Below are 56,497 nucleotides of genomic sequence, written 5' to 3'. Positions count from 1 at the left end.
AGGAAGTCGAAATCCACGCCCTTGTCGGCCTGCATCACGGTCTGCAGGAAAAGGATGCGGTTTGCCAGGTCTTCCATGTTCTCGAACACCTCCGCGCGGCCCTCGTGCTCCATCCGTTTGGCGTCGGCCGCCGACTGCTTGATGATCGCGCCGCCCGGCGCCAGATTGCCGTTCAGCGCCAGACGTTCAGGCCGCGACGCGCGCCACCTTGCGCGCCGGCGATTCGGCGATCGCGCTGCGCTCGCGCAGGTAGGCCAGGATCGGCGCGCTGGTGCGGGCGATCTCTTCCTCCACGCCACGGCGCGCGACTTCACCGTCGCGCTTGCGCAGGCCGCGCAGCATCAGGTGGTGGGGATGCTGCTTTCTCGGCTGGGCCAACGCGTGCGTCTGCAACGCCTTCATGAGCGGGCCGCATTGCAGCCAGAGGCCTTCGACCATGCGCTGCAACACCGGCATGCCGGCCAGCGCATAGACGGCCATGTGGAAACGCTCGGCTTCGAGCAGTTCGCCGGCCGTGTCGCTGGCCTCGTGGCAGGCCGCCATGCGTTCATGGATGGCTTCGAGGCGCTTCACATCGGCGGCGTCGGCATGTCCGGCGGCATGGGCGGCGGCCCGGCCTTCGAGCAGCAGGCGCAGTTCACGCACCTCTGCGAAGCGTTCTTCACTCATGACCGGCACGCGCACCGAATGGTGCCCGATCTGTTCGAGTGCCTGCTCCGAGATCAGCCGGGCCAGTGCCTCACGCACCGGCGTGGGGCTGATGCCCATCTCGGCGGCGAGATCGCGCAGCTTGAGTTTTTCACCGGGCGCGAAACGCCCCGCCTTGAGGTCGCGGCAAAGGCGTGCGTAGGCCTGCGCGTTGAGGCTGTCGCGGGTGATCGGGGTGTCGTCCATGGTGCGTGCGGGCGATGCCCGGATTTGAAATAGGTTATATCGTATTCAAAACACAAGCAATTTCAGCGCCCGGTGAAGGCCGGCGTGCGCTTTTCGAGGAAATGCGCCACACCTTCACGGAAATCTTCGCTCGTGAAGGAGGCTTGCATGTCGGCGTCGGCCCGCGCCCACGCCTGGTCGAGGTCCTGGAACAAGCTGTCGTACACCTGCCGCTTGATGACACCAATGGAGCGCGGCGAGGCGTGGAAAGTCAGGTCGCGCGCCGTCTTCTGCACGGCGGCCAGGAATCCCTCCACCGGCAGCGCCTTGACCAGCCCCAGCGTGGCCGCCTCGGCCGTCACCAGCGTGCGTGCCGACATCAACAGGTCGAGCGCATTGGTCAATCCGACCAGGCGCGGCAGCATCCACGATGCGCCGTGTTCGGCGATGAGCCCGCGCTTGGCGAAGGCCGTGGTCAGCTTCTGGCCCTCGGCCATGTAGCGGAAGTCGCAGAACAGCACCATGCACAGGCCGATGCCGGCGATGGGGCCGTTGATGGCCGCGAACACGGGTTTGCGCACGCGCAAGAGGTAGCTGAAGCGCCACGCATAGTTGCGCTCGATGCCCTCGGCTTTCGGCGTCAGTTCGCTCGTGCTCGCCGTGCCCTCGCCGCCCGACGCCGCACCGGCCTCCAGAATGTCCATGTCGGCGCCGGCGCAGAAGCCCCGACCGGCACCCGTCACCACGATGGCGCGCACTGCGTCATCGGCTTCGGCGGCTTCGACGGCCTGGCGGAATTCCTTCTCCATGCGCTCGGTCCACGCATTGAGGCGCTCCGGCCGGTTCAGCGTGATGGTGCAGACGCGCTCGTCGGTGGCAACGGTGATGTCCTGGTAGTTCATCACTCGCCTCCGATGGTGGCGCCGCCGTCGATCACGATCGTCGTGCCCGTGATGAAGCGACCCGCGTCAGAGCCCAGCAGCAGCGCCGCACCGGCGATGTCTTCCGGCTCGCCGATCATGTTGAGTGGGCTCGACTTGAGCGCGCCGGCCAGCGTCTCGGGGTTGTCCCAGAGCGCCTTGGCGAAATCGGTCTTGATGAGGCCCGGCGCGATGCAGTTGGTGCGGATGCCCTGCTTGCCCCATTCGAGCGCGAGGCTGCGCGCCAGCGAGATGTCGGCCGCCTTGGAAATGCCATAGGCGCCCAGCACGCGCGAGCCGGTCAGCCCGGCGATCGAGCTGATGATGACGACCGAGCCCTTGCCCTTTTCGGCCATGCCCGGCGCCACGCGGTTGATGAGCCAGAGATTCGACTTGATGTTCACGTCGAGCACCTTGGTGAACGCTTCATCGGAGATGCCCGACATCGGCCCGTAGTACGGATTGACAGCCGCGTTGCACACCAGCACATCGACCGGACCCCATGCCTTCTCGGTCTGGTCGACCAGCGCGGTGATCTCGTCCTTGCGCGAGATGTTGCAGGCGATGGCCATCGCTTCGAGGCCTTCGCCGCGCAGTTGCTCGACCACGGCGGCGCAGGCGTCCACCTTGCGGCTGGTGACGACGACGCGTGCGCCGGCGCGTGCATAGGCCACGGCGATCGCGCGGCCGATGCCGCGCGAAGAGCCGGTGACGATGGCGGTTTTACCCTTGAGAGAGAAGCTGTCCATGGTGGTTCCTTCAGCGATTGACAAACTTGGGCGCGCGCTTCTCGACGAAGGCGTGCGCCGCTTCCAGGTGGTCTTCGGTCATGCCGCACCGGATGTGGCGGATGGCCTCGTGGTCGAGCGCCTGGGCGAGCGTAGCGCCCTGCTCGGCTGCGTTCAGATTGGCCTTGATGTGGCCCAGCGTGATCGTCGGGCCCGAAGCGAGCTGCAGCGCCAGGGCACGGCCTTCGGCATCGAGTTCGGCATCAGGCACCACGCGCGTCACCAATCCCATGGCCAGCGCTTCGGGCGCCTTGACGATGGGCGACAGCAGCGCGAAGGCGCGCGCACGCGGCCCGAGCAGCTGGGTCAGGAACCAGGTGCTGCCGAAGTCGCCCGAGAGGCCGACCTTGACGAAGGCCGAAACGAGCTTGACCGTGTCGCTCGCGATCAGCAGGTCGCACGCCAGCGCGAGCGACAGGCCGGCGCCCGCGACCGCGCCGCGCGCGACGGCGATCGTCGGCTTGGGCATTTCGCGCAGCAGACGCGAACATTCCATGTGCTCGCGCAGTTGCAGCGTGCGCGATTCCAACGTGCGGTTCGCGTCGTCGTCGTCGGCCATCGACTTGACGTCGCCACCCGCGCAGAAGCCGCGGCCGGCACCAGTCAGCACCACCGCGCGCACTTTCGTGTCGACCGCCGCGCGACGCAGGGCATCGAGCAGTGCATCCGTCATCGGCACCGTCAGTGCATTGAGGCGCTCGGGTCGGTTCAGCGTGAGCGTGAGCACGCCGTCTTCGAGTTGTTCGATGAGTTCAGTCGTCAAGTCTTGTCTCCTTGTTGTTGTGATGGCTCAGATCGCGCCGCTCGTTTTGAGCGTCTCGACCTGCGCGGCGCCATAGCCGAGCCAGCCGGCCAGCACGTCGGCGTTGTGCTCGCCGACCTGCGGCAGCGGCTTGCGGATGGTGAGCGGCGTGTCCGACAAGTGGATGGTCACGCCCTGCATCGGCACCGAGGTGCCGGCGAACGGGATGTCGACGATGCCGTTGCGGTGGTGCAGCTGCTCGTTCTTGACCACCTCGTCGATGCGCGCGATCTTGGCGCAGGGCACGCCCTCGGCTTCGAGCTTCGCCACCAGATCGTCGGCGTCGTTCGCCGCCATCCAGTCGGCCACGATGCCCTCGATCGCATCGCGGTGTTCGACCCGGCTGGCCATCGTGGCGAAGCGCGGGTCGTCGATCAAGGTCGGGCGCGCCATGGCGCGCAGCACGCGCGGGAACATGTTGTCGTCGCCACCGACGATCAGCACATGGCGGCCGTCGCCGGTGGCGAAGGTGTTGGACGGCGCCACGAAACGATCGCGGCTGCCGACGCGCGTCATGGTCGTGCCGAACATCAATTGCTGCGGAATCGCGGTCATGAGCATGGAGGCTGCGCTTTCGAGCAGCGACACGTCGACCATCTGCCCCTTGCCGCTCGAATGGCGCGCATTCAGCGCGGCCAGGATGCCGAGCGCCGCATACATGCCGGTCGTGTAGTCGCACATGAAGGCGCCGATCATGGTGGGCGGGCCGTCGATCTGGCCGGTGAGGTCCATCAACCCGCTCATGGCCTGCGCCACGCCGTCGAAACACTGCTTCTCAGCGAGCGGGCCGTCCTGCCCGAACCCGGAAATGCGCGCCATGACGAGCCGGGGATTGAGCGCATGGATCGCCTCCCAGCCGAGGCCCATCTTCTCCATGGTGCCGGGCCGGAAGTTCTCGACCAGCACGTCGGCCTTGACGATCAGTTCCTTCAGCACCGCCAGGCCGTCCGCGTTGCGCAAGTCGATCGCGAGGCTTTTTTTGTTGCGGTTGACGATGAAGGTGTAAAGGCTCTGGCCGTCGACCGCCGGCATTGCGCGGCGGGCATATTCGCCTTCGCCCGGCGGCTCGATCTTGACCACCTCGGCGCCCATGTCGCCGAGCATCATGGCGCAGTACGGGCCGGCGATGAAGCGCGAAAGATCAAGGACGCGCAGTCCCTCGAGCGATGTCATTGTTCCGGCCTTTGTCTCTTTGTTGTCGTCATTTGTTATATCATATTTCCTGATTTAGAAAAACCGGCAACGAAGGAGACAAGGTGACCGAAAGCTATCTGCGACTGCGACAAATCTGCCTGGTGGCGCGCGAACTGGAGCCCGTGGTCGACGATCTGTGCGCCGTGTTCGGCGTCCAGGTGTGCCATCGCGATCCCGAGGTGGGCCAGTTCGGCCTGCACAACGCGCTGATGCCTTTCGGCACCAGCTTCATCGAAGTGGTGGCGCCCACGCGCGACGGCACGACGGCCGGCCGCTACCTGGAACGGCGCCAGGGCGACGGCGGCTACATGGTCATCCTCGACAGCGAGGCGCTGCCGCGCTGGCGCACGCACGTGGCGGAAATCGGCGTGCGCATCGCCGCGCCGCTCACGCTCGGTGACTACGAAGGGATGCAGCTGCACCCGCGCGACACCGGCGGCGCGCTGCTGGAGATCAACAGCACGCTCGGCGGTGCCGACCTGCAGCATGGCGCGTACTGGCCGGCCGGACCACACTGGCGCGACCACGTGTCGACGGAACGCGTCGAAGGCATCGCGGGCGCGGTGCTGCAGGGCGCCGACCCGGCGGCCCTCGCCAGGCAATGGGGCCGCATCCTGCAGCGCCCCGTGACGCAGGCGACCGATTGGCAGCTCGACGTCGACAACGCGACGCTGCGCTTCACCGACGCCACAGACGGTCGTGGCGAAGGCCTCGCCGCCGTGACCGTGCAGGTGCGCGACGCCGAGGCGATCCGCCGCGCCGCACAGGCGCGCGCCCTGCCCTCCGACATCGACAGCGTGACCGTCTGCGGCGTGCGCTTCGAACTGGCTTCCCACCCCCAACGGAACTGAGACACACCATGGAACTGGCTTTTTCCCCCGAAGAGCGCGCCTTCGCCGACGAGGTTCGCACCTTCATCCAGAACAACCTGCCGCGCGATATTTCCGAGCGCGTGGAGCACGACCTCCACATGCAGCGCGACGACTCGATGCGCTGGCAGCAGATCCTCGCGAAGAAAGGCTGGCACGCCTACACCTGGCCCGTCTCGCAAGGCGGCCCGGGCTGGAACGCGACCCAGCGCTTCATCTTCGAAGTGGTGAGCGGCGAGCTCAACTGCCCGACCATCCAGCCCTTCGGCCCGCGCATGGTCGGCCCGGTGATCTACAACTTCGGCACCGAGGCGCAAAAGGAACAGCACCTGCCCGGCATCCGCGATTCGACCGTGTGGTGGTGCCAGGGTTATTCGGAGCCGCAATCGGGTTCCGACCTCGCCTCGCTCGCGACGCGCGCCGAAGACCACGGCGACCACTACGTGGTGAACGGCCAGAAGATCTGGACTTCCTACGCGCACTTCGCCGACTGGATGTTCTGCCTCGTGCGCACCGGCCGCGAAGCGCGCCCGCAAAGCGGTATCTCCTTCCTGCTCATCGACATGAAGTCGCCCGGCGTCGTGGTGCAGCCGATCCCCATGCTCGAAGGCACGCACTCGTTCAACGCCGTGTTCCTGACCGATGTCAAGGTGCCAAAAGCGAACCTCGTCGGCGAGGAAGGCAAAGGCTGGAGCTACGCCAAGTTCCTGCTCGAGCACGAGCGGGTCGAGAACTCCAACATCGGCTTCTCGACCTTCGCCCTGCGCCGGCTGCACCGCGTCGCGTCCGAAGTGAAGAGCCAGGGCAAGCCGCTCATCGACGACCCGCTGTTTCGCGGCAAGGTGTCGACCGTGGAGGCGCAGCTGAAGGCGCTGGAGATGAACACGCTGCGCGCGCTCTCCAGCATGGGCAGCGGCAGCTCGCCGGGCGCGGGCATTGCCTCGTCGCTCAAGATCCGCGGGACCGAGATCGGCCAGCGCATCACCGAACTGCTGTTCGAGGCGGCCGGTGCCGAAGGCCAGCACCTGGACCCGGCGCTGATGCACGGCGAGGGCGACCTCTCGGGCATCGAGGCCAGCGTGCGCGGTGCGCCGGCCAACTATTTCTGGCGTCGCGCCATGTCGATCTACGGCGGCAGCAACGAGATCCAGCGCAACATCATCGCCAAGCACGTGCTGGGCTTGTAAGCTCGCTCCCCTTGCAAGGAGCATCCATGTCGCGTCCCCTCTTCAGTGCCACCATCGCGGGCAGCCTGCCCAAGCCCGCGTGGCTGTCCGAAACCCAGAAACTCTGGCCCCAGTGGAAGGCCGAGGGCGCCGACCTCGCGCAGGCCAAGGCCGACGCCACGATTCTGTGGATCAAGGCGCAAGAAGACGCGGGCCTCGACGTGATCGGCGACGGCGAGCAGTCGCGCCAGCACTTCGTGCACGGCTTTCTCGAGCAGGTCGACGGCATCGACTTCGATCACAAGGTGAAGATGGGCATCCGCAACAACCGCTACGACGCCATGGTGCCGCAGGTGGTGTCGGCGCTCAGGCTCAAGGGGCGCGTGCACGCGACCGAAGCCCGCCTGCTGCGCAAGCACACCGACCGCAAGATCAAGTTCACCCTGCCCGGCCCGATGACCATCGTCGACACGGTGGCCGACAAGTTCTACGGCGACCGCGTGAAGATGGCCATGGCGTTCGCCGAGCTGCTGAACCAGGAAGCGCTGGCGTTGCAGGCGGACGGCGTCGACATCGTGCAGTTCGACGAACCCGCGTTCAACGTCTACATGCAGGACGCGGCCGATTGGGGCGTGCAGGCGCTGGAGCGCGCCGCCCGGGGCCTCACCTGCACGACCGCCGTGCACATCTGCTACGGCTACGGCATCAAGGCCAACACCGACTGGAAGGCCACGCTCGGCGAGGAATGGCGCCAGTACGAGACGGTGTTCCCGGCGCTGGCCAGGAGCAGCATCCAGCAGGTGAGCCTGGAGTGCTTCCACTCGCACGTGCCGCCGCACCTCATGGCGCTGCTCGAAGGCAAGGACGTGATGGTCGGCGTGATCGACGTGGCGAGCGACACCGTCGAAACGCCCGAGGAGATTGCCGACACCATCGGCCTCGCGCTGCAATACGTGCCGAAGGCGCGTCTCCTGCCTTGCACCAACTGTGGCCTCGCTCCAATGGACCGCGAGATCGCACTGCAGAAACTCGAAGCGCTCGCGAAAGGTGCGGCCTTGGCCCGCGCGCGCTACGCCTGAGCCGCATCCGGGCGTCAGTGCGGTTTTTGAAACAGCTTCAGCACGCTGGAGAAATCGAGACCGCCGTGGCCGGCCAGGCTGTGCGCCGCGTAGAGGTTGCGCGCCATGCCACCGAGCGGCGTGGCGGCGCGCACCGCGGCCGCGTTCTCCTGTGCAAGCCCAAGGTCCTTCAACATCAGGTCAGTGCCGAAGCCGCCGGCATAGCTTTTCGACGCGGGCGACGTTTCCATCACGCCCGGCATCGGGTTGTACTTCTCGAGCGCCCAGTTGCCGCCCGAACTGCGCCGCATGATCTCCGATAGCACCTTGGCATCCAGCCCGTTCGACACGCCGAGCGCGAGCGCTTCCGACGTGCCGATCATCAAAATGCCGAGCAGCATGTTGTTGCAGATCTTGGCGGTCTGGCCGGCGCCGGCAGCACCCGCGTGGAAGATGTTGGCGCCCATTTTTTCGAGCAGGGGGCGCGCGCGTTCGAGGTCGGCCTCCGCGCCGCCGACCATGAACGTCAGCGTGCCGGCGATCGCCCCGCCGGTGCCGCCGGACACCGGTGCATCGATGACGGTGATGCCGCGCTTCGCGGCCGCCTCGGCCACCTTGCGCGAACTCGCGGCGGCGATGGTGCTGCTGTCGATGACGAGCGTGCCGGGTGCGATCTTCTCGAGCAGACCGTCGGCGCCCAGATAGAGCCCTTCGACATGCGCGCTGGCGGGCAGCATGCTGACGACCACCTCGGCGCCGTCGAGCGTGGCCGCAGCCGACGCGGCGATCGGCAGCCCGTCGGCCGCGAACTTCGCGCAGGCGTCTTTCGACAGGTCGAACGCCGACAGCGTGTGGCCCGCCTTCAGCAGGTTCATGGCCATCGGGCCGCCCATGTTGCCGAGGCCGATGAATGCGATCTTCATGGTGTCTTTTCTCCGTGATGTTTTTGTTCGTCAGACCAGCGCTGCGAGCTCGGGCGCCATCGCGCCGCGCTCGCGCAAGTGGTCGGCAATGAACGCGGGCGTGATCTCCTCGATCGTCGCGGGGTTCCACTTCGGGTTGCGGTCCTTGTCGACCAGCACCGCGCGAATGCCTTCGGCGAAATCCTTGTGCGCGCAAAAGCCCAGCGAGGCCCAATACTCCAGGCGGAACACCTCGGCCAGCGACATGCGGTGCACGCGCTGCCACAGCTCGAAGCTCAACGCCGCCGAACTCGGCGCACCTTTGACGAAGGTCTTGGCCGCCGTCTGCAGCCACGCATCGTCGCTCTCCAGTGCGCGCAATCGCTTCGCGATGTCGAGCAGGTCATCGCCCGCCATGAGCGCGTTGATCGCGTCGAAGTGCTCGCGCACCTTGGAGGGCGGCGCTTCGGTGCCCTCGCCGGCTTTGGCCAGGATGCGCGAGAGCTGGGCGCGGTCCGACTTGGCGTCGCCGGTCCACTGGGTCGAAGCGATCGCGTCGAGCACCTGCGGCTTCTTTTCCTGCGGCACCAGCACGTCGGCGAGTCCGCAGAACATCGCATCGCTCGCGTTGAAGTTGGCCGCCGTCAGCGCCAGGAACAGCCCGACGCGGCCCGGCATGCGGCGCAGGAACCAGCTGCCGCCCACGTCGGGGTAAAGGCCGATGTTGATCTCGGGCATGGCCAGTCGGCTCTGCAACGTGACCACGCGGTGCGAGGCCCCTGCGATGAGACCGATGCCGCCGCCCATCACGATGCCGTGGCCCCAGCACAGAAAAGGCTTGGGAAAGTTGTGGATCAGGTCGTCGAGTTCGTACTCTTCGCCGAAGAAACGCTCGGCGTATTCGTTGCGCTCGGGGCCGCAGTCGAGCAGCGTCTGGTAGAGCTGGCGCAGGTCACCACCCGCGCAAAAAGCCTTCTCGCCGGCCGCCTGCATCACGACGCCGACGATGTCCGCATCGGCTGCCCACTCGCGCAGCTTCGGGGTGAGCAACCGCACCATGGCGACCGACAGCGAATTGAGGGAGGCCGGCGCATTGAGCGTCGCCACGCCGAAGCGCTGGCCACCTGCCGTCTTGATTTCATCGAACAGAACCACAGAGTCGGTCATCGGATATCGCTTTCGCCTTCGAGTAACTTGCGCGCGACGATCACGCGCATGATTTCATTGGTGCCTTCGAGGATCTGGTGCACGCGCGTGTCGCGCACCAGCCGCTCCAGCGGAAATTCGCTCAGGTAGCCGTAGCCGCCATGCAGCTGCAGCGCATCGTTGCAGACGTTGAAGCCCACGTCGGTCGCGAAGCGCTTGGCCATCGCGCAGTAGGTGCTGGCGTCGGCGTGGCCGGCATCGAGCTTGCTCGCCGCCAGGCGCACCATCTGGCGCGCGGCCACCAGTTCGGTTGCCATGTCGGCCAGCTTGAACTGCAGCGCCTGAAAGCTCGCAAGCGGCTTGCCGAACTGCTGGCGGTCGTGCAGGTAAAGCCGCGCCGCGTCGAGCGCGCCCTGCGCCGCACCGACCGAACAGGTCGCGATGTTGATGCGCCCGCCGTCGAGCCCCTTCATCGCGATGCGAAAGCCCTCGCCTTCGCTGCCGAGCAAGTGGTCGGACGGCACGCGCACGTTGTCGAAAGCGATGGTGCGCGTGGGCTGGCTGTTCCAGCCCATCTTGTGCTCCTTCTTGCCGTAGCTCACGCCCGGCGCATCGGCCGGCACGGCGAGCGCCGAGATGCCGCCGGCACCGCCGCCGCCGGTGCGCGCCATGAGCACCAGCACGTCGGTCGCGCCCGCACCGCTGATGAAGGCCTTTCCGCCGTTGATGACGTACTCGCCACCCTGCAACTCGGCACGCGTCTTGAGCGAGCCGGCGTCCGAACCCGCGCCGGGTTCGGTCAGGCAGTACGACGCCAACTTGCGCCCGCTCGTGAGCTCGGCGCCCCAGGTCTTGCGCACGGCCTCGGTGCCCCAGGTGCCAAGCATCCAGGTCGCCATGTTGTGGATCGTGATGAAGGCGGTGGTCGACGGGTCGACCGCGGCCATCTCCTCGAACACCAGCGTGGCGTCGAGCCGCGGCAACGCAAGGCCGTCGATACTTTCCGGCGCGTACAGGCCGCAGAAGCCGAGCTCGCCGGCCTTGCCGATCGCCTCGCGCGGGAAGACTGCCTCGGCGTCCCAGCGTGCAGCGTGCGGCGCGAATTCGCTGGCGGCGAATTCGCGCGCGGTGTCGGCGAAGGCGCGCTGCTCTTCAGTGAGTTCGAAGTCCATTCGAACGAGGTTACTTCAGGCTGATCGTGGTGTTGACGCCGTGGCTCACGGTGCTGTCGTCGAACCAGCGCGCCGTGACCGTCTTGGTCTGCGTGTAGAACATGATGACCTGCTTGCCGTAGGGCCCCAGGTCGCCGAGCTTGGAGGCGCGCGAACCGGTGAACGAGAACATCGGCACGGGCACCGGGATCGGCACGTTGATGCCGACCTGCCCGACATCGATGTCTTCCTGGAACTTGCGCGCGGCCGCACCCGACTGCGTGAAGATGGCCGTGCCGTTGCCGTTCGGGTTGGCGTTGATGAGCTCGATCGCTTCTTCCATCGTCGCGGCATTCATCGTGCAGAGCACCGGACCGAAGACTTCCTGCTCGTAGATCACCATGCCGGGTTTCACGTCGGCGAACACCGTCGGGCCGACGAAGTTGCCCTTTTCAAAGCCAGGCACTGTGGGCTTGCGCCCGTCGAGCGCCAGCGTGGCGCCGTCGGCGATGCCGCGTTCGATGAGGTGGTTGACGCGGTCGTAGGCGGCGCACGACACGAGTGGGCCGACGTCGACGGTCTTGTCGGTGCCGGCGCCGATCTTCAGCGTCTTCGCCTTGGCGACGAGGTCGGGCACCCACTTCTGCGCATCGCCCACCAGCACCGCGACCGACACCGCCATGCAACGCTGCCCGGCGGCGCCGAAGCCCGCGCCGGCCAGCGCATTGAGCGTCTGCTCCTTGTTGGCGTCGGGCATCACGATGGCGTGGTTCTTCGCGCCCATCATGCATTGCACGCGCTTGCCGGTCGGGATCGCGCGGTTGTAGACGTGGGTGCCGACCTTGGTCGAACCGACGAAGCTGATCGCCTTGATGTCCTTGTGATCGCAAATCGCGTTGACCACCGCTTCGCCACCGTGGATCACGTTAAGCACACCCGGCGGAATGCCAGCTTCGAGTGCGAGTTCGCACAGGCGCATCGTCACCATCGGGTCTTGCTCGGACGGCTTCAGCACGAAGGTGTTGCCGGTGACGATCGCCATCGGGAACATCCACAGCGGGATCATCGCGGGGAAATTGAACGGCGTGATGCCGGCGCACACGCCGAGCGGTTGCAGCAGCGTGTAAGTGTCGACGCCGTTGGCCACGTTGTTGGCCATCTCGCCGAGCTGCAGGTTGCCGATGGCCGATGCGTGCTCCACCACTTCGAGGCCGCGGAACACGTCGCCTTCGGCGTCGGGCAAGGTCTTGCCCTGCTCGGCGGTGAGGATCGCGGCCAGCTCGGCCATGTTCTCGCGAATGAGTTGCTGGTATTTCAGAAAGATGCGGGCGCGCGCGCCGATCGGTGTCTTCTTCCAGGTCTTGAAGGCTTCCTTGCCCGACGCCACGGCGGCATCGACTTCGGCAGCGGTCGCGAACGGCACGCGCGCCAGCACTTCCTGCGTGGCCGGGTTCACGACATCGCGCCACTCGGTCGTTTTGGATTCGATGAATTTGCCGCCGATGAGCAGCTTGACGGTGGCGACTTGCGTAGCGGGTTTGACTTTGGCGTCCATGGATTTGTCTCCTGTTTGATTCGATGCAGCCGCGCATGCTAGCTTTGCAAAATTGCCATGGCAATAGACAAATACGCACCCGCGATCTGCATAATTGCAGACCATGGACTGGGACAACCTGCGCTACTTTCTCGAGCTGTCACGCTCCGGCACGCTGCAGGGCGCGGCGCGCCGTCTGGCGGTGGACCACACCACCGTGGCGCGGCGCATCCAGGCGCTCGAAAAGCAGGTCGGCACGCCGCTCTTCTCGCGCGAGGCGGGCGGGCACCGGCTGACCGAGGCTGGCCGGCGCCTGCAGCCGCAGGTCGAGGCCATGGAGGGCGCGTTCCTCGCTGTCGAAAGCGCGACGCCCGCGTCGGCGCAAGGCCTGTCCGGCCTGGTGCGCATCGGCGCGACGGAGGGCTTCGGCACGGTGGTGCTCGCGCCGCAACTCGCGCTGTTCGCAGGCCAGCATCCGCACCTCGTGATCGACCTGCTCGCGCTGCCACGCCTGGTGCACCTCTCGCGCCGCGAGGCCGACATCGTGATCTCGCTGGAGCGACCGGCGCGCGGGCCGGTGGTCGTCACCAAGCTCACCGACTACAGCTTGCGGCTCTACGCATCGAAGCGCTACCTGGCACGGCACAAGCCGATCAGGGCGCGCGAAGATTTGCGCGGCCATACCTTCATCAGCTACGTGGACGACCTGCTCTTCAGCAAGGAGCTGCAGTACCTCGACGAGCTCTACAAGCCCGATGCCTTCGCGTTGCGCAGCACCAGCGTGCTCGCGCAGTACGAGGCGACGGCAGCCGGTGCCGGCATCGCGGTGCTGCCGGCCTTCGTCGCGGAGCGCGACAAGTCGTTGCGGCGCGTGCTGCCCGACCAGCCGCAAACGCAATTCACGCGCACCTTCTGGATGTCGATGCCGGTGGAAACCAAGCACCTCGGGCGCATGCAGGCCGTGTGGGCCTTCCTGCGCGCGACCGCCGAGCAGCAGCGCGCCGTGCTGCTGCCCGACGCCTGAGGCCGCGTTCTCAGGGAAGCAGTTCGAACGACGCTTCCTGCACGTCGCGCGAGTTCAAACCGATCTGCACATTGAAACCACCCGGCTCGCTGACGCGCTGGAGCTGCTGGTTGTAGAAGCTCAGCTGCTCGTTGCCGATGGCGAACTTGACGACCTGCGTCTCGCCCGGCTGCAGCATGAGTTTGCGGAAACCCTTGAGTTCTTTCACCGGCCGCACGACCGAGGCCGCGACGTCCTGGATGTAGAGCTGCACCACCGTTTCGCCCGCGCGATCGCCGGTGTTCTTCACGGTGACGCTGGCTTCCACGGTGCCGCCGGCCTTCACGGTCGACGCCGACAGCACGGGCTTCGAGACCTCGAATTCCGTGTAGCTCAGGCCGTAGCCGAAGGGATATAGCGCGCCTTGCGGCTCGTCGAAATACTGCGACGTGTAGTTGCCCGGCTTGCCCGGCGTGAACGGCCGGCCGAGGCGCGGATAGTTGTAATACGTGGGGATCTGCCCGACCGAGCGCGGCAGCGAGAGCGGCAGCTTGCCCGACGGATTGGCATCGCCGAACAGCACGTCGGCGATCGCGTGGCCGCCCTCGGTGCCGGCGAACCAGGTCTCGAGCATCGCGTCGGCGTTGGCCTGCTCCCAGCCCAGCGTCAGCGGCCGTCCGTTCATCAGCACGATCACCAGCGGCTTGCCCGTGGCCTTGAGCGCCTTCAACAGCGCCTGCTGGCTCTCGGGCAGGTCGAGCCGCGTGCGGCTCGACGACTCGTGCGACATGCCGCGCGATTCGCCGACCGCGGCGACCACGACGTCGGCCTGCCCTGCCGCCGCGACGGCCTCGTCGATCATTTCCTGCGGCGAGCGCTTGTCCTGCACGACCTCCGGCTCGTCCCAATTGAGGAAGTTGAGGTACTCGACGACGGCCTTGTCTTCGCTCACGTTGGCGCCGCGCGCGTAGAGCATCTTTCCCTTGCCGGCCAGCGCCTGCTCCATGCCGCTACGCAGCGTGACGGCCTGCTTCCAGACCGCCTGGGCGGACCACACGCCGATCATGTCGATCGGCGCATCGGCCAACGGGCCGACCAGCGCGACGCTCGCGCCCTTGGCGATGGGCAGCGTGCGGTTGCGGTTCTCCAGCAGCACCAGCGAGCGGCGCGCCACGTCGCGCGCCGGGGGCCGGTGCAGGCGGCTGTCCGCCTTGAGGTCGGCCGGGTCGTCTTCGGCCTTGCCGATGCGCAGGAACGGATCGTGGAACAGGCCCAGGTCGTACTTGGTGCCCAACACTTCGCGCACTGCGTTGTCGAGCGTCTTCATGGGCACCTGCCCCGACTTGACGAGGCCCGGCAGTTCCTTCAGATAGACCTGGTCGGCCATGCTCATGTCGACACCCGCGGTGATGGCCAGCTTCGCGGCTTCGCGCTCGTCGCGCGCGACGCCGTGGCGCATCAGCTCGGTGATGGCGCCGTGGTCGCTGAAGGTGACGCCCTTGAAGCCCCAGTCCTTGCGCAACAGGTCTTGCAGCAACCAGGTGTTGGAGGTGGCCGGCTGCCCGTTGACGGTGTTGAGGGCAATCATCACGCCGCCCGAGCCGGCATCGATCGCGGCCTTGTAAGGCGGCAGGTAGTCGTTGTACATGCGCATCGGGCTCATGTCGACGATGTTGTAGTCGCGTCCGCCCTCGACCGCGCCGTAGAGCGCGAAGTGCTTGACCGACGCCATGATGCTGTCGCGCTGGAGCACCTCGCCCCGCCGGGCGCCGTTCTGGAAGCCCTGCACCATCGCACGCGCGACCTGCGACACGAGGTGCGGGTCTTCACCGAAGCCTTCGGAGGTGCGGCCCCAGCGCGGGTCGCGCGAAATGTCGACGGTCGGCGCGAAGGTCACGTCCACGCCGTCGGCGGCTGCTTCGACCGCGGCGGTGCGCGCCGTGAGGCGCACCGCGTCCATGTCCCAGGTCGAGGCGAGCCCCAGCCCGATCGGGAACGAGGTGCGGTGGCCGTGCAGCACGTCGTAGGCGAAGAGCACCGGAATGCGCAGCCGGCTCTTGCCCACGGCGGCCTCCTGCAGCGGGCGCTGTTCCTTGTGATTGATCGAGTTGAAGGTGCCGCCCACGCGGCCCGCCGCGATCTCTTCTGCGAGTTGCGGCGCCGGCATTTCGGGCCCGATGCTGATGAGCCGCAACTGGCCGACCTTTTCTTCCAGCGTCATCTGGCGCATCAGATCGGCGACCAACGCGGATTTGTCGGCGAGCAGGGAGGGCTTGGGTTGGGCCCAGGCCAGCGGCGCGACCAGGGCAGCGGTCGCGATGACCGTGACGGCAAAACTTTTCATCGGCAGGCGATCCTCGGGGATGTGCAGAACGCAAAGCGGGCCATCTTAAGGTGCGCATCCAGAGGGCCTGCACAGGGGCTTTATTGACGGGTGCTAAGCTTTCGACGTCTCGCCCACGGCGCCGCTGCGTCGCGGCTTCTCGGGTGCCAGCGCATCGCCTGCCACCTCAACGATTCCGACTCCGTCCGTCCATGATCGCCAGACTCGCACGCCTTGCACGTTGTTCATTTTTTCTGGCCTGTGCCGGCCTCCTTGCCGCCTGTGCCTCACCCAGCAACGTCAGCACGCCGCGCGGGCCCGAAGGCAACGTGACCTTCTCGCTCGAAGACGTCACGGCACGGGCCCGCGAGCTCGCATCCAAGCCTTATGTCGCCCCGGCGAGCAACCTGCCGCCGGCCTTCGGCACGATGCAGTTTGCCGACTACATGAAGATCCAGCCGCGCTCGGACCGCTTCGAGTGGCGCGACCTTCAGACGCAGTTCCGGCTGAACTTCTATCACCAGGGCATGCAGTTCAACTTCCCGGTGAAGATCAACGAAATCGTCGGCGGGCAGGTGCGCGAGATCAAATACGAACCGGACCGCTTCGACTTCGGCAGCCTGAACTTCGACCGTGAAGCGACGCGGCAGCTCGGGTACGCGGGCTTTCGCGTGCTGTTCCCGGTCAACCAGGACGGCAAGTTCGACGAAGTCATGAGCCTCCTGGGCGCCAGCTACTTCCGCGTGATCGGCAAGGACCAGGTGTACGGCCTGTCGGGTCGCGGCCTGGCCATCGACACCACCTCGCCGGGCAAAGAGGAATTCCCGAACTTCCGCGAGTACTGGATCCAGCGCCCCGGCCCCGACGACAAGCAACTGGTGATCTATGCCCTGCTCGATTCGCCGCGCGCCACCGGTGCCTACCGCATGGTGCTGCAACCGGGCCGCGACTCGGTGCTGGACGTGGAGGCCAACGTGGTCCTGCGCGACGACGTCGCGACGCTCGGCGTGGCGCCGCTGACCAGCATGTTCCTCTACGGCCCCAACCAGCGCTGGCCCGAGCACCTGCGCAACTTCCGGCCGGCGATCCACGATTCCAACGGCCTGGCGATCCATGCGGGCAACGACGAGTGGATCTGGCGTCCACTCAACAACCCCAAGGGGGCCGTGTCGGTCAGCACCTTCCAGGTCGACAACCCGCGCGGCTTCGGCCTGCTGCAGCGCGGCCACGGCTTCCAGCGCTTCGAAGACCTGAAGGACCGCTACGACCTGCGCCCGAGCGCGTGGATCGAGCCGAAGGGCAACTGGGGCCGCGGCAAGGTCACCCTGATGGAAATTCCCACCGCCGACGAGACCAACGACAACGTGGTCGCGTTCTGGAATCCCGATGCCCGCGCCCGCAAGGGCGAATCGATGCCCTTCGCCTACCGCATGCACTGGACGCTGGACGAAGCCGCGCTTCATCCACAGAACAGCACCTGGGTGAAGCAGACCTTCCAGACCGAGGGCGAGCGCTATCAGCCCAACCTGGTCCGCCAGCTCGACGGCACGACGGCATTGATCGTCGATTTCGAGGGGCCGGCGGTGTCGAGGTTCGCGCCGGGGACCACCGTGCAGCCGCAGGTCAGCGGCAATGCGAACGTCGACATCCTGGAAAACAGCCTGCAGCGCAACGAGCCGATCAAGGGCTGGCGCCTGTCGCTGCGCGTCAAGGTGAAAGACCCGACCCAGGTGAGCGAGTTGCGCGCCGCCCTGGTCGAGGGCGGCAAGCCGATCAGCGAGACCTGGAGCTTCCAGATCCCGCCCGTACCGGCACCACCGGCGCAGACCGTGCTGCCCGCGACGCGCTGACGCAGGCAGGCGCGGCGCCGATCAGCGGATCAGCGCGGCGCCCGTCTTCGCCTGCAACGCTTCGAAGGTCACGCCCGGTGCCAGTTCGACGACCTTGAGGCCTTCGGGCGTCACGTCGATCACCGCGAGGTCGGTGATGATGCGGTCGACCACGCCCACGCCGGTCAGCGGCAAGGTGCAGGCCTCGAGGATCTTCATGTCTTCGGTGCCGTCCTTCTTCTTCGCGACGTGTTCCATCAGGATGATCACGCGCTTCACGCCGGCCACCAGGTCCATCGCGCCGCCCATGCCCTTCACCATCTTGCCCGGGATCATCCAGTTGGCGAGGTCGCCCTTGCTGCTGACCTGCATGGCGCCGAGGATCGACAGGTTGATCTTGCCGCCGCGGATCATCGCGAAGCTGTCGTGGCTGCCGAAGATGGCACTGCCCGGCAAGGTGGTGACGGTCTGCTTGCCGGCGTTGATCAGGTCAGCATCGACCTCGTCTTCGGTCGGGAACGGACCGATGCCGAGCATGCCGTTCTCGCTCTGCAGCCAGACTTCCTTGTCGCCGACGAAATTCGCCACCAGCGTCGGGATGCCGATGCCGAGGTTCACGTAGAAGCCGTCTTCAAGTTCGTCGGCGGCACGCGCTGCCATTTGGTCTTGGGTCCAGGGCATCTCAGGCTCCTTCTTTCTTGCCGGCGGGCACTTTGGGGACGGGAAGCTCGTCGATGACGGCAGCTTGCGCGATCACGGCTTGCGCTTCGACCTTGGCTGCGATCACGTCGACGGGCGCCGCAGCGCTCACGGTGCGCTTCTCGATGCGCTTTTCAGGCGTCGCGTTGAGCACGATGCGGTGCACGTAGATGCCCGGCAGGTGGATGTCGTCCGGCGCCAGTTCGCCGACCTCGACGATGCGCTCGACCTCGACGATGCACACCTTGCCCGCCATCGCGGCGGCCGGGTTGAAGTTGCGTGCCGTGAGGCGAAAGCGCAGGTTGCCCGATTTGTCGGCGACGTCGGCCTTGACCAGCGCCACGTCGGGCACCAGCGAGCGTTCCATCACATACGTTTCGCCATCGAACTCGCGCAGTTCCTTGCCTTCTGCCACCAGCGTGCCGACGCCCGTCTTGGTGAAGAAGGCCGGAATGCCGGCGCCGCCGGCGCGCAGCTTTTCGGCGAGCGTGCCTTGCGGCGTGAATTCGAGCTCGAGTTCACCGGCGAGGTACTGGCGCTCGAACTCCTTGTTCTCGCCCACGTAGCTCGCGACCATCTTCTTGATCTGGCGCGTGCCGAGCAGCTTGCCGAGACCGAAGCCGTCGACCCCTGCGTTGTTCGAAATGCAGGTGAGGTTCTTGACGCCCGAATCGTGCAGCGCATCGATGAGCGCCTCGGGAATGCCGCAGAGGCCGAAGCCGCCGACCGCGAGCGTTTGCCCGTCGGCGACGACGCCCTTGAGTGCCGCGTCGGCGGACGGATAGATCTTGTTCACCATGGCTTGTGATCCTCGCTCGGTGATGGTTGATGGAGAGCCCCGAACGATACTACCTAGTCACATACGTAGTATTTCGTAATGGACACACCCGAGGCCCGGATTTCTGCCGTCGACTACCGCCTGGCTTTCGAGCATGCGCCGGTCGGCATGGTGCTGTCGCGCCACCGCACGATGGTCGACTGCAACGCCCGGCTTTGCGAGATGTTCGGCGCCACGCGCGCGGCGCTGGTCGGCCAGTCGTTTCGCGTGCTCTACCCGAGCGTCGCCGAGTTCGAGCGCATTGGCAAGCGCATGGAGCCGATCCTCAACACCAGCGGCCGCTACGCCGACAACCGCATGATGCGGCGCCTCGGCGGCCTGCACGGCGCCATCGCCGGCGACACTTTCTGGTGCCACGTCACCGGCCAGGCGCTGAACCGCGATGCGCCGCACGAGTCCGGCATCTGGACCTTCGAAGACCTGGGTTCGCGCCGCGCCGTGACCGCCGAACTCACGCCGCGCGAACGCGAAGTGGCAGCGCAGGTGATGCAGGGTTTGACCTCCAAGGAGATCGGCCGCGCGCTCGGCATCAGCCACCGCACGGTGGAACTGCATCGCGCGCGGTTGATGCGCAAATACACCGCGGCCACCACGGCCGAGCTCGTGCAGAAGTTGCTCGCGGCCTGATCGGTCGCTGCGCCGACGACCGGCTCAGCCCGCCTTGCGGAAGGTCAGGTTGATGCGGCAGCGCCCGGTCGCGGGGTGTTCGCCGTCGGCCAGCGGCAACACGGCATGGTGATGCAGGCGCGACGGGCCGCCCCACACCACCACGTCGCCATGTACGAGCGACACGCGCCGCGACTTGTCGACACGCGCGGCACCGCCGAACAGGAAGGTCACGGGCAGGCCGAGCGACACCGACACGATCGGCGCGCCGTAGTCGTGCTCGTCGCGGTCCTGGTGGAGCGACAGGCGCGCGCCGGGCTCGTAGCGATTGACGAGGCAGGCGTCGGGCACGAAGCCGCCGTAGCCTGCGGCCGCAGCAGCGTCGTGCGCCATCTCGCGGAAGGCGTCCGGCAGTGCCGGCCACGGCTTGCCGCGGAGCGGATCGGTCGCGTCGTAGCGGTAGCCGGTGCGGTCGCTCACCCAGCCGAGCGCCCCGCAGTTCGTCATCGCGACCGACATGCCAAAGCCGCCGGGCGTCTCCAGATGGCGCCATGGTGCCTCGGCCGTCACGCCGACGACGGCAAGCAGCAGTTCAGGCGCCGCGGCCAGCGCGAAGTCGCGCAGCAACACGGCCCCCGGTGCGAGTGGCAATGCGTCGCCCTCCTCCGCTGCGAACAGGTCACGCATCGCGCGTGTCTTCAGGCCGAAGCGCGTGCGGTCAGCGCCCCTTGACCGAGACCAGCTCGACTTCGAAATTCAGCGTGGCGTTCGGCGGGATCACGCCGCCCGCGCCGCGCGCGCCGTAGGCGATGGCCGGTGGGCAGGTCAACTTGGCCTTGCCGCCCGGCTTCATCTTGCCGACGCCTTCGGTCCAGCACGGGATCACGGCGTTGAGCGGGAACTCGGTCGGTTCGCCGCGTTTGTAGGAGCTGTCGAATTCCTTGCCGTCGGCCGGGAACGTGCCGCGGTAGTGCACCTTGACGGTGTCGGTCGGCGCGGGCGATGCGCCGGTGCCCTCTTTCAGCGATTGATAAATGAGCCCGCTGGGGGTGGTAACGGGCGCCGATTGCGCCATGGTCACGGACGAAATGGAAACGAATGCCAGCGACACGGCGGCCGCGCGGTAAAGAGATTGCACTGGGAGGTCCTTCGGGGCTGAAAACGGTTCATTATTGCGCTCGCGATGACCGACCACGGCGCAAAGGGTGGCACCGGTCTTGCAGGGAACGCTCCCCGTCCGTCGCAGAAGGAAGCAGCATGTCCACCGGTCTCAAGAAGGTTCTCGGCCCGTTCCAGTTGTGGGGCATCGCAGTGGGCCTGGTCATCTCCGGCGAGTACTTCGGCTGGAGCTACGGCTGGAACACGGCGGGCACGCTGGGCTTTCTGGTGGCGACCGTGCTGGTCGCGACGATGTACACCACCTTCATCTTCAGCTTTACCGAGCTGTCGACCGCCATCCCGCATGCCGGCGGACCCTTCGCCTATGCGCGGCGCGCGTTCGGGCCCACCGGAGGCTTCATCGCGGGCTTCGCGACGCTGGTCGAGTTCGTCTTTGCGCCGCCGGCCATCGCGTTGGCGATCGGCGCGTACCTCAACGTGCAGTTTCCGGCGATCAACCCGAAGTGGATCGCGCTCGGCGCGTACGTGCTCTTCATCGCCCTCAACTGGGCCGGCGTGGGCATCGCGGCGGCGTTCGAGCTCTTCGTCACGCTGCTCGCCATCTTCGAGCTGCTGATGTTCATGGGCGTGGTGTCGCCCGGCTGGTCGTGGGCGAACTTCACCGCCAACGGCTGGGCCGGCGGCACGGTGCTCAACGGCGCGGCCATCTCGGGCATCTTCGCGTCGATCCCGTTCGCGATCTGGTTCTTCCTGGCCATCGAGGGCGCGGCCATGGCGGCCGAGGAAGCGCGCGATCCGCACAAGACGATTCCGATCGCCTACACCACCGGCATCATCACGCTCGTGCTGCTGGCCTTCGGCGTGATGATCATGGCGGGCGGTGTGGGCGACTGGCGCCAGATCGCCAACATCAACGACCCGTTGCCGCAGGCGATGAAGGTGGTGGTCGGCGAGAACAGCGGCTGGCTGCACATGCTGGTGTGGATCGGCCTGTTCGGCCTGATCGCGTCGTTCCACGGGATCATCATGGGCTACTCGCGGCAGATCTTCGCGCTGGCGCGTGCCGGCTATCTGCCGGCGTATTTCGCCGGCCTGAGCCCGCGCTTCAACACGCCGCACCGCGCGTTGCTGGCCGGCGGCGTGATCGGCGTGTTCGCGATCTTCAGCGACGAATGGATCAAGTTCGGCGGCCAGACGCTGACCGCCAACATCGTGACGATGGCCGTGCTCGGCGCCATCGTGATGTACCTGATCTCGATGGCGGCGCTGTTCAAGCTGCGCCGCACCGAACCGAACCTGGAGCGCACCTACCGCGCGCCCTTCTACCCCGTGTTTCCCGCGATCGCGCTGGGCCTCGGTGTGGTCTGCCTCGGTGCGATGGTGTGGTTCAACGTGATGCTGACATTGCTGTTCCTCGGCCTGATGGCGCTCGCTTACGGCTACTTTTTGCTCACGGCGTCACAACGGAATGCTGCAGCGCCGGATGCGATGCTGTCGACATGAGCTGCGCATACGGTTTGTCGCCGCGTTCAGGGCGGGCTCACGCCGACGGCGTACTCCCCTCCGCGAATGTCACCCGGCCTCCGGCCTCCTCCTTTATTTCGCTGCGGGGAGCACACCATCGACGTGATCTTCCGGAGCCGCAGTTGATCGACCGATGCGACAGAGCGCGTCTCGTGTCGCGGCCATGGGGTGTCTGCCGCAGCGAAATAAAGGAGGAGGCGAAGCCGGGGGACATTCGCGGAGGGAGACACCCCGTGGCCGCGGCACGCGCCACGAACGAGAGTTGCCCTGCACGGAGCCACTGACATGCGCTATCGCACCACGATCGATTCGCAGGTCTTCGCGTTCGACGACCTCAAGCAAGTCATGGCCTTCGCCAGCCCCGCCCGCTCGGGCGACTACCTCGCCGAGATCGGTGCGGCCACTTCGCAGCAGCGCATGGCCGCGCGCTACGTGCTCGCCGACACGCCGCTCAAGCAGTTCCTCACCGAGGCGCTGGTGCCTTACGAGAGCGACAACATCACGCGGCTCATCATCGACAGCCACGACGCGGCGGCGTTCGCGCCGGTCTCGCACCTGACCGTCGGCGACTTCCGCAACTGGCTGCTGTCGGAGAACGCGACCACCGAGGCGCTGAGCGCACTCGCCCCCGGCGTCACGCCCGAGATGGCGGCGGCGGTGTCGAAGCTGATGCGCAACCAGGACCTCATTTCGGTCGCGAAGAAGTGCAGCGTGATCACTCGTTTTCGCAACACGATCGGGCTGCCCGGTCATCTCTCGGTGCGGCTGCAGCCGAACCATCCGACCGACGACCTGCGCGGCGTCGCGGCCTCCACGCTCGACGGCCTGCTCTACGGCGCGGGCGACGCGGTGATCGGACTGAATCCGGCATCCGACAGCATGCCGGTGCTCGGCAACTTGCTGCACATGCTCGACGAAGTCATCCAGCGCTTCGAGATCCCGACGCAAAGCTGCGTGCTCACCCACGTCACCAACACGCTCAGGCTCGCCGAGGCCGGTGCGCCGATCGACCTGGTGTTCCAGTCGATCGCCGGCACGGAGAAGGCCAACCTGTCGTTCGGCGTGACGCCCGAACTGCTCGACGAGGCGTACGACGCGGCGCTGTCCTTGAAGCGCGGCACGCTCGGGCAGAACGTGATGTATTTCGAAACCGGCCAGGGCAGCGCGCTGTCGGCCAACGCCAACTTCGGCGTCGACCAGCAGACCTGCGAGGTGCGCGCCTATGCGCTCGCGCGGCGCTACAAGCCGCTGCTGATCAACACCGTGGTCGGCTTCATCGGCCCCGAGTACCTCTACGACGGCAAGCAAATCATTCGCGCCGGCCTCGAAGACCACTTCTGCGGCAAGCTGCTGGGCCTGCCGATCGGCTGCGATGTCTGCTACACCAACCACGCCGAAGCCGACCAGGACGACATGGACACGCTGCTGGTGCTGCTCGCCACGGCCGGCCTCACCTTCCTGATCGGCGTGCCCGGCGCCGACGACGTGATGCTCAACTACCAGAGCACCTCGTTCCACGATGCGCTCTTCCTGCGCGAAACGCTGGGCCTGAAGCGCGCGCCGGAATTCGAATCCTGGTTGCAGCGCATGCAGATCACCGATGGCGCCGGCCAGCTGGCGCCCGCCTCCACCAACCGCCTGCTCGCCGGCATGGGCGGCCTGAAGGCGCTGGGCGCATGAGCCGGGAACCCGTCACACCGAACCCATGGAGCGAATGGCGCGCCGCGACGCCCGCGCGCCTGGCGCTGGGCCGCGCGGGCGCCGGGATGCCGACCGACGAGACGCTGCGCTTCGGCTGGGCCCATGCGATGGCGCGCGACGCGATCCATGCGGCGCTCGACTTGGCGAAGCTCTCGGCCGACCTGCAAGCCGGCGGCTGGACCGTCGAAGCGGTCCACAGCCGCGCGCCCGATCGCACCACTTACCTGCGCCGCCCCGACCTCGGCCGCCAGCTCGGCGAGCAGGACGCGGCGCGTCTGCGAGCCGTCGCTGCAGCGGCACCCGACGGCGCGGATTGCGATGTGTGCATCGTGATCGGCGACGGGCTCTCGTCGCTCGCGGTCGAACGGCACGCCGCGCCGCTGCTGGCTGCTTTGCGTCCGCACCTGCCGCCGGGCACGCGCTTCGCGCCGGTCGTCATCGCCTCGCAGGCCCGCGTGGCGCTGGCCGACGAAGCGGCCGAAGTGTTCGGTGCGACGCTCTCGGTGATGCTGATCGGCGAGCGTCCGGGTCTCAGTTCGCCGGACAGCCTCGGCATCTACCTCACGCACACGCCCCGACGCGGCCGCCACGACGCCGAGCGCAACTGCATCTCGAACGTTCGGCTCGACGGCCTTTCGTACGCGACCGCGGCCTTCAAGCTCGCCTGGCTCATGCGCGAGGCGCTGCGCCGCGGCGCGACCGGCATCTCGCTCAAGGACCAGAGCGATCTGGCGGTGCTGGAATTCGACGCTTCGCCCGCGGTACTCGCGCATCCCGACACGTAGCTGCTAATGTCTTGCCAAGCCCGGGAATTGCCTCCGGGCTGTCTTGTCCGCGCCCTTTTTCGAGCCTTGCGATGCGCGAGGCCAGCCATCCGATGTCCAAACACCCTCATCCCTTTCGCGCCGAATGGGCGCCGAGCATTCCGCGCGAACTCATGGCCGGTGCCGTCGCCACGTTCGCTCTCATCCCGGAGGTGATCGCGTTTTCCTTCGTGGCGGGTGTCGACCCTGCGGTGGGACTCTTCGCTTCGTTCGTCATCAGCATCGTCATCGCTTTCTTTGGGGGCCGGCCGGCGATGGTGTCGGCGGCAGCGGGTTCCGTTGCCCTGGTCGCTGCGCCACTGGTTCATGCACACGGTGTCCAGTATCTGTTTGCCGCCGGCTCCTGGCGGCGCCGTTCAAATCCTCTTCGGATGGCTGCGCCTCGGCGTCCTGATGCGATACGTGTCGGGCTCAGTGCGCACAGGCTTCGTCAACGCACTGGCCATCCTGATTTCTCGGCGCAGATGCCGCACCTCATCGGGGCCAACGCTGCCACCTGGGCCATGGTGGCCTGGGGCTGGTGATCATCTACGGCCTTCCGCGCATCACCACGGTCGTTCCGTCGCCGCTGGTCTGCATCGTGGTCCTCACGCTCATCGGCCAGTGGATGCACCTTCCGCTCAAGATGGTCGCCGACCTCGGCCTGCTGCCCCAGGGCCTGCCGAAGTTCGGTATTCCGCAAGTCCCTTTTTCGGGGAGACACTCAAGCTCATCGCATTGCCGGCCATCGCCATCGCCATGGTGGGATTGCTCGAGTCGATGATGACGGCGAGCGTCGTCGACGAGCTCACCGACACGCCGAGTTCCAAGAATCGCGAATGCAGCGGGCTCGGCATTGCCAACGTCACCGCGAGTTTTCTCGGCGGAATTGCCGGGTGCGGGATGATCGGACAGACGGTGAGCAACGTGCGCTACGGCGGCCGCGGTCGGCTCTCGACGCTGTTCGCCGGTGCCTTCTTGCTCATCCTCATGGTGCTGCTGAAGCCCTGGGTGTCCCAGGTGCCGGTGGCGGCGCTGGTCGCCATCATGGTGATGGTGTCGGCCTCCACGCTCGACTGGGGTTCCGCCCGTGCGTTGCTCACGCATCCCAAGCTTTCGAGCGCCGTCATGGCTGCGACCGTGGCGGTGACCGTGGCGACTGACAACCTGGCCGCGGGCGTGGCGGTGGGCGTGCTCTTGAGCGGGGTCTTCTTCACTTTCAAGGTGTCACGCCTGCTGTCGGTCACCACCACGCAGGACGATGGGCTGACCTACCGTGTCTCGGGCCAGGTCTTCTTCGCATCGGCCGACATGCTGGTCGACGCCTTCGACGTGCGCGACGTCGAAGGTCGGCCGGTCACGATCGACCTGAGCACCGCCCATTTCTGGGACATCACCGCGGTGAACGCGCTGGACAAGGTGTGTCAGCGGCTGCGCAAGCACGGCAGCGCCGTGAAGGTCATCGGCCTGAATGCGCACAGCCGGGCGCTCGTCTCGAAGCTCGACCTCGGGATCGAGTAGGTCGCGAGCTTTCTACGGCTTGGCGGTCGGTTCGGGCAAGCTCTTGCGCACGCCGGCCACTTGCGCTGCCGTCACGGCCTCGGCCTTGTTGCCCCAACTGCCACGCGCGAAGCTCAACAGGTCGGCGACATTGGCATCGGTCAGGCGCCAGCCGAACCCGGGCATCGCCAGTGCCGACGGGGCCTTCACCGTCGCGGGCATCGCGGAGCCCGCGAGCACGATGCGGATCAACGACGTCGGGTCTTTCGCGTTCACCACGCTGTTGCCGGCGAGTGCGGGGAAGGTGCTGTCGGCACCCGTGCCGCTCGATCGATGGCAGGCATTGCAGTTGTTGAGATAGACCATCGCGCCCGCGCCCGCGACCGTGCCTGCACGAAGCTGTTGCGTGGCCGGTTGCTTGTCCGCTGCGGCGACGACGGCTGCCTGCGGCGCGACCGTGGGCGCGGCCGTGTTGGCCGGCGCACCGACCGATTGAAGGTAGACGGCGATCGAGGCAAGGTCTTCACGACTCATGTACTGCGTGCTGTTCTCCACCACCTGAGACATCGGGCCGAAGGCCGCGGTGTGTGCCGTGCGACCGGTCTGCAGGTAGGTGACCATGTCTTCGGTCGGCCACTGCGCGGCGGTCGGGCGGTCCATGTGGCGCAGCGGCTGCGCCAGCCAGTCGTCGATCAATGCGCCCGCCATGTAGCTGTCGCCCTTGCGCTCGCTGTTCGCCTTGACGGCGCCGAGCATGCCGCGCGGGGTGTGGCAGTCGGCACAGTGGCCGAGCCCCTGCACGAGATAGGCGCCGCGGTTCCATTCCGCGGAGCGAGCGGTATCGGGTTGGTAGGTGCCCTTGTCGAGGTAGAGCAGGTTCCACCCCATCATCAGAAAGCGCATGTTGAACGGCCACGGCAAATCGGTCGATGGCGGCTTGGCAGATTGCGCGGCAACGCCCCTCTGGAAGAACGCATAGAGCGCATGCGTGTCGTCGTCGGTCAGCCGCGTGAACGACGGGTACGGCATTGCCGGATAGAGGCGCTTGCCGTCCTTGCGCACGCCCTCGCGGAGTGCACGTGCGAAATCTTCCTCGGTGTAGTTGCCGATGCCCGCATCCTTGTCGGGCGTGATGTTGGTCGAGACGATGGTGCCGAACGGCGTCTTCATCGGCAGGCCGCCGGCGAACGGCACCTTGCTCGGGCCGGTGTGGCAGCTCACGCAATCGCCGACGCGCGCGAGGTAGCGCCCGCGCTCGATGAGCGGGTCGGCGGTGACGGGCCCGACAGCAGGCGCACCGCTGGCGGTCGCATGGGTCGGTGGGAGGACAGCGGGTTGCGCCTCGACCTTCTGTCCGAAGGCCCAGCTGGAAATCATCGCGCTGGCAAGCATCGCCGCGCCCGCGATGCAAAGACGAGTCGTGGCCGCCGCCTTCATGCCAACGCTCCCGGATTTTTCAAGTATGTCTCGCGAATCGCTTTCGCGGACCAGTACGCCAGTGCGCCGACCACGGCGGTCGGGTTGTAGCCAAAGTTCTGCGGAAACGCGCTCGCGCCCATCACGAACACATTGGGCACGTCCCACACCTGCAGGTAGCGGTTCAGCACGCTGAGCGTCGGGTCGGTGCCCATGATCGCGCCGCCAGTGTTGTGGGTCGACTGGTACGGGCGCACGTCGTAGTGTTCGCCCTTCTTCTTGAAGCCCATGGCAAGGTGCTTCGGGTTCATGGCTTTCGCGATCTGCTCGACCTTGCTGCCGATGAACGCCGTCATCGCCATGTCGTTGTCCTTCCAGTCGAAGGTCATGCGCAAGAGCGGCTGGCCGAACTGGTCCTTGTAGGTCGGGTCCAGATCGAGATAGTTGTCGCGATACGCCATGACCGAGCCCTGGCTGCCCACGCTGGTTTGGTAAACGTAGTTTTCCTTTGCGGCCTTCTTCCAGGCCGCGCCCCACGCGGGCGTGCCCGCGGGCACCGCGAGCTGCTGGATCGGCCGGCCACCCGTGTTGATGCAGTTGATGGTGGCGCCCCCGACGAAGCCGGCCGGGCCGTGGTCGAAGTTGTCGCCGTCGAAGTCGTCCATCGCGTGGCCGCTGGCGCCCGCGCCGACGAACGGGTTCATCGGCTGGTTCTTGTCGAAGTGCAGCGTCGCGCCGCCGTTGAGCTGGTAGGCGTAATTGCGGCCGACCACGCCTTCGCCGGTCGCCGGGTCATAGGGCTTGCCGATCTTCGACAGCAGCAAGAGCCGCACGTTGTGCATCTGATAGGCGCACAGCACGACGAGGTCCGCGGGCTGCTCGACCTCGTTGCCCTGCGCATCGATGTAAGTCACGCCAGTGGCCTTCTTGCCGTCGGGCGACATGTTCACGCGTTGCACATGCGAGCGCGTGCGCAGCTCGAAGTTGAGCCGCTTCAAAAGAGTCGGCAGCAGTGTGGTTTGCGGCGACGCCTTGGCGTACATGTAGCAGCCGTACCGCTCGCAGAAGCCGCAGAAATTGCACGGCCCCAGTTGCGCGCCATGCGGGTTGGTGTAGGCCCGCGATGCGTTGGCCGCGGCCTGTGGAAACGGGTGGTAGCCGAGCTCGCGTGCGGCCTTTTCGAACAGAACCGCGCTGTTGGGCGATGCCAGCGGCGGCAACGGATATTCATTGGTGCGCCAGCCTTCGAACGGGTTCCCGCCGGGCTGGATCCGTCCCTTGATGTTGCCGGCCTTGCCGGAGGTGCCGCAGATCTTTTCGAACTGGTCGAAGTGCGGTTCGAGCTCGTCGTAGCTCACGCCGAAGTCGCGCAGCTGCATGCCCTCGGGGATGAACTTCTTGCCGTAGCGTTCTTCATAGGTGGTGCGCAACTTGAGGTCGGCCGGGAGGGCGCGCCAGTGGTGCCCGTTCCAGTGGACGCCAGCGCCGCCGACGCCATCCCCCAGCAGGAAAGACCCATTTTGACGATACGGCACCGCCAGGTCGGCGGGCGTATGGCGAATGGTGACCGTCTCCTTCGAGAGGTTCTGGAAAAGCTTGCCGCGGATGCCGTAGCTCAGCTCATCGGTGATACGCGGGTAAGCGAAGTCGGGCACCGTGTCGCGGTGCTCGCCGCGCTCCAGCGCGAGCACGTTGAGGCCCGCGGCGGTGAGCTCCATGCCCATGATGGCGCCGGTCCAGCCGAATCCGACCAGTACGGCATCGACGCTTGGCTTCTTGATGGTGGCCATGTCGCGCCCCTCAGCCTTGCGGCCCGTTGATGCTGACGGGAGGCAGCGGGTAGTGCACACCGGGCTTGTCGACCCAGTCAAGGAAGTCGGCACGCGCGCCCGGGAATCCGATCATCTTCCAGGCCGCCGCGTTCTTGTTGCCGCCATGGATCGGATCGCTGAAATAGCCCTCCTTGGTGTTCTGCAACAAGAAGGTGAAGAACCACTTGGCATCGACCGTGTCGAACTTGATGGTCTCGCCCTCGAGGCCCTTGAGCACTTCGTCCTGTTGCGTGCCGTCGAGATCGGCAAAGCGTTTGCCGCCACGCTGGCGTGTGCACCATTCATCGATCGCGGCAATGCCGGCACGATAAAGCTCGCGCGGCAGCATCTTTCCCTGGTATCCGAAGAGCGGCGAGCTCGGCACGAACGGCCCGTGCGTGTACCAGGTGACGGCCTGGCCGAAGCCGCCTTCCATCTGCCGGTCGATGAACTCGGGCACGCCCGCTTCGATGGCACCGGGGCCCACGTCGTCCGACGGAATCAGGCGCGCGACGGCGGACTGGATGAAGGTCCATTCGTCTGCGTGGAAATACACCGGGGAATAGGGTGCAGCCGGGGGCTCAGCGGGCGTTGCCGCCGGCTGTGCAGCCACTTGCCGCCCGGCGACGAAGCCGGTGGTGGTGAGCGCTGCCGCTGCAGGAACGATGGCAATGGAGCGGCGAAGGAAACCGCGCCGACCAGGATGGGACAGATCAGTCATCGCGTGGTGTGGACAGCGGGCGCCGTCTCTGTTGTTATGCGAATAATCATCATCGCGCTGTCAATGGATGTTCGCTGCAGGACGAGCGCTTGCCTATCATTCTGGTCAACTAATTCGACGGAGACCTCCCCATGACTGCACGCTATCCGCTTTCAGAACTGAAAGATTTGCCCGAGGACATCCGCACGGCCATCCTCGCGGTGCAAGAGAAAGCGGGCTTCGTGCCCAACGTCTTTCTCGGGCTGGCGCGGCGGCCCGCCGAATGGCGCGCTTTCTTCGCTTACCACGATGCCTTGATGCTGAAGGAAGAAGGCTCGCTCACCAAAGGCGATCGCGAGATGATCGTGACCACCACGAGCGCGGCCAACCAGTGCCTCTACTGTGTGGTGGCGCACGGTGCGCTGCTGCGCATCTACGAGAAGAAGCCGCTCGTCGCCGACCAGGTGGCCGTGAACTACCGCAAGGCCGACATCACGCCGCGCCAGCGCGCGATGCTCGACTTCGCGATGAAGGTCTCCGACCGCTCGCACGAAATCGACGACGCAGACTTCGCGCCATTGCACGCGCACGGCTTCGACGACGAAGACATCTGGGACATCGCCGCCATCACATCGTTTTTCGGCCTGAGCAACCGGATGGCGAGCTTCAGCGGCATGCAGCCGAACACGGAATTCTTCCTGATGGGCCGGGTGCCGCGCGACAGGAAGTGAAGCGGGGGCAATGGCCCGCGCGTTCTACAAGACGTTCATCTGCCGCGCCTGCGCCGTGAGTTCGGCGCGAAACGCCGGATGCGCGATCCCGATGAGCTCGCGCGCACGTTGCCCGGCCGACTTGCCACGCAACTGCGCCACCCCGTACTCGGTCACGACATAGTTGACGTCGTTCTTGCTGGTGCTCACATGCGTACCGGGCGCGAGCACCGGCACGACGCGCGAGATGGTGTCGTTCTTCGCGGTCGAAGGCAGCACGATGAAGGCCTTGCCCCCACGCGATCGGTTGGCCGCGCGCACGAAGTCCGACTGTCCGCCGGTGCCGGAGAACGGCGCATAACCCAGGCTCTCCGAGCCGCATTGACCGAGCAGGTCGATCTGCAATGTCGCGTTGATGGCGACGAGGTTGTCGTTCAGGCCGGCAAGCGTCGGGTCGTTGGTGAAGTTCACCGGATGCATCTCCAGCATCGGATTGCGGTGCATGAAGCGGTAGAGCTTTGCCGAGCCGAGCGCGAAGGTGGCGATCATCTTCCCGGGCAGATAGTTCTTTCGCCGGTTGGTCACCGCACCACATTCCACCAGCGACAGGATGCCGTCGCCAATCATCTCGGTATGGATGCCGAGGTCGTGCTTGTGCGTGAGCTGCATCACCACCGCATCGGGGATGCCGCCGTAGCCAATCTGCAGGGTCGAGCCATCGTCGATCATGTCAGCGACGTGCTGTGCGATCGCGATCTGCACCGGCCCGATCGTGGGCAACCCGACCTCCATCACCGGCTGGTCGCTCTCCACCAGCGCGGTCACCTGCGAAACGTGCACCCGGCAGTCGCCGAACGCGAAGGGCACGTTCGGGTTGACTTCGAGCACCACGGCACGCGCCTTCGCGATGGCGGCCATGGTGTAGTCCGCGCCGAGGCTGAGCGCGAAATAGCCCTCGTCGTCCATCGGCGACGCCATGCTGAAAACCACTTGCGCGGGGATCTGCTCGCGCTCGATCTGGGCCGGGATCTCCGAAAAATAGTTGGGGATGAAGTCGACCCAGCCGGCCTGTCCGCCGGCCCGTGTCGCACCGCCGAAAAACAGCGCGACATGCCTCACGTTCGCGACCGTTTCAGGGTCGAGGTAGCCGTACTTGCGCATCGCGAGGATCTGGCTCACCTTGACGTCGTGGAAGTCCCGACTCTGTTCCGACAACGCGGTCAGCAGCGCCGGCGCTTCGCCGACGCCCGTCGGCACGATGATGCTGTCGCCATCGCGCACCAGGCGCATGGCCTCGGCGGGAGAGGTGAGCTTCTGGCGATAGAGGTCCTGAGGGTTCGACATGGCGGGTTCCTTGGGCTGCGCAGGTGACGCGGCAAGCCTAACGCTTCGGCACCGCCGATGGATGCAAAGGAGAACGCATCAAAGCGCCTCTCGAAACGAAAAAAGCCCCGAATGACTGCATCACTCGGGGCTTTTTGGACAACCTTGGACGTTGTCGGAACTGTCTATGGTCGGTGTGAAAGGATTCGAACCTTCGACCCCTTGCACCCCATGCAAGTGCGCTACCAGGCTGCGCCACACACCGAAGCCAACGATTATAGCCGGGCTCTTTCAGTGGCCGACCGACAGCAGCTCACGAATTTCAAACAACTCGCGCCGCAACATCGACAACTGGGACGGGCTCACCTGAACGGCATGATGCGACTCGTCGCCATGGGCTTGTTCGACCACGGCGGCGTCGAATTCTTCCTGGTCGATCTCGACGGCCTCCATGCCGTCGAGCGGAATCTCGCCCGCCTTGCGCCGATCGCGCTCGCCCTGCACCAGCTCCTGCAACTTGTTGCGTGCGCCGCTGATGGTGAAGCCCTGGTCGTAGAGCAGATCGCGGATGCGGCGGATCATGAGCACTTCGTGGTGCTGGTAATAGCGGCGATTGCCGCGGCGCTTCATGGGGCGAAGTTGCGTGAACTCCTGCTCCCAGTAGCGCAACACGTGCGGCTTGACGCCGCAGAGTTCGCCCACTTCACCGATCGTGAAGTAGCGTTTGACAGGGATCGGCGGGAGCGTTTTCTCCATTGAAATCAAGACAGTGCGCGGGGAACCTCAGAGGTTACTCCACGCATGCGCGGAGCACCAACACTTATTCCGTTCCGACGCTCCACTCCACCTCTTGCGCGCCCTCTTCCTCGATGCTTCCGTGAATCTGTTCCTTCAGTTTCGCGCTCGCATGAAAGGTCGCGACGCGTCGTGCGCCGATGGGAATGGCTTCGCCGGTTCGCGGGTTGCGCCCTGGCCGCGGCGCCTTGACGCGGATCTGGAAGTTGCCGAAGCCGGAAATCTTGACGTCGGTTCCTTCGATAAGACTGCCCGCCACCAGATCGAAGAACGCCTCGACCATGTCCTTGGACTCGCGCTTGTTGAGGCCGATTTGCTCGAACAGCAGATCAGCGAGATGGGCCTTGGTGAGCGCAGGCGTGTCGAGGGCTTCGAGCGTGAATTCCATGGCGTTTATCCTCCGCGCAAGCGGGCCCCGAGGGTGTTGGCAAGCTGGTCGACGATGGCGCGGACCGCCGGATCGACCTGCTCGTCGGTCAGGGTGGCGTTGTCCGCATGGAAGCCCAACCGCACGGCCATGCTCTTCTCGCCCGCGGCCAGACCGCCGGCCGAGGCGCCAGCCTGCGGACGGTAAATGTCGAAGAGCGTCGCATCGCGCAACAACCCTTGCGTCGGCGCTGCACGCACGGCGTCGAGCAATGTGTCATGCGAAACAGACTCGCCCACAACCACCGCGATGTCGCGCTCGACCGGCTGGTGCTTCGGCACCGCCTGCGCGACAGGCACCGGGCGCACGGTAATGGCGTCGAGATCGAGCTCGAACACAACAGGCGCGTGCGCGAAGTCCCACTGCTGGCGCCAGCGCGGATGCAGCTCGCCGACGACGCCGACCGCCTTGCCATCGAGCACCACGCGCGCGGCGCGGCCCGGATGAAGTGCTGGATGCTCGACGCGCTCGAAGGTCGCCACGCGCGGGGCCAGCAACGCTTCGACATCGCCCTTCACGTCGAAGAAATCGGCGCGATGCGGCTTCCCGTCCCAACGCGACGCCTCGGCATCGCCCCAGGCCAGGCCGGCCACGCGCATCGGCTGGTGGATGCCCTTGACGGTGGTGTCTGTGGTCGCGACGCTCGCGTCGCGCAGGAACACACGCCCCAGCTCGAACACCCGCGCGCGTGGCGCCTTGCGGTCGAGGTTGAACTTCAGCACCTGCAGCAGCGAGCCGATCAGCGACGATCGCATCACGCTCATCTGGCTGGCGATCGGATTCAGCAACTTGATCGGGTCGGCGTTGCCGGCGAGATCGCGCTCCCAATCGACTTCGACAAAGCTGAAGTTGATCGTTTCCTGATACCCCAGCGCCGCAATGCGATGGCGAACCGCGAAGCGGCTGCGCTGCGCCTCCGTGCGCACCCGCGCGGTGATCGGCGCCAGCGGCGCGGTCGTCGGCAAGTTGTTGTAGCCGATGAGCCGCGCGACTTCTTCGATGAGGTCTTCTTCCAGCGTGAGGTCGAAGCGGTGCGGCGGCGGTGTCACGACGAGCGTGCCCTCGCCTTCCTGGAACGCGAAGCCGAGGCGACGCAGCGTGTCGGCGCACTGGGCTTGCGTGAGCGGCATGCCGATGACACGCGCTGCGCGCGCCACGCGCAAGGTGACCGGCTTCGCATCAGGCAGCTGCAGGATCTGGTCGTCGATCGGACCGCACTGGCCGCCGCAAATTTCGAGGATCAGCTGCGTGATGCGCTCGATCATCTCGACCGTGCGACTCGGGTCGACGCCGCGCTCGAAGCGGTGCCCGGCGTCGGTCGAGAAGTTGAAGCGGCGCGAGCGACCCTGAATGGCTTCAGGCCACCAGAAGGCGGCTTCGACGTAAATGTTCTGCGTGTCGTCCGAAACGGCAGTTGCGTCGCCGCCCATGATGCCGGCCAGCGATTCGACTTCGCGTTCATCGGCAATCACGCCGACCTTCGCATCGACCGTGACGGTGTTGCCGTTCAGCAGCTTGAGCTGCTCGCCCGGCCGGCCCCAACGCACGGTGAGGCCGCCGTGGATCTTGTCGAGGTCGAAGATGTGCGTCGGCTGGCCATATTCGAACATCACGTAGTTCGAGATATCGACAAGCGCGGTCACGCTGCGCTGGCCGCAGCGCGCGAGACGGTCGACCATCCAGGCCGGCGTCTGCGCCTTCGTGTTCACGGCACGCACGATGCGCCCGGAGAAGCGGCCACACAGCTCGGGCGCCTCGACCTTGACGGCCAGCGTGTCGCCAACGGCGGGGGCAACGGGCGCGAGCGCGGGCGCCCTCAGCGGCGCGCCGGTGAGCGCCGCCAGTTCGCGCGCGATACCGAACACGCTCAACCCGTGCGCAAGGTTCGGCGTGAGCTTGAGCGTGAGCAGGACGTCGTCGAGCCGGAGCACCTCGCGCACGTCCGCGCCCACGGGCGCGTCGGCGGCGAGTTCGAGCAGGCCGCCGTGGTCTTCGCTCAATTGCAGCTCGCGCGCCGAGCACAGCATGCCCTGGCTCTCGACGCCGCGCAGCTTGCCGAGCTTGATCGAGAACGGCCTGCCGTCCTCGCCCGGCGGCAGTTCGGCGCCGACCAGTGCGGTCGGGACCTTGATGCCGACGCGCGCGTTGGGCGCGCCACACACGATGTTGAGCAACGCACCCTGCCCCACATCGACCTGGCACACGCGAAGGCGATCGGCATTCGGATGTTGCTCGGCCTGCACGATCTCGCCGACCACGATGTGGCTGAACGGCGGCGCGGCGGGTTTGCTGTCTTCGACTTCGAATCCGCCCATGGTGAGCGTCTCGGCCAGTTCGGCGCTGCTGAGCGGCGGGTTGCAGAACTCGCGCAACCAGGACTCGGGAAATTGCATCTCGTCGTTCTCGTTCTGATTATGGGAACTGGGTCACTGAAACTGCGAAAGGAACCGCAGGTCGCCGTCGAAAAAGAGACGCAGGTCGTTCACGGCATAGCGCAGCATCGTGAGCCGGTCCGGGCCCATGCCGAAAGCGAAGCCGATGTAGCGCTCGGGATCGAGCCCCATGTTGCGCACCACGTTCGGATGCACTTGGCCGGAGCCCGCGACTTCGAGCCAGCGACCGGCCAGCGGTCCGCTCTGGAACTGGATGTCGATTTCGGCGCTCGGCTCGGTGAAGGGAAAGAAGCTCGGGCGGAAGCGCAGCACCAGGTCGTCGCTTTCGAAGAAGGTCCGACAAAAATCCGTGAAAACCACCTTCAGGTCCTTGAAGCTGACGTTCTCGCCGAGCCACAGGCCTTCGCACTGGTGGAACATCGGCGAATGCGTTGCATCGCTGTCGACGCGGTAGGTGCGGCCGGGCGCGATCACGCGGATCTCGGGCGCCTTCAGCGTGCCGGTGCTGTCGGCGGCAGCGGCCTCGAAGGCCGCCGCATGTTTCTTGATGTGCTGATGCGCATAGCGCACCTGCATCGGGCTGGTGTGCGGACGCAGGTTGTAGGGCACGCCGTCTTCGCCATCGATGTCGACGTAGAACGTATCCTGCATCGACCGCGCCGGATGGTTCGGCGGGTTGTTGAGCGAGGTGAAACTGTGCCAGTCGCTCTCGATCTCGGGGCCGTCGGCCACATCGAAACCCATGCTGGAGAAGATCGCTTCGATGCGTTCCAACGTCCGGCTCACAGGATGCAAACCGCTCCCCGAACGGCGATGGCCAGGCAAAGTGATATCCAGCGCCTCGGCCCGAAGCTGGAGCGCCAGTTCGTCGTCGGCCAGTTGCTGCCGACGTGCATTGAGCGCCGCTTCGATCGCCTGCTTGACGACGTTGATGGCGGCGCCGCGCGACTTTTTCTCGGCGACCGGCAGCGCAGCCATGCCCTTCATCAGTTCGGTGATGCGGCCGGCCTTACCGAGAAACTGCGCCTTGGCGTTCTCGAGTTCGGCGGGCGTTTTCGCCTCGCTGAAGGCAGCACGTGCAATGTCAACCAGGGAATCCAGCTCGTTCATATTGGAATTCTTGCGGGGAATAAAAAAGGGCCGGAGCTTTTTCAAGCGCCAGCCCTTGTGCCGTGGGCGCAAGACGCCATCAAGAAGACGGCGACTTGCTATGCGGGATCAAGCAGCCAGCTTGGCCTTGACCTGCTCCACGATGCCGGCAAAAGCGGCCTTGTCGTGCACTGCGATGTCCGCAAGCATCTTGCGGTCGATCTCGATGCCCGCCTTGCGGATGCCGTTGGCGAACTGGCTGTAGGTCAGGCCCAGTTCGCGCGAGGCGGCGTTGATACGCGCGATCCACAATTGACGGAACACGCGCTTCTTGGTGCGGCGATCACGGTAGGCGTATTGGCCTGCCTTCATCACCGCCTGTTTGGCGACGCGGAAGACATTGCCGCGGCGACCGCGGAAGCCCTTGGCGAGGGCGAGAACTTTCTTGTGGCGGGCGCGAGCCGTTACACCACGTTTGACGCGAGGCATGTGTGTACTCCTTGTTCGTCTGAGTTAAATGCCACGGCCGGGCATCATCGAAGCGACCGAGACCATGTTGGTCTCATGCACTGCGACAGCACCGCGGAGGTGACGCTTGTTCTTGGTGGTCTTCTTGGTCAGGATGTGACGCTTGAAGGCTTGACCGCGCTTGACGGTGCCACCGGGACGAACGCGGAAACGCTTTTTCGCGCTGCTCTTGGTCTTCATTTTGGGCATATGAATGCTCCTTTAATTTGTGCTCGTGAGGCGCCGTGGATGCTCCACGGACTTGTTGGCCCCGAGACACTTCTTTATTTCGCGCCCGCCTTGCAGCGTTCGCAAAATCCCTTCAAAACCTCGCCGCCGAACCGGTCAGGCCGAAGCCGTGGCGGTCGCCGGTGCCGCTTCCGCAGCTGGCTTGACAGCCACGACCTTCTTGCGGCCCGGCGCGATCATCATGATCATCTGCCGGCCCTCGAGCTTCGGGAACTGCTCGACCACGATCATGTCGGCCAACTCATCGCGGATCCGATTCAGGAGCGCCAGACCCAGCTCCTGGTGCGTGATCTCGCGGCCGCGAAAGCGCAGCGTGATCTTGCACTTGTCACCCTCTTCAAGAAAGCGCTTGATATTGCGCATCTTGATGTTGTAGTCACCATCGTCGGTACCAGGCCGAAACTTGATTTCCTTGACCTCGATGACCTTCTGCTTCGACTTGGCCTCGGCCGCCTTCTTTTGCTCGATGAACTTGAACTTGCCGTACTCGATCAGGCGGCAGACCGGCGGATTGGCCGCAGCAACGACCTCCACCAGATCCACGTCGGCCTCACCCGCGAGGCGCAAGGCCTCGGAGATGCTCATGACACCCAACGGCTCGTTTTCCGGGCCGACAAGGCGGACTTCCGGGGCCATGATTTCCCGGTTAAGGCGGTGTTGGCGTTCCTCGCGGTGGCGGCGGTCGCGAAATGCAGTAGCGATGGTCAGAATCCTTCAAAAATGGCTACAAATCTGTAGCGAACGCCCCGCCTCACGCGGACAAACGAAAGTTTTGGCGAAGAAACATATGGGGGTGTTTCCGGGACAAATCAACGCTTGTCGGCAATGTCTCCGGCGATGCGTTCGGCAAACGCTTCGAGGGACATTGCACCGAGGTCTTGATTGCCCCGGGCGCGCACTGCGACGGCACCAACTTCCTTTTCCTTGTCGCCCACGACGAGGATGTAGGGAAGCTTTTGCAACGAATGCTTGCGGATTTTATACGTAATCTTCTCGTTGTGCAGGTCAAGCGCAACCCTAAGCCCTTGATTCCGCAGCGTTTTTGCAACTTCTGCGGCGTATTCAGCCTGTCCTTCGCTGATATTGAGCACCGCCACCTGCACCGGCGCAAGCCAGGCAGGCATCGCGCCGGCATGGTGTTCGATGAGCATGCCGATGAAGCGTTCGAGGCTCCCGACGATCGCCCGATGCAGCATCACCGGGAAGGCGCGGCCGCTCGTCTCCGTCACGTACTCACCGCCGAGCCGCTCCGCCATGTTGAAGTCGACCTGCATCGTGCCGCACTGCCACTGGCGACCGATGGCATCCTTCAGCGTGTATTCGATCTTCGGGCCGTAGAACGCACCATCGCCGGGCGAGATGATGAAATCGACGCCCGACCGGCGCAACGCTTCCATGACCGCGTGCTCGGCCTTGTCCCACAGCTCGTCGGAGCCGATGCGGCTCGCCGGCCGCGTCGCGACCTTGTAGAGGATGTCGGTGAAACCGAAATCGGCGTAGACCTTCTGCAACTGCGTCGTGTAGGCGATGCATTCGTCCAGGATCTGGTCTTCGGTGCAGAAGATGTGTCCGTCGTCCTGCGTGAACCCGCGCACCCGCATGATCCCGTGCAACGCGCCGCTCGGTTCGTTGCGATGGCACTGTCCGAACTCGCCGTAGCGCAGCGGCAGGTCGCGGTAGCTTCGCAAGTCGCTCTTGAAGATCAGCACGTGGCCCGGGCAATTCATCGGTTTCAGCGCGTATTCACGCTTTTCCGACTCCGTGACGAACATGTTTTCGCGGTAGTTCTGCCAGTGGCCCGTTTTTTCCCACAGGCTCTTGTCAAGGATCTGCGGGCCCTTCACTTCCTGGTAGCCCGTGTCGACATACACCTTGCGCATGTACTGCTCGACCTGCTGCCACAGCGCCCAGCCCTTGGGATGCCAGAACACCACGCCCGGCGCCACTTCGTCGATGTGATACAGGTCGAGCTCGCGGCCCAGCTTGCGGTGGTCGCGCTTCTCGGCCTCCTCGATGCGCTGCACATACTGATCGAGCTGCTTCTTGTCGGCCCAGGCCGTGCCGTAGATGCGTTGCAGTTGCTCGTTCTTGGCGTCGCCGCGCCAGTACGCGCCGGCGAGCTTCGTGAGCTTGAACACCTTCAGGAAGCGCGTGTTCGGCACGTGCGGGCCGCGGCACATGTCGACGTATTCCTGGTGGTAATACAAACCCATCGCCTGCTCGTCGGGCATGTCCTCGACGAGACGCAGCTTGTAGTCTTCGCCGCGGGCTCTGAAGACCTCGATGACCTCCGCGCGCGGCGTCATCTTCTTTACCACGTCGTAGTCCCGCGCGATCAGCTCCCGCATGCGCGCCTCGATGGCGGCCATGTCTTCCGGCGTAAACGGTCGCTCGTATGAGATGTCGTAGTAGAAGCCTTCGTCGATCACCGGGCCGATCACCATCTTGGCCGTGGGATAGAGCTGCTTGACGGCATGACCGACCAGATGCGCCGTCGAGTGGCGAATGATCTCCAGACCTTCTTCGTCGCGCGGCGTGATGATCTGCAGCTTGGCGCTGTGATCGATGATGTCGCTGGCATCGACCAGTCGACCATCGACCTTGCCGGCGAGCGTCATCTTGGCGAGACCGGGGCCGATCGACTGAGCCACTTCGGCCACCGAAACCGGGCCGGGAAATTCGCGTTGCGAGTTGTCGGGGAGCGTGATCTGGATCATTTGAAAACCTGCGGGAGAAAAACAAAAAAAAAGCGCGGTGAGTACCGCGCTTTGTCATGGTTTGCAAGGCTGGAGATCTCCAGCCCGCGCGCGCTACCGGCCTGCTTGGCCTTGAAAACCTCGGGTGTAGTTCGCGGTGTCATAACCAGGATGCCTTTCTCGCTCTTGCCGATGTGGGAGGAAATGAGCCGGCAAGTTTAACAGCCCACCCACGAAAAAGCCCGGCACAGGCCGGGCTTGCGATCAACGCGAAAACGTTCAGTGGAACTGCTCTTCTTCGGTCGAACCGGTAAGCGCCTTCACGCTGGAGGCACCACCCTGGATCACCGTGGTCACGTCGTCGAAGTAGCCCGCGCCGACTTCCTGCTGGTGCGACACGAAGGTGTAGCCCTTTTCGCGCGCCGCGAACTCGGGTTCCTGCACCATGTTCACGTAGTGCTTCATGCCTTCGCCGTTGGCATAGGCGTGCGCGAACTGGAAGGTGTTGAACCAGTTGATGTGAATGCCGGCCAGCGTGATGAACTGGTACTTGTAGCCCAGCGCCGAGAGGTCTTCCTGGAACGAGGCGATCTGCGTGTCGTTCAGGTTCTTCTTCCAGTTGAACGAAGGCGAGCAGTTGTAAGACAGCAGCTTGCCCGGGCACGCAGCGTGCACCGCCTGTGCGAATTCGCGTGCGAAGCCGATGTCCGGCACGCCGGTTTCGCACCACACGAGGTCGGCGTAGGGCGCGTAGGCGACGCCGCGGCTGATCGCTTGCTCCAGGCCGTTCTTCACGCGATAGAAGCCTTCCGGTGTGCGCTCGCCGGTCAGGAAGGGCTTGTCGTTGGCGTCGTGGTCGGACGTGATCAGGTTGGCGGCTTCCGCATCGGTGCGGGCCAGCACGATGGTCGGCACGCCCATGACGTCGGCCGCAAAGCGTGCCGAGATGAGCTTCTCGCAGGCCTCATGCGTGGGCACGAGCACCTTTCCGCCCATGTGACCGCACTTCTTGACGGCAGCCAGCTGGTCTTCGAAGTGCACGCCTGCGGCGCCCGACTGGATCATGTTCTTCATGAGTTCGAAGGCGTTCAGCACACCGCCGAAGCCGGCTTCCGCGTCGGCCACGATTGGCAGGAAGTAGTCGATGAATTCCTTGTCGCCCGGATTGATGCCGCGGCCCCACTGGATTTCATCGGCGCGCTTGAAGGTGTTGTTGATGCGGCGAACCATCGTCGGCACCGAGTCGTATGCGTAGAGCGACTGGTCGGGGTACATGGTTTCCGACGAGTTGCCGTCGGCGGCAACCTGCCAGCCCGACAGGTACACGGCTTCGAGGCCGGCCTTGGCCTGTTGCATCGCCTGGCCGGCACTGATGGCGCCGAACGAATTGACGTAGCCCTTCTTGGCGCCACCGTTGATCTTGTCCCACAGCTTTTCCGCGCCGCGGCGAGCGAGCGTGTGCTCGATCGGCAGCGAGCCGCGCAGACGCACGACGTCGGCGGCGCTGTAGCCGCGCTTCACGCCCTTCCAGCGCGGGTTCGTGGCCCAGTCTTTTTCGAGAGCAGCGATCTGTTGTTCGCGGCTGAGTTGTTCTGTGAGGGTTTGCGGCATGGTCTCTCCGGAGGTTGATTGAAGGTTCGGCGCAGCGGCCTTGGCGTTACTTTAACGAGCCCTCGGAGTCTTATGTCTTATAGAAGACATATTTTTGATCCAACAAAATCAATGACTTACGTTAACTTTTTTCAATGCGAAATAGTTTTTCTCATATCGAGAAAAACTATTGCGCTGCATCACGCCTTGTTTTCACCATGCGCAATCCGATCCTCGTCCATGAAAAATCACGCGCGGCGCCGATCGAACCAGTTGCCACTGCGGATCACCGTGCGACCCACAAGCCTCTCAGGATGGATCTCATAGACCAGGCACGCCACCGGTCGACCATCGACCGCCACATCGACTGCCTGCTTGCGGTATTCGCCGGAGCCATCCGCCATGACGCCTTCGAGCGCGTCGAGTCGCGCTTCGACATCGCCAGCGATGCGATACACCTCGCCGACGATGCGACCCGCGCCACCGAGCACGGCGCCGGGATAGTCCCCGAGGTCGTACAACGTGCCGGCGACTGCACCGTCGCCCACGTGCTCGGGCCGCGGCACATAGCGCGCGATGTCGTTGCTGCCACCGGCACGCAGCGTGCCGTAGACGAAGACATGGCGCGGCACACGAGTGGATTGCGGCATCATCGAATTCACGTTTTGTTTGAACCGTTGAAGTCTATTGAACCCCGCCCACGCTCCCCGCCAACGCCTGTTTGCTTATGCATGCCTCGCACTCAGCATGTCGCTTGTCGGCACCTACGTCGCGCTGTCCAAGCCGCTGGTCGCAGCCTTTCCCGTCCTGCTGTTGGCCTGGCTGCGCTTCGGCATCGCCGCGCTCGCGATGCCCCATTGGCTCAAGCGGCCGGCCGACGAAACGGCCATGACGCCGCGCACACGGGGGCTGGTTTTTCTGGAATCGTTTCTCGGCAACTTCATGTTTTCGATCTGCATGCTGTTCGGCGTCAGCATGACGAGCGCGGTGTCGGCCGGCGTGATCATGGCGTCGATTCCGGCCGTGGTCGCGGTCGCCAGCTGGCTCTTTCTTCGTGAACGCATCACGCTGCGCATTGCTGCCGCCATCGGCTGCGCCGCACTCGGCATCGGCCTCCTGGCCTTCAGCCCGACGCACGCGCCGATGGGGCCAGCCGCGGCGCATGGCGCGCTGCCCTGGCTCGGCAACCTGCTGGTGTTCTGTGCGGTGCTGTGCGAAGCCGCATACGCGGTGATCGGCAAATCGCTGACCGGGCACCTCGGCCCCAAACGCATCTCGTCGCTCATCAACCTGTGGGGTTTCGTGCTGTCGACGCCCTTCGGCATCTGGTACGCGCTGCAGTTCGACTTCACGAGCGTGCGCGGCGGCACCTGGGCATTGCTGGTGGTCTATGCGCTCGCTGCAAGCATCTGGACCGTGTGGCTCTGGATGACCGGCCTGCGCCATGTGCCGGCGGCGCAGGCGGGCGTTTTCACCGTGATGTTGCCCGTGAGTGCGGCTGCGGTTGGTGTGCTGGTTCTCGGCGAGAACCTGTCGGCGACGCAGCTGATGGCGTTCGGCATGGCGCTGCTCGGGGTCCTGCTCGCGACATGGCCTGCGCGCGCATCGAAAACGCAGGGCGTTTCTCCCCTCTGAAAAAACAACAGCGCCCAATGAAAAAGTCTCTTTTTCACTTGGAAACGCGTTTTTTCTCCATTAGCATCCGCAGTGCCAGTGGAGACGCTGTTTTTCATTGGTGAAACGTCCAACCAAAAAAAGGAAATCAACCATGGCAACTGCAAAGAAGGCTCCGGCCAAAAAAGCTCCCGCAAAGAAGGTCGCTCCGGCCAAGAAGGCGGCCGCACCGGCAAAGAAGGCTGCTCCTGCAAAGAAGGCAGCACCCGCGAAGAAGGCGGCTCCTGCAAAGAAGGTCGCTGCCAAGAAGGCTGCTCCCGCCAAGAAGCGCACGCCCAATGCGGCCTTCATGAAGGCGCTGACGCCAAGCCCGGCACTCGCCGCTGTGGTCGGCTCCACGCCGCTGCCGCGCACCGCCGTGGTGAGCAAGCTGTGGGACTACATCAAGAAGAACAACCTGCAAGACAAGGCCAACAAGCGCAACATCAACGCAGACGCCAAGCTGAAGGAAATCTTCGGCAAGCCGCAAGTCTCGATGTTCGAACTGGCCGCCCTCATCGGCAAGCACGTCAAGTAAGGCGCAGGCACCGCGAGGTGCCTTGTATCGAAGCCGGCCTCGCGCCGGCTTTTTTTCGTCTTCAGTTTTTGGCCAGCGCAGCCCGGGTGATGCTGCTCAGCGTGCCGCGTGTCGTGATCACTTCGGGATCGAGCGGGATCTCGATCAGCGTCCCGGTGTCGGCAGCCAGTGCGCGCAGCAACGCGCCTTCGAATTGCGACGTTTCGGTCACGCGCTCGGCCGCATAGCCGTAGGCTTTCGCCAGTCCGCAAAAGTCCGGGTTGCGCAACGCGGTGCCGCTCACGTTGTTGGGGTACTCGCGTTCCTGGTGCATGCGGATGGTGCCGAACATGCCGTTGTTCAGCAGCACGATGATGCTCTTGCCGCCATGCTGCGATGCCGTCGCGAGCTCTTGCCCGTTCATGAGGAAGTCGCCATCGCCCGCGATGGTGAACGCGACGCGCCCGGTCACCAGGTTGGCGGCAATGCCCGCGGGCACGCCGTAGCCCATCGCGCCACTGGTGGGCGCCAGCTGCGTCTTGCAGCCCTTCGCGAGGCCGTGGTACTTGAAGAAGCGATGCACCCAGCTTGCGAAGTTTCCCGCGCCGTTGGTGATGGCTGCGTCGTGCGGCAAATGCTTTTGCAGCAAGGCGACGACGGCGGCCATGTCCACCGCGCCACGCGGCGCGTCGGCCGGCAAGCCGGGCAGCGGTTGCGGCTCGAGGTTCGACAGGTAGTCGGCATTCGCGCTCAAGGTCCACGCTTCCCATGGCAGCTCCGGCGGCGCGGTCAGCACCTCGAGGCTGCGCGCCGCCGCGCTCATGCCCGCATTGATGGCGAGATCGGCCTGGTACACCCGATTGAGTTCTTCGGCGCTGGCGTGAATGTGCACCAGCGTCTGCTGCGCCTTGGGCGCCTCCAGCAGCGTGTACCCGCCGGTCGTCATCTCACCGAGCCGCGGACCGATCGCCACGATCAGGTCGCTCGCCTTGACGCGCGCCGCGAGCTTCGGATTGATGGCGATGCCAACATCGCCTGCGTACTGCGGATGGTGGTTGTCGAAGATGTCCTGGAAGCGGAATGCGTTGGCGACCGGCAGCCGCCAGTTCTCGGCAAAACGCTGCAGCGCCTGCGCCGCTTGCGGCGTCCACCCGCTGCCACCTGCAATGACGAGCGGCCGCTCTGCCTTCAGCAGCAGCTCGCGCAAGGTGCGCAGCGCGCCCGGATCGCTCCATGGCTGCACCGCCTCGACGCGGGCCAGCGGGCGCGCGACGGTGCTCGACCGCAGCATGTCCTCCGGCAGCACCAGCACCACCGGACCCGGCCGTCCGTTCATGGCGGTCGCGAACGCGCGCGCGATGTATTCCGGAATGCGGCTCGCATCGTCGATGCGCTCCACGCGCTTGGCGAAGCCCTTGGTGCTCGGTCCGAAGAAGCTGCCGTAGTCGACTTCCTGGAAAGCCTCGCGGTCGCGGAAATCGCTGCCGACATCGCCGACGAACAGCACGAGCGGCGTGGAGTCCTGGAACGCGTTGTGGATGCCGATCGACGCATTGGTCGCACCTGGCCCGCGCGTCACGAAGCAAATGCCTGGACGTCCGGTGAGCCGCGCGTGCGCATCGGCCATGAAGGCGGCGCCACCCTCCTGCCGGTTGACGATGAAGCGGATCTTTTCGCGCTCGGCGTGAAAGCCGTCGAGCACCGCCAGGAAGCTCTCTCCCGGTACGCCGAATGCGGTGTCGACACCCTGCGCGATCAGACACTGGACGATGAGATGGCCTGCGGGTTGTGCGCTCATGAGGATACGGGTGAAGTGATGGGGTCCATTATCGTGTCGCACCTTTCGCCACGTCGGTCGCACAATGCGACGCAGGCACACAATTCACCCGTTGGTTAACTAAACATGGCCGCCTCTTCCCCGACCCCCCGATTGCGCGACGCCGACAAATCGCAGCTCACGATCCTGACCGCGGCCATGGAAGAGTTCGCGCAGTACGGCTACGCCGGTGCGCGGGTCGACCGCATCGCCGAGCGCGCCGAGATCAACAAGCGGCTGATCTACTACTACTTCGGCAACAAGGACGACCTGTTCCTGGCGGTGCTCGAACGCACCTACGCCGACATTCGTGCGGCCGAACAGGCACTGCACCTGGACGCGATGGACCCGGTCGAGGCCGTCCGGCAACTCGTGTCGTTCACTTGGCATTACTACCTCGAACACCCCGAGTTCATCGCCTTGCTCAACAGTGAGAACCTGCACCAGGCGACCCACCTGAAGCAGTCGGCGCGCATCCAGGAAATGAACTCGCCGCTGGTCGAACTGCTGGCGGGCGTGCTCGAACGCGGACGCCGCCAGGGCCTTTTTCGCGATGGCGTGGACCCGATCCAGCTCTACATTTCGATCGCGTCGATCTGCTACTTCTACCTGTCGAACAACCCCACACTTTCGGCCATCTTCGGACGCGACCTGCGCACCCCGAAGGCATTGGCGCAACGCCTCTCGCACATGAAGGAACTGGTGCTGGGCTACGTGCTGAAGTGAGTCGCGCAAAGCTCCGTGCTTACCCTAGGTGGCGTTGACAGCCCTCGGGCCACCCCGAACAATTCACCGGTTGGTTACTTCGGCGCGTCGCTGGAGATGCCGCGCATGCCACCCGGAGAGTTCTTTCGATGCTTCGCAGATTGCTGCTACTTCCAGCGCTACGGCCGTTCCTGCTGATCATCGTGTTGCTGGTGCTGTGGGACCTCGCGATCCGCGTCTTCAAGATTCCCGCCTACCTGATCCCGCCGCCGCTCGAGGTGGTCAAGCAACTGATTGCCGAATGGCCGCGTCTTCTCGCTGAAAGTGGCAAGACCACGCTCGCCACGCTGGGTGGTTTCGGGCTGACGATCGTGATCGGCATCCCGATCGCGATGTGCATCGCGTACTCGCGGCTGGTCGAGTCGTACGTCTATCCGCTGCTGGTGTTTTCGCAAAGCATCCCGAAGGTCGCGATCGCGCCGCTCTTCGTCGTGTGGTTCGGCTTCGGCATCTTTCCGAAGGTGATCTCGGCTTTTCTGCTCGGCTTCTTCCCGGTCGTGGTGTCCACGGTGATGGGCTTCAAATCGGTTGAGCCCGACATGCTCGACCTCGCGCGCTCGATGGGCGCCAGCCGGCTCCAGACCTTCTTCAAGATCAGCCTGCCGCAGGCGCTGCCCGCGATCTTCAGCGGCCTCAAGGTCTCGATCACGCTGGCGGTGGTCGGCGCCGTGGTCGGCGAATTCGTCGGCTCCAACTCGGGCATCGGCTATGTGCTGCAGGTCGCCAATGGCAACTTCGACTTGCCGCTGATGTTCGCTGCGCTGGTGGTGCTGTCGTCGATCGGCGTCGTGCTGTTCGTCGTGGTCGACGTGGTCGAGCGCCTGATGATTCCCTGGCACGCCTCGCAGCGGCAGGTGTTCTGAGTTAACTGTTCAAAAACAATCGATGGAGACCGACATCATGCAAAAGAAAATGCTTCCCACCCTGCTCGCCGGCGCTGCTGCGGTGCTCCTGGCGTTGGCGCCCGCCCATGCGCAGAACAAGCCGGCCGACAAGGTCACGCTGATGCTCAACTGGTATCTGTACAGCGAGCACGCGCCCTTCTTCCTCGGCAAGGAGCGCAACTTCTACGCCGACGAGGGCATCGACCTGGAGATCCAGGAAGGCCGCGGATCCGCTGTGACCGCTCAGGCGGTCGCCGCCAAGTCGGCCACCTTCGGCTACATCGACGTGACGACCATGATCAAGGCCGCCGCCAAGGGCGCGCCGCTCAAGTCGACCGGCGTCTTGTTCCAGGTGAGCCCGATGTCAGTGATGGGTTTCACCGACAAGAACATCAAGACGCCGAAGGACATCATCGGCAAGACGGTCGCGACCACGCCGGGCGATTCGATGTCGCAGATGTGGCCGCTCTTCCTGAAGGTCAACGACATCAAGCCCGACCAGGTGAAGATCGTCTCGGGTGACGGCCAGACCAAGCTCAACGCCGTGATGAGCGGCCAGGCCGATCTGCTGCTGGGCTACGTGATGGACCAGGCGATCAAGCTGCAGGACGCGACCGGCAAGCCCGTCACACCGATCCGCTTCGCCGATTCGGGCGTGAACCAGATCAGCTCCGGGATCATCACCAACAAGAACCTGCTCACCGAAAACCCCGACTTGGTGAAGCGCTTCATGCGCGCCTCGACCAAGGCCGCAGAAGCCGCCGAAAAGAGCCCCGAGGCCGCCGTCGACGCGATGCTCAAGGCCAACCCGAAGGCCGGCGTGCGGGACACGCTCATCGTTGGCATGAAGCAGAGCGTTGCGCTCTACCACACGAAGGAAACGGCCAACCAGCCGCCCTTCCGCGTCTCGATGAAAAACGTCAGCGACTCGCTCGACCTGCTCGTGCAGTACGGCGGCATGGACCCGGCCACGCGCGGCAAGCCGGAAGACTACGTCACGCTCGACTTCCTGCCGTCGGTCAAGTAAGCCACTCACATCGCCTCTCTATTGCCGGTTGCCCATGTCCCCTGATGTCCTGATCGAAGCCCGTGGTGTCACCAAGACCTATCAAGCGAAGGATGGGCCGGTCGAGTCGCTGAAGCCGCTCGACTTCGGCATCCGCCGCGGGGAGTTCGTCTCGGTCGTCGGTCCTTCGGGTTGCGGCAAGAGCACGTTGCTGAAGATGGTCGCGGGCCTGCTGCCGATCACGTCGGGCACGCTGACGCTGGCCGGCAAGCCGATCGACGGCCCCCAGAAAGATGTCGGCATCGTTTTCCAGAGCGCGGTGCTGCTCGCATGGCGCACCGTGCTCGACAACATCCTGCTGCAGGCCGAGATGCGCCACCTTCCGATGGCGGCCGCACGCGCTCGCGCCGCAGAACTGGTCGCGATGGCCGGGCTCCAGGGCTTCGAAGGCAAATACCCGTGGCAGCTGTCAGGCGGCATGCAGCAACGCGCGTCGATCTGCCGCGCGCTCCTGCACGACCCGTCCGTGCTGCTGATGGACGAGCCGTTCGGCGCACTCGACGCGATGACCCGCGAGAAAATGAACCTCGAACTGCGACGCATCTGGAGCGCGTCGAAGAAGACCGTCATGCTCATCACGCACAGCATTCCGGAAGCCATCTTCCTGTCCGACCGCGTGATCGTGATGAGCGAGCGGCCAGGCTCCATCGCCGCGGTGTACGACATCGATCTGCCCGCCGAACGCTCGCTCGACCTGATGGGCTCGCCGGCCTTCGCGGCCTACGCGAAAACGGTGCGCGCCCACTTCTTCTCGCAGGGCATCCTCGACCACTGAAACACATGCCGAACGCCGCACCGCGCTTTCACATCGAAGAGATCCGGTTCGCCGAGCGCGATGTCGTGTTGAGGCTGCCGTTCCGGTTCGGTGCCGCCACCGTCACCTCGTGTCCGCAGGTGTACGTGCGCGCGCGCATCCGCTTTGCCGACGGCCGCACCCGTGAGGGCTGCGCCGCCGAGATGATGATTCCCAAGTGGTTCGACAAGAACCCCGCGCTCTCGAACGAAGACAACTTCGCTCAACTCCGTCAGGCGCTGTCGACGACGCGCGACGCGTACACCGCACCGGCACCCGCGAACACCGCCTGGGGCCACTTCGCGAGTCATTACGTCGACGGGCTCGACGCCGGACAGAGGGCGGGCCGCAACCCGCTCGTGAGCAGCTATGGGCCGGCGCTGATCGACCGCGCCGTGCTCGATGCGTTGTGCCTCGATGCCGGCCTCGGCTTTGGCGCCGCGATGTCGAGCGACCTGTGCGGCGTCGACCCGAACCACCACGGGCTCGCACCCGATCTGGCTGGCTTCGACATGGGTGCGTTCCTGCGGGCGCAACGTCCGCGCCACCGGATCGCTGCACGCCACACCGTCGGCCTGGCCGATGCGATACGCGACGCCGACTGGACCGCGCCCGCGCCGCACGATGGGCTGCCATCGTCGCTCGAAGCCGTCGTTGCACGCTACGGCCATCGCCACTTCAAGCTCAAGCTTTCGGGCGACGACGCCGGCGACCTCGCGCGACTTGCGCGGATCGCCGAGGTAATCGACCCCGTCGCCGAATGCGTGACGCTCGATGGCAACGAGCAGTACGCCGACGCCGCGGCGTTCGCGCACTTTCTCGATGCGCTGTTCGCCGAGCCCGCGCTGCGCACGCTCGTCGCGAAGACCGCTTTCATCGAGCAGCCGATCCAGCGCGCCACTGCACTCGCGCTCGACATGCGCCACATCGCTTCCCGCATGCCGATGCTCGTCGACGAATCCGACAGCACCCTCGACAGCTTCGGAGCGGCGCAGGCGCTCGGCTACACGGGCGTCTCCAGCAAGAGCTGCAAGGGCTTCTACAAGTCGGTAATCAATGCGGCGCGTTGTGCGCAAGGCCACGCGCGCGGCGGCAGCGCGCTGTTCCTGTCGGGCGAGGACCTCACGATGCAGGCCGGCATCGGCGTCCAGCAAGACCTCGCGCTGGTGGCCTGGCTCGGGCTCGCACACGTGGAGCGCAACGGGCACCACTACGTGAACGGCATGGCCGCGCTTCCCGCCGAAGAGCAGTCGGCCTTCCTGGCACGCCATGCGCCGCTGTACGAACACAGCGACGGCGCCACGCGGCTGCGCATCGTGCGGGGCGAACTGGACCTGTCTTCCCTGCACGCACCGGGCTTTGCGACCGGTGTCGAGGGCAGCGACATCCAGTGGGACGCGATGCGCACCAACTGGTGAATTGAGCAGGCGCTACACGGCGCCTCACATCAAGGGTTTTCACTGATTTGCGAGACGCGTTCGCCAATTGACGCGCCGACGAACGCCATCCTAGAATTCCATCAATTCACCGATTGGTGAATTAAGACAACCCCACCGACCTGCCGGGCGTGCATCGTCACGGCGGCATCCCAGGAGACATCCATGACCCGATTCACCCGCCGCGCCGCGGTCAATTCGCTTGCCTGCCTGGCGGTACTGGCTGCACCGCTCGCGTTCGCGCAAGGCAACTACCCGAACAAGCCGATCCGCGTGATCGTGCCGTTCGCGGCCGGCAGCACCACCGACATCATTTCGCGTGCCATTGCCGACAAGATGAGCCAGAGCATGGGCCAGACGCTGGTGATCGACAACCGCGGCGGCGCCAGCGGCACCATCGGCCAGCAGGCCGTAGCCACTGCCGCGCCAGACGGCTACACGATCATGATTCACTCGTCGTCGCACACGGTGAGCCCGTCGACTTTCGCCAAGCTGCCGTTCGACACGGTCAACGACTTCGCGGGCGTGACGCCCATCTCGTCGCTGCCCAATGCGTTGGTGATCTCGCCTGCCAAGAACATCAAGACACTGCAGGAACTGCTGGCCGCCGCGCGCGCCAAGCCAGGCAGCATCAACTACGCGTCGGCCGGCCAGGGCAGCGCAACGCATCTGAACGCCGAGAAGTTCAAGATGGCCGCCAAGATCGAAGCGACCAACATCCCGTTCAAGGGATCGGGCGAGGCGGTGACCGAAGTGCTCTCGGGCCGCGTCGACTACTACTTCTCGCCGATCGCGCCGGTGATCGGGCAAATCAAGGAAGGCTCGCTGGTCGCACTGGCCGTCGGTTCGCCCAAGCGTGCAGCGGCGTTGCCGAACGTGCCGACCACCGCCGAAGCCGGCGTACCGGGCTCGGAGTTCAACTTCTGGATCGGGATGATGGCGCCCGCCAAGACACCGCGCGACGTGGTCAATCGCCTGCACGACGAAGTCGAAAAGGCGCTCGCTTCGCCGGAAGTGAAAGAGCGCTTCCTGAAGCTCGGTGCCGATGCGTGGACGCTCAAGCCCGAGCAGTTCGACGTGTACATCAAGGACGAGATCAAGAGCAACGCCGCACTCGTCAAGGCCGCCGGCCTGCAGCCCGCCCAGTAAACCGCATACGAGACAACCACCATGGCTACACAGAGACTCGGAATCGTCATGCACGGCGTCACCGGACGCATGGGCATGAACCAGCACCTGATTCGCTCCATCTGCGCGATTCGCGCGCAAGGCGGCGTGATGCTCTCCAACGGCGACAAGGTCATGCCCGACCCGATCCTCATCGGTCGCAACGCCGAGAAGATGGAAGCATTGGCGAAGAAGCACGGCATCGCGCGCTGGGGCACCGACCTCGACGCGGCGCTCGCCAACCCCGACGACACCATCTTCTTCGATGCCGGCACGACGCAGATGCGCCCCACCCTGCTGGCCAAGGCGATCCGCGCCGGCAAGCACGTGTACTGCGAAAAGCCGATTGCGACCAACCTGAACGAAGCGGTCGAGATCGCACGCCTGGCCGAAGGCTCGGGCCTCAAGCACGGCGCCGTGCAGGACAAGCTCTTCCTGCCCGGCCTGCGCAAGCTCGACATGCTGCGCCGCGCCGGCTTCTTCGGCCGCATGCTGAGCGTGCGCCTGGAGTTCGGCTACTGGGTGTTCGAAGGCGACCTGCAACCCATCCAGCGCCCCTCGTGGAACTACCGCAAGGAAGACGGCGGCGGGATGATCCTCGACATGATGTGCCACTGGCGCTACGTGCTGGACAACCTGTTCGGCGAAGTGAAGTCGGTGAGCTGCATCGGCGCGACGCACATCCCCAAGCGCTGGGACGAAGACGGCCAACCGTACGAAGCCACTGCCGACGACGCCGCTTACGCGACCTGCGAACTCACCGGCCACAACGGCGAGCCGGTGATTGCGCAGATCAACATGAGCTGGGCCACGCGCGTGCGCCGCGACGACCTCGTCACCTTCCATGTCGACGGCACCGACGGCTCGGCCGTGGCCGGCCTGTCGTCATGCCGCGCGCAATCGCGGGTCGCCACGCCGCGCCCGGTGTGGAATCCGGACGAGAAGCAGACGATGAACTTCTTCGACCAATGGCAGGAGATCCCGGATTCGCAGGTGTACGACAACGGCTTCAAGATCCAGTGGGAAGCGTTCATCCGCCACGTGGTCGAGAACGAGCCATACAAGTGGACGCTGCCCGAAGGCGCCAAGGGCGTGCAACTGGTCGAGGCCGCGCTCGAGTCGTGGAAGGAACGTCGCTGGATCGACGTGCCCACGCTGAAGGTCTGAGGAGCGAACGCCATGGCTCTCACCCTTACCCTGCCGACCGCTGACGGCTCGCTTTCACCGTATGCGCTGCGCGGCAGCGTGCCGGCGAAGCCGCCCGCCGGCGTGAAGTTCAACCGCATCGCCTACTCCGCCGCGCACGTCGTGGCCGACCCGCTCGCGGTGGTCGATCCGTGGCTGCAGGCCGCCATCGACTGGGACACCACCATCGCCTACCGCCGGCACCTGTGGTCGCTCGGCCTGGGCGTGGCCGAGGCGATGGACACCGCGCAGCGCGGCATGGGCCTCGACTGGCCGACCTCGCTGGAACTCATCCGCCGCTCGCTCGATGCCGCGAAGGACGTGCCGGGCGCGCTGGTCGCCTCGGGCTGCGGCACCGACCACCTGAACCTCGACGAGGTCAAGAGCGTTGACGACGTGATCCGCGGCTACGAAGAGCAGATGGCGGCCATCGAGAAGCTCGGCGGCAAGCTCATCGTGATGGCGAGCCGCGCACTCGCCCGTGTCGCGAAGAGCCCCGCAGACTACGAGCGCGTGTACGACCGCATCCTGTCACAGGCGAAGCAGCCCGTCGTGCTGCACTGGCTCGGCGAGATGTTCGATCCGGCGCTGGCCGGCTACTGGGGCACCAGCAACGTCGATGCCGCCATGGACACAGCGGTCGGCATCATCGCGGCGCACCCGGACAAGGTCGACGGCATCAAGATCTCGCTCCTCGACAAGGACAAGGAAATCGCCATGCGCCGCCGCCTACCTTCTGGCGTGCGCATGTACACCGGCGACGACTTCAACTACGCGGAGCTGATCGCAGGCGACGGCTTCGGCAGCGATCCGATGCACGGCCAGAGCGATGCGCTGCTGGGCATCTTCGACGCCATCGCCCCGGCCGCGAGTTCGGCCCTCGGCGAACTCGCGCAAGGCAACGTCGAGAAGTTCCACGCCATCCTCGGCCCGACGGTGCCGCTGTCGCGCCACATCTTCGCGGCGCCCACGCGCTTCTACAAAACCGGCGTGGTCTTCATGGCCTGGCTCAACGGCCACCAGAGGCATTTCACGATGGTCGGCGGTCAGCAGAGCACGCGCTCGTTGCAGCACCTCGCCGAACTGTTCCGTCTGGCCGATGCGGCCAGCGTGCTGGAGCAGCCAGAGCTGGCGGTGCAGCGCATGAAGACGCTGCTGGCGCTGCACGGCGTGGAATAGACAAGACCATGCGCGACTTCTCGCAGAACCACGACTGGCTCTCCATCAACACCGCGACCGTGCGCAAGCAATCGGGCGCCGAAGTGCCGCTCGACCGCATCATCGACCAATGCGCCGAGCGCGGGATCCGCGCCATCAGCCCCTGGCGCGACCAGGTCGCTGCCGTGGGCCTCGACAAGGTCGCGACCCAATTGAAGGCGCACGGCATTGTCTTGTCGGGCTACTGCCGCGGCGGTTTCTTTCCCGCGCCCGATGCAGCTGGGCTGAAGGCCGCGCTCGACGACAACCGCCGCGCCATCGACGAAGCGAAGACGCTCGATGCGCCCTGCCTCGTGCTGGTCGTCGGCGCCCTGCCCGGCGCGCTCGACGGCCAGGCCGCTTACACCGACATCGCCCGCGCCCGCAGTGAAGTGCGCGAAGGCATCGCGGCCTCGCTCGACTACGCCCGCGAGGTCGGCATGCCGCTCGCCATCGAACCGCTGCACCCGATGCAGGCGGCCGACCGTGCCTGCATCAACACGCTTGAGCACGCGCTCGACATTTGCGACGAACTCGATCCCGACAAGAGCGGCCTGCTCGGCGTCGCGCTCGACATCTACCACGTGTGGTGGGACCCGAAGCTGCAGCAGCAGATCGCGCGCGCGGGCAAGGAACGGCTCCTCGCGTACCACGTGTGCGACTGGCTCACGCCCACGCGCGACCTGCTCAGCGACCGCGGGATGATGGGCGACGGGGTGGTGGAGCTGAAGAAGATTCGCGGATGGGTCGAAGCGGCGGGGTTCGCAGGGTTCAGCGAGGTCGAGATCTTCTCGAACTTGGACTGGTGGCAGCGGCCCGGCGCTGAGACGCTGGACGTTTGCATCGAGCGGCACAAGAGCGCGGTTTAAGTTTGTGACGCGGCTCATGCCGGCAGGGCACGCTGCTCCGCAAATGTCCCCCGGCCTGCGGCCTCCTCCTCTATTTCGCTGCGCAGCGTACCCAACCGACCTGAGCCTGGGTGGAGCAGAGGTTTATCTGCCGCTGCGAGCGAAGCCGAAGACATGATCGGCCCGACGGCGGAGCATTTTTGCTCGCGTGCATGAAGTTCAGAAAATACCGTTCCGCAGATGAACGCCCGCCCCGTGGGCGAGCATCAGAATCGAAATCAATGAGAGGATCACACCGGTGATGTTGGCCGTATAGGTGATTGCCGCGGTAAATCCAGTCCCCCGTTCTGTCCCTCGATGCCCTCTCGACGCTCCAAAGGTGAGCGCGAAGGTGAATGACCAAACAGAAATGCAGAGCATTACCGATGTCAGAACCTTTAGAGGTTCAGACAAATCGATACGCGAAAGATTGGAAGCGATGGCAAGAAGCATGACTCCGCCACCCACCAAACTCGAATGAGCAACCCGCCAGGCTCGGACACGCTCTTCATGAAGGTTCTTGTTGATTGCGCTCCCCAGGGGAGCACCGCACAAAAATCCGATGAGTAGCACCAGGAAGCCGCTACTTGAAAGCAGGCTGGCCAAAACGTTCGTCATTTTTGACACTCCCTTCTTCTGATAACCGTCGATTCTCGAATCCTGCCAGATGGCCGAATGAAAGTTCCGAACTGCGGCAAGGTGTTCAAGACTCTCATGCCGCGCTGGCCTTAGCACTCACACCGCCTTCGGCCCCGCCCCGAACGGCGGCGCTGCAAAATCCTGCAACATGCCGAACCCCGCCCTCGACGACCTGCGCCGCTACGCCATCGCCCGCACGCTCTTCAAGCCCACGACGCTGCCGCGCGCCATCCAGCGCCTGGGCTTCGTGCAGGCCGACCCCATCCGTGCGCCGGCCCGCGCGCAGGACCTCACGCTGCGCCATCGCGTCAAGGACTACCGCGCCGGTGATCTGGCGCGCCGCTATGCAAGTCTGGACATCGAGGAAGACTGCCTCGTCAACTACGGCTTCCTGCCGCGCGAGCACCTGGCGCTCCTGCACCCCCGCGAAGGCACGCG

The 56,497-nt window shown here is 65.3% G+C and carries 52 protein-coding genes, 1 tRNA gene and 2 pseudogenes (1 of these 55 running past the window's edge); 23 read left to right on the top strand and 32 right to left on the bottom strand.

Features of this window, described 5'->3' with window-relative positions; translation table 11 throughout:
- Positions 1–53 precede the first annotated feature (53 nt).
- From AX767_RS22285 to AX767_RS17365, 6 genes and pseudogenes are all read right to left on the bottom strand, one after another.
- A pseudogene (locus AX767_RS22285) lies at positions 54–176 on the bottom strand (hypothetical protein); the annotation flags it as partial.
- A 10-nt stretch (positions 177–186) separates the two neighbouring features.
- On the bottom strand, positions 187–894 hold the full coding sequence (locus AX767_RS17385) for a GntR family transcriptional regulator (protein ID WP_068632471.1): 708 nt from the start codon (positions 892–894) through the stop codon (positions 187–189).
- A 62-nt stretch (positions 895–956) separates the two neighbouring features.
- Complete coding sequence (locus tag AX767_RS17380) at positions 957–1,775, bottom strand: enoyl-CoA hydratase (RefSeq protein WP_068632470.1); 819 nt, start codon at positions 1,773–1,775, stop codon at positions 957–959.
- Positions 1,775–2,542 carry an SDR family NAD(P)-dependent oxidoreductase gene (locus AX767_RS17375; protein WP_068632469.1) on the bottom strand — a complete coding sequence of 256 codons (768 nt, stop codon included), beginning with the start codon at positions 2,540–2,542 and terminating at the stop codon, positions 1,775–1,777. The genes AX767_RS17380 and AX767_RS17375 overlap by 1 nt, the downstream gene beginning before the upstream one ends.
- A gap of 10 nt (positions 2,543–2,552) precedes the next feature.
- Positions 2,553–3,344 carry an enoyl-CoA hydratase gene (locus AX767_RS17370; RefSeq protein WP_068632468.1) on the bottom strand — a complete coding sequence of 264 codons (792 nt, stop codon included), beginning with the start codon at positions 3,342–3,344 and terminating at the stop codon, positions 2,553–2,555.
- Between the two features lie 27 nt (positions 3,345–3,371).
- Complete coding sequence (locus AX767_RS17365) at positions 3,372–4,556, bottom strand: CaiB/BaiF CoA transferase family protein (protein WP_082755054.1); 1,185 nt, start codon at positions 4,554–4,556, stop codon at positions 3,372–3,374.
- 83 nt (positions 4,557–4,639) lie between these two features.
- On the opposite strand from AX767_RS17365, the gene AX767_RS17360 reads away from it, so the two are divergent.
- From AX767_RS17360 to AX767_RS17350, 3 genes are read left to right on the top strand one after another with little or no spacing between them, the layout of a single operon-like run.
- Positions 4,640–5,428 carry a VOC family protein gene (locus AX767_RS17360; protein ID WP_068632466.1) on the top strand — a complete coding sequence of 263 codons (789 nt, stop codon included), beginning with the start codon at positions 4,640–4,642 and terminating at the stop codon, positions 5,426–5,428.
- An 8-nt stretch (positions 5,429–5,436) separates the two neighbouring features.
- Positions 5,437–6,633 carry an acyl-CoA dehydrogenase family protein gene (locus tag AX767_RS17355; protein WP_068632465.1) on the top strand — a complete coding sequence of 399 codons (1,197 nt, stop codon included), beginning with the start codon at positions 5,437–5,439 and terminating at the stop codon, positions 6,631–6,633.
- Between the two features lie 26 nt (positions 6,634–6,659).
- On the top strand, positions 6,660–7,691 hold the full coding sequence (locus AX767_RS17350; protein WP_068632464.1) for a methionine synthase: 1,032 nt from the start codon (positions 6,660–6,662) through the stop codon (positions 7,689–7,691).
- 14 nt (positions 7,692–7,705) lie between these two features.
- Here the strand turns inward: AX767_RS17350 and mmsB are convergent, their stop codons facing one another.
- From mmsB to AX767_RS17330, 4 genes are read right to left on the bottom strand one after another with little or no spacing between them, the layout of a single operon-like run.
- Positions 7,706–8,593: a 3-hydroxyisobutyrate dehydrogenase gene (gene mmsB / locus AX767_RS17345; RefSeq protein WP_068632463.1), complete on the bottom strand. Its 888-nt coding sequence runs from the start codon at positions 8,591–8,593 to the stop codon at positions 7,706–7,708.
- A gap of 30 nt (positions 8,594–8,623) precedes the next feature.
- Positions 8,624–9,739 carry an enoyl-CoA hydratase/isomerase family protein gene (locus tag AX767_RS17340; protein ID WP_068632462.1) on the bottom strand — a complete coding sequence of 372 codons (1,116 nt, stop codon included), beginning with the start codon at positions 9,737–9,739 and terminating at the stop codon, positions 8,624–8,626.
- A complete protein-coding gene (locus AX767_RS17335; RefSeq protein ID WP_068632461.1) occupies positions 9,736–10,890 on the bottom strand; it encodes an acyl-CoA dehydrogenase family protein in 1,155 nt (384 codons plus the stop codon). Before AX767_RS17335 ends, AX767_RS17340 begins: the two co-directional genes overlap by 4 nt.
- Before the next feature lie 10 nt (positions 10,891–10,900).
- Complete coding sequence (locus AX767_RS17330; RefSeq protein ID WP_068632460.1) at positions 10,901–12,424, bottom strand: CoA-acylating methylmalonate-semialdehyde dehydrogenase; 1,524 nt, start codon at positions 12,422–12,424, stop codon at positions 10,901–10,903.
- 103 nt (positions 12,425–12,527) lie between these two features.
- On the opposite strand from AX767_RS17330, the gene AX767_RS17325 reads away from it, so the two are divergent.
- On the top strand, positions 12,528–13,427 hold the full coding sequence (locus AX767_RS17325; protein ID WP_068632459.1) for a LysR family transcriptional regulator: 900 nt from the start codon (positions 12,528–12,530) through the stop codon (positions 13,425–13,427).
- 10 nt (positions 13,428–13,437) lie between these two features.
- Here the strand turns inward: AX767_RS17325 and bglX are convergent, their stop codons facing one another.
- The gene (bglX, locus tag AX767_RS17320) at positions 13,438–15,750 is read right to left on the bottom strand and encodes a beta-glucosidase BglX (protein ID WP_068632458.1); all 2,313 of its coding nucleotides are present in this window, start codon (positions 15,748–15,750) and stop codon (positions 13,438–13,440) included.
- 191 nt (positions 15,751–15,941) lie between these two features.
- Here bglX and AX767_RS17315 point away from each other — a divergent pair, with 191 nt between their 5' ends.
- The gene (locus AX767_RS17315; RefSeq protein WP_068632457.1) at positions 15,942–17,579 is read left to right on the top strand and encodes a glucan biosynthesis protein G; all 1,638 of its coding nucleotides are present in this window, start codon (positions 15,942–15,944) and stop codon (positions 17,577–17,579) included.
- 21 nt (positions 17,580–17,600) lie between these two features.
- Here the strand turns inward: AX767_RS17315 and AX767_RS17310 are convergent, their stop codons facing one another.
- Positions 17,601–18,239 (bottom strand): 3-oxoacid CoA-transferase subunit B, encoded by a 639-nt coding sequence (locus tag AX767_RS17310; RefSeq protein ID WP_068632456.1) that lies wholly within the window; start codon positions 18,237–18,239, stop codon positions 17,601–17,603.
- A gap of 1 nt (position 18,240) precedes the next feature.
- Entirely contained in the window at positions 18,241–19,053 is an 813-nt protein-coding gene (locus AX767_RS17305) for a CoA transferase subunit A (RefSeq protein ID WP_068633820.1), read from the bottom strand.
- 102 nt (positions 19,054–19,155) lie between these two features.
- Here AX767_RS17305 and AX767_RS17300 point away from each other — a divergent pair, with 102 nt between their 5' ends.
- Positions 19,156–19,722 carry a LuxR C-terminal-related transcriptional regulator gene (locus AX767_RS17300; RefSeq protein ID WP_156481139.1) on the top strand — a complete coding sequence of 189 codons (567 nt, stop codon included), beginning with the start codon at positions 19,156–19,158 and terminating at the stop codon, positions 19,720–19,722.
- A gap of 24 nt (positions 19,723–19,746) precedes the next feature.
- Here the strand turns inward: AX767_RS17300 and alkB are convergent, their stop codons facing one another.
- Both alkB and AX767_RS17290 read right to left on the bottom strand, forming a co-directional pair.
- Complete coding sequence (alkB, locus tag AX767_RS17295) at positions 19,747–20,388, bottom strand: DNA oxidative demethylase AlkB (RefSeq protein ID WP_068632454.1); 642 nt, start codon at positions 20,386–20,388, stop codon at positions 19,747–19,749.
- 31 nt (positions 20,389–20,419) lie between these two features.
- Positions 20,420–20,776: an FKBP-type peptidyl-prolyl cis-trans isomerase gene (locus AX767_RS17290; protein WP_156481138.1), complete on the bottom strand. Its 357-nt coding sequence runs from the start codon at positions 20,774–20,776 to the stop codon at positions 20,420–20,422.
- A 182-nt stretch (positions 20,777–20,958) separates the two neighbouring features.
- Between AX767_RS17290 and eat the strand changes: the two genes are divergently transcribed.
- The 4 genes and pseudogenes from eat to AX767_RS17270 all read left to right on the top strand — a co-directional run bounded on the left by eat (position 20,959) and on the right by AX767_RS17270 (position 26,369).
- A complete protein-coding gene (gene eat, locus AX767_RS17285) occupies positions 20,959–22,323 on the top strand; it encodes an ethanolamine permease (protein WP_068632452.1) in 1,365 nt (454 codons plus the stop codon).
- Positions 22,324–22,629: 306 nt separating this feature from the next.
- Complete coding sequence (locus tag AX767_RS17280; protein WP_068632451.1) at positions 22,630–24,024, top strand: ethanolamine ammonia-lyase subunit EutB; 1,395 nt, start codon at positions 22,630–22,632, stop codon at positions 24,022–24,024.
- Positions 24,021–24,830 (top strand): ethanolamine ammonia-lyase subunit EutC, encoded by an 810-nt coding sequence (gene eutC / locus AX767_RS17275; RefSeq protein WP_068632450.1) that lies wholly within the window; start codon positions 24,021–24,023, stop codon positions 24,828–24,830. Before AX767_RS17280 ends, eutC begins: the two co-directional genes overlap by 4 nt.
- Before the next feature lie 92 nt (positions 24,831–24,922).
- A pseudogene (locus AX767_RS17270) lies at positions 24,923–26,369 on the top strand (SulP family inorganic anion transporter).
- Between the two features lie 12 nt (positions 26,370–26,381).
- Here AX767_RS17270 and AX767_RS17265 read toward each other — a convergent pair.
- Genes AX767_RS17265 through AX767_RS17255 form a run of 3 tightly spaced genes read right to left on the bottom strand, consistent with a single transcriptional unit; the run spans position 26,382 to position 30,296 of the window.
- The gene (locus AX767_RS17265) at positions 26,382–27,785 is read right to left on the bottom strand and encodes a c-type cytochrome (RefSeq protein WP_068632449.1); all 1,404 of its coding nucleotides are present in this window, start codon (positions 27,783–27,785) and stop codon (positions 26,382–26,384) included.
- Positions 27,782–29,554 carry a GMC family oxidoreductase gene (locus tag AX767_RS17260; protein WP_068632448.1) on the bottom strand — a complete coding sequence of 591 codons (1,773 nt, stop codon included), beginning with the start codon at positions 29,552–29,554 and terminating at the stop codon, positions 27,782–27,784. Before AX767_RS17260 ends, AX767_RS17265 begins: the two co-directional genes overlap by 4 nt.
- A 10-nt stretch (positions 29,555–29,564) precedes the next feature.
- Complete coding sequence (locus AX767_RS17255) at positions 29,565–30,296, bottom strand: gluconate 2-dehydrogenase subunit 3 family protein (protein ID WP_068632447.1); 732 nt, start codon at positions 30,294–30,296, stop codon at positions 29,565–29,567.
- Between the two features lie 131 nt (positions 30,297–30,427).
- Here AX767_RS17255 and AX767_RS17250 point away from each other — a divergent pair, with 131 nt between their 5' ends.
- Entirely contained in the window at positions 30,428–31,006 is a 579-nt protein-coding gene (locus AX767_RS17250; protein ID WP_068632446.1) for a peroxidase-related enzyme, read from the top strand.
- A 24-nt stretch (positions 31,007–31,030) separates the two neighbouring features.
- Here the strand turns inward: AX767_RS17250 and AX767_RS17245 are convergent, their stop codons facing one another.
- The 12 genes from AX767_RS17245 to AX767_RS17190 form a co-directional block, all read right to left on the bottom strand.
- On the bottom strand, positions 31,031–32,329 hold the full coding sequence (locus AX767_RS17245; RefSeq protein ID WP_068632445.1) for an acetyl-CoA hydrolase/transferase family protein: 1,299 nt from the start codon (positions 32,327–32,329) through the stop codon (positions 31,031–31,033).
- A 167-nt stretch (positions 32,330–32,496) separates the two neighbouring features.
- Positions 32,497–32,573, bottom strand: a tRNA-Pro gene (locus tag AX767_RS17240).
- Positions 32,574–32,599: 26 nt separating this feature from the next.
- Positions 32,600–33,064: a MerR family transcriptional regulator gene (locus AX767_RS17235; protein WP_068632444.1), complete on the bottom strand. Its 465-nt coding sequence runs from the start codon at positions 33,062–33,064 to the stop codon at positions 32,600–32,602.
- A 64-nt stretch (positions 33,065–33,128) separates the two neighbouring features.
- On the bottom strand, positions 33,129–33,491 hold the full coding sequence (locus AX767_RS17230) for an integration host factor subunit alpha (RefSeq protein WP_210392500.1): 363 nt from the start codon (positions 33,489–33,491) through the stop codon (positions 33,129–33,131).
- A 5-nt stretch (positions 33,492–33,496) separates the two neighbouring features.
- A complete protein-coding gene (gene pheT / locus AX767_RS17225) occupies positions 33,497–35,923 on the bottom strand; it encodes a phenylalanine--tRNA ligase subunit beta (RefSeq protein WP_068632442.1) in 2,427 nt (808 codons plus the stop codon).
- Positions 35,924–35,956: 33 nt separating this feature from the next.
- Positions 35,957–37,033, bottom strand: a complete 1,077-nt coding sequence (gene pheS, locus AX767_RS17220) for a phenylalanine--tRNA ligase subunit alpha (protein ID WP_068632441.1) — start codon at positions 37,031–37,033, stop codon at positions 35,957–35,959.
- Positions 37,034–37,141: 108 nt separating this feature from the next.
- Entirely contained in the window at positions 37,142–37,501 is a 360-nt protein-coding gene (rplT, locus tag AX767_RS17215) for a 50S ribosomal protein L20 (protein ID WP_007832499.1), read from the bottom strand.
- Positions 37,502–37,525: 24 nt separating this feature from the next.
- Positions 37,526–37,729, bottom strand: a complete 204-nt coding sequence (gene rpmI, locus AX767_RS17210; protein WP_068632440.1) for a 50S ribosomal protein L35 — start codon at positions 37,727–37,729, stop codon at positions 37,526–37,528.
- A gap of 135 nt (positions 37,730–37,864) precedes the next feature.
- Positions 37,865–38,479: a translation initiation factor IF-3 gene (gene infC, locus AX767_RS17205; RefSeq protein ID WP_082755053.1), complete on the bottom strand. Its 615-nt coding sequence runs from the start codon at positions 38,477–38,479 to the stop codon at positions 37,865–37,867.
- Between the two features lie 98 nt (positions 38,480–38,577).
- Positions 38,578–40,485 carry a threonine--tRNA ligase gene (thrS, locus tag AX767_RS17200; RefSeq protein WP_068632438.1) on the bottom strand — a complete coding sequence of 636 codons (1,908 nt, stop codon included), beginning with the start codon at positions 40,483–40,485 and terminating at the stop codon, positions 38,578–38,580.
- A gap of 258 nt (positions 40,486–40,743) precedes the next feature.
- Positions 40,744–42,075, bottom strand: coding sequence for an isocitrate lyase (gene aceA, locus AX767_RS17195; RefSeq protein WP_068632437.1), 1,332 nt, complete (start codon positions 42,073–42,075; stop codon positions 40,744–40,746).
- A gap of 227 nt (positions 42,076–42,302) precedes the next feature.
- The gene (locus AX767_RS17190; RefSeq protein WP_156481067.1) at positions 42,303–42,704 is read right to left on the bottom strand and encodes a gamma-glutamylcyclotransferase family protein; all 402 of its coding nucleotides are present in this window, start codon (positions 42,702–42,704) and stop codon (positions 42,303–42,305) included.
- Positions 42,705–42,801: 97 nt separating this feature from the next.
- Here AX767_RS17190 and AX767_RS17185 point away from each other — a divergent pair, with 97 nt between their 5' ends.
- Positions 42,802–43,689 carry a DMT family transporter gene (locus tag AX767_RS17185; RefSeq protein WP_237288488.1) on the top strand — a complete coding sequence of 296 codons (888 nt, stop codon included), beginning with the start codon at positions 42,802–42,804 and terminating at the stop codon, positions 43,687–43,689.
- A 133-nt stretch (positions 43,690–43,822) separates the two neighbouring features.
- Positions 43,823–44,245, top strand: a complete 423-nt coding sequence (locus AX767_RS17180; RefSeq protein WP_068632434.1) for an SWIB/MDM2 domain-containing protein — start codon at positions 43,823–43,825, stop codon at positions 44,243–44,245.
- A 61-nt stretch (positions 44,246–44,306) separates the two neighbouring features.
- On the opposite strand, the gene AX767_RS17175 is transcribed toward AX767_RS17180, so the two are convergent.
- Positions 44,307–46,022 carry a thiamine pyrophosphate-binding protein gene (locus AX767_RS17175; protein ID WP_068632433.1) on the bottom strand — a complete coding sequence of 572 codons (1,716 nt, stop codon included), beginning with the start codon at positions 46,020–46,022 and terminating at the stop codon, positions 44,307–44,309.
- Positions 46,023–46,127: 105 nt separating this feature from the next.
- On the opposite strand from AX767_RS17175, the gene AX767_RS17170 reads away from it, so the two are divergent.
- The 9 genes from AX767_RS17170 to AX767_RS17130 all read left to right on the top strand — a co-directional run bounded on the left by AX767_RS17170 (position 46,128) and on the right by AX767_RS17130 (position 55,402).
- Positions 46,128–46,766 (top strand): TetR/AcrR family transcriptional regulator, encoded by a 639-nt coding sequence (locus AX767_RS17170; protein WP_068632432.1) that lies wholly within the window; start codon positions 46,128–46,130, stop codon positions 46,764–46,766.
- Positions 46,767–46,894: 128 nt separating this feature from the next.
- Entirely contained in the window at positions 46,895–47,668 is a 774-nt protein-coding gene (locus AX767_RS17165) for an ABC transporter permease (RefSeq protein ID WP_068632431.1), read from the top strand.
- A gap of 37 nt (positions 47,669–47,705) precedes the next feature.
- Positions 47,706–48,716 carry an ABC transporter substrate-binding protein gene (locus tag AX767_RS17160; protein ID WP_068633818.1) on the top strand — a complete coding sequence of 337 codons (1,011 nt, stop codon included), beginning with the start codon at positions 47,706–47,708 and terminating at the stop codon, positions 48,714–48,716.
- A gap of 34 nt (positions 48,717–48,750) precedes the next feature.
- Positions 48,751–49,530 (top strand): ABC transporter ATP-binding protein, encoded by a 780-nt coding sequence (locus AX767_RS17155; protein WP_068632430.1) that lies wholly within the window; start codon positions 48,751–48,753, stop codon positions 49,528–49,530.
- Between the two features lie 5 nt (positions 49,531–49,535).
- Positions 49,536–50,966, top strand: a complete 1,431-nt coding sequence (locus tag AX767_RS17150; protein WP_068632429.1) for an enolase C-terminal domain-like protein — start codon at positions 49,536–49,538, stop codon at positions 50,964–50,966.
- A 183-nt stretch (positions 50,967–51,149) separates the two neighbouring features.
- A complete protein-coding gene (locus AX767_RS17145) occupies positions 51,150–52,133 on the top strand; it encodes a tripartite tricarboxylate transporter substrate binding protein (protein WP_068632428.1) in 984 nt (327 codons plus the stop codon).
- A gap of 21 nt (positions 52,134–52,154) precedes the next feature.
- A complete protein-coding gene (locus AX767_RS17140; RefSeq protein ID WP_068632427.1) occupies positions 52,155–53,318 on the top strand; it encodes a Gfo/Idh/MocA family protein in 1,164 nt (387 codons plus the stop codon).
- A 12-nt stretch (positions 53,319–53,330) separates the two neighbouring features.
- Positions 53,331–54,515 carry a dihydrodipicolinate synthase family protein gene (locus tag AX767_RS17135; protein WP_068632426.1) on the top strand — a complete coding sequence of 395 codons (1,185 nt, stop codon included), beginning with the start codon at positions 53,331–53,333 and terminating at the stop codon, positions 54,513–54,515.
- Positions 54,516–54,523: 8 nt separating this feature from the next.
- Positions 54,524–55,402 carry a sugar phosphate isomerase/epimerase family protein gene (locus AX767_RS17130; RefSeq protein ID WP_068632425.1) on the top strand — a complete coding sequence of 293 codons (879 nt, stop codon included), beginning with the start codon at positions 54,524–54,526 and terminating at the stop codon, positions 55,400–55,402.
- A 198-nt stretch (positions 55,403–55,600) separates the two neighbouring features.
- Here the strand turns inward: AX767_RS17130 and AX767_RS21430 are convergent, their stop codons facing one another.
- Positions 55,601–56,038: a hypothetical protein gene (locus tag AX767_RS21430; RefSeq protein ID WP_156481066.1), complete on the bottom strand. Its 438-nt coding sequence runs from the start codon at positions 56,036–56,038 to the stop codon at positions 55,601–55,603.
- A 169-nt stretch (positions 56,039–56,207) separates the two neighbouring features.
- On the opposite strand from AX767_RS21430, the gene AX767_RS17120 reads away from it, so the two are divergent.
- Positions 56,208–56,497: the start of a DNA glycosylase AlkZ-like family protein gene (locus tag AX767_RS17120; protein ID WP_068632423.1), read on the top strand. Its footprint extends 808 nt past the window's final position; 290 of the gene's 1,098 nt are visible here — the first part of the coding sequence; the start codon lies at positions 56,208–56,210; the stop codon falls past the right edge of the window.

It is taken from the genome of Variovorax sp. PAMC 28711, assembly GCF_001577265.1.
Lineage (GTDB): Bacteria > Pseudomonadota > Gammaproteobacteria > Burkholderiales > Burkholderiaceae_C > Variovorax.
The sequence above is the reverse complement of the archived record's forward strand: the minus strand, read 5'-3'. Positions and strand labels throughout refer to the sequence as shown.

Coding starts and splice junctions, on each gene's coding strand:
- AX767_RS17290 (WP_156481138.1), bottom strand. CDS start 20,776: ATGGCGCAATCGGCGCCCGTTACCACCCCCAGCGGGCTCATTTATCAA.
- AX767_RS17140 (WP_068632427.1), top strand. CDS start 52,155: ATGGCTACACAGAGACTCGGAATCGTCATGCACGGCGTCACCGGACGC.
- AX767_RS17385 (WP_068632471.1), bottom strand. CDS start 894: ATGGACGACACCCCGATCACCCGCGACAGCCTCAACGCGCAGGCCTAC.
- AX767_RS17165 (WP_068632431.1), top strand. CDS start 46,895: ATGCTTCGCAGATTGCTGCTACTTCCAGCGCTACGGCCGTTCCTGCTG.
- thrS (WP_068632438.1), bottom strand. CDS start 40,485: ATGATCCAGATCACGCTCCCCGACAACTCGCAACGCGAATTTCCCGGC.
- pheT (WP_068632442.1), bottom strand. CDS start 35,923: ATGCAATTTCCCGAGTCCTGGTTGCGCGAGTTCTGCAACCCGCCGCTC.
- AX767_RS17250 (WP_068632446.1), top strand. CDS start 30,428: ATGACTGCACGCTATCCGCTTTCAGAACTGAAAGATTTGCCCGAGGAC.
- AX767_RS17350 (WP_068632464.1), top strand. CDS start 6,660: ATGTCGCGTCCCCTCTTCAGTGCCACCATCGCGGGCAGCCTGCCCAAG.
- AX767_RS17190 (WP_156481067.1), bottom strand. CDS start 42,704: ATGCCGCAATCCACTCGTGTGCCGCGCCATGTCTTCGTCTACGGCACG.
- AX767_RS17380 (WP_068632470.1), bottom strand. CDS start 1,775: ATGAACTACCAGGACATCACCGTTGCCACCGACGAGCGCGTCTGCACC.
- AX767_RS17325 (WP_068632459.1), top strand. CDS start 12,528: ATGGACTGGGACAACCTGCGCTACTTTCTCGAGCTGTCACGCTCCGGC.
- AX767_RS17245 (WP_068632445.1), bottom strand. CDS start 32,329: ATGTCGAACCCTCAGGACCTCTATCGCCAGAAGCTCACCTCTCCCGCC.
- AX767_RS17150 (WP_068632429.1), top strand. CDS start 49,536: ATGCCGAACGCCGCACCGCGCTTTCACATCGAAGAGATCCGGTTCGCC.
- rplT (WP_007832499.1), bottom strand. CDS start 37,501: ATGCCTCGCGTCAAACGTGGTGTAACGGCTCGCGCCCGCCACAAGAAA.
- AX767_RS17170 (WP_068632432.1), top strand. CDS start 46,128: ATGGCCGCCTCTTCCCCGACCCCCCGATTGCGCGACGCCGACAAATCG.
- AX767_RS17160 (WP_068633818.1), top strand. CDS start 47,706: ATGCAAAAGAAAATGCTTCCCACCCTGCTCGCCGGCGCTGCTGCGGTG.
- AX767_RS17265 (WP_068632449.1), bottom strand. CDS start 27,785: ATGAAGGCGGCGGCCACGACTCGTCTTTGCATCGCGGGCGCGGCGATG.
- AX767_RS17315 (WP_068632457.1), top strand. CDS start 15,942: ATGATCGCCAGACTCGCACGCCTTGCACGTTGTTCATTTTTTCTGGCC.
- AX767_RS17335 (WP_068632461.1), bottom strand. CDS start 10,890: ATGGACTTCGAACTCACTGAAGAGCAGCGCGCCTTCGCCGACACCGCG.
- aceA (WP_068632437.1), bottom strand. CDS start 42,075: ATGCCGCAAACCCTCACAGAACAACTCAGCCGCGAACAACAGATCGCT.
- AX767_RS17365 (WP_082755054.1), bottom strand. CDS start 4,556: ATGACATCGCTCGAGGGACTGCGCGTCCTTGATCTTTCGCGCTTCATC.
- AX767_RS17260 (WP_068632448.1), bottom strand. CDS start 29,554: ATGGCCACCATCAAGAAGCCAAGCGTCGATGCCGTACTGGTCGGATTC.
- bglX (WP_068632458.1), bottom strand. CDS start 15,750: ATGAAAAGTTTTGCCGTCACGGTCATCGCGACCGCTGCCCTGGTCGCG.
- AX767_RS17235 (WP_068632444.1), bottom strand. CDS start 33,064: ATGGAGAAAACGCTCCCGCCGATCCCTGTCAAACGCTACTTCACGATC.
- AX767_RS17280 (WP_068632451.1), top strand. CDS start 22,630: ATGCGCTATCGCACCACGATCGATTCGCAGGTCTTCGCGTTCGACGAC.
- mmsB (WP_068632463.1), bottom strand. CDS start 8,593: ATGAAGATCGCATTCATCGGCCTCGGCAACATGGGCGGCCCGATGGCC.
- AX767_RS17375 (WP_068632469.1), bottom strand. CDS start 2,542: ATGGACAGCTTCTCTCTCAAGGGTAAAACCGCCATCGTCACCGGCTCT.
- alkB (WP_068632454.1), bottom strand. CDS start 20,388: ATGCGTGACCTGTTCGCAGCGGAGGAGGGCGACGCATTGCCACTCGCA.
- AX767_RS21430 (WP_156481066.1), bottom strand. CDS start 56,038: ATGACGAACGTTTTGGCCAGCCTGCTTTCAAGTAGCGGCTTCCTGGTG.
- AX767_RS17135 (WP_068632426.1), top strand. CDS start 53,331: ATGGCTCTCACCCTTACCCTGCCGACCGCTGACGGCTCGCTTTCACCG.
- AX767_RS17185 (WP_237288488.1), top strand. CDS start 42,802: ATGTCGCTTGTCGGCACCTACGTCGCGCTGTCCAAGCCGCTGGTCGCA.
- AX767_RS17180 (WP_068632434.1), top strand. CDS start 43,823: ATGGCAACTGCAAAGAAGGCTCCGGCCAAAAAAGCTCCCGCAAAGAAG.
- pheS (WP_068632441.1), bottom strand. CDS start 37,033: ATGAACGAGCTGGATTCCCTGGTTGACATTGCACGTGCTGCCTTCAGC.
- AX767_RS17145 (WP_068632428.1), top strand. CDS start 51,150: ATGACCCGATTCACCCGCCGCGCCGCGGTCAATTCGCTTGCCTGCCTG.
- AX767_RS17330 (WP_068632460.1), bottom strand. CDS start 12,424: ATGGACGCCAAAGTCAAACCCGCTACGCAAGTCGCCACCGTCAAGCTG.
- AX767_RS17175 (WP_068632433.1), bottom strand. CDS start 46,022: ATGAGCGCACAACCCGCAGGCCATCTCATCGTCCAGTGTCTGATCGCG.
- eat (WP_068632452.1), top strand. CDS start 20,959: ATGTCCACCGGTCTCAAGAAGGTTCTCGGCCCGTTCCAGTTGTGGGGC.
- AX767_RS17130 (WP_068632425.1), top strand. CDS start 54,524: ATGCGCGACTTCTCGCAGAACCACGACTGGCTCTCCATCAACACCGCG.
- AX767_RS17355 (WP_068632465.1), top strand. CDS start 5,437: ATGGAACTGGCTTTTTCCCCCGAAGAGCGCGCCTTCGCCGACGAGGTT.
- AX767_RS17340 (WP_068632462.1), bottom strand. CDS start 9,739: ATGACCGACTCTGTGGTTCTGTTCGATGAAATCAAGACGGCAGGTGGC.
- eutC (WP_068632450.1), top strand. CDS start 24,021: ATGAGCCGGGAACCCGTCACACCGAACCCATGGAGCGAATGGCGCGCC.
- AX767_RS17230 (WP_210392500.1), bottom strand. CDS start 33,491: ATGGAATTCACGCTCGAAGCCCTCGACACGCCTGCGCTCACCAAGGCC.
- rpmI (WP_068632440.1), bottom strand. CDS start 37,729: ATGCCCAAAATGAAGACCAAGAGCAGCGCGAAAAAGCGTTTCCGCGTT.
- AX767_RS17155 (WP_068632430.1), top strand. CDS start 48,751: ATGTCCCCTGATGTCCTGATCGAAGCCCGTGGTGTCACCAAGACCTAT.
- AX767_RS17310 (WP_068632456.1), bottom strand. CDS start 18,239: ATGCCCTGGACCCAAGACCAAATGGCAGCGCGTGCCGCCGACGAACTT.
- AX767_RS17255 (WP_068632447.1), bottom strand. CDS start 30,296: ATGACTGATCTGTCCCATCCTGGTCGGCGCGGTTTCCTTCGCCGCTCC.